This is a genomic window from Clavibacter sp., assembly GCF_014802555.1.
GTDB lineage: Bacteria > Actinomycetota > Actinomycetes > Actinomycetales > Microbacteriaceae > Clavibacter > Clavibacter sepedonicus.
The window spans coordinates 1-57,671 of the sequence record NZ_JAAVCB010000078.1; the positions used below are offsets into that span (position 1 = coordinate 1).

Genomic DNA, 57,671 nt, shown 5'->3' on the forward strand with positions numbered 1-57,671 from the left:
CAGGCTGAAAGTAGCCATATCCCTCTCTATCTACATTGAGAAATCTATCGCAACAATGATAGATGCTACGGTAAATTTCATTTTGTTTGCCGAGCATTATAGCGCGTCTTGCTTCGTTGTGTGGAGTGATGTCAAGAATTTTCATTGTCATTACTTTTTCGTTCAAAAAGATCTATACCGAAAATAGCGATAAGCAAATCAACCTCTGCGTATTTCTTTGCCATTTAGTCTGTATAGGTAATTTTACGATTATACATCGCCTTTATCTTCTCTTTCTCCTCATCGGTCAGGCGGTCAGAGAGGGGTTGCTGCATCAGCCATGAAGCACCATCCGTAAAGGCATCAAACATAGTAACATCGTAATCATCACTATCTGTGTATGTACTGTAATCTATGACTGCTTCTTTTAGTTTATCTGCGTCCATGTTATTTCGTGTTTAGGGTGTAGCCGTTATCAGTCAAGGTTCTCACGATTCTTACACACGCCTCTATCGGGTCAGGTGCTTCGGAATAATATGCGGTCGCGTCTAACTCCAAATCATAATAACTTATACACCAACGATAACATTCTTCTTCGTTGGGATAAGCCTTTAACATCATATCAAAGTCTATCCCATCTTTTTTTATTTCCATAGGCAAAAGTGCGAGCAACGCAGATAGCGACCACGCAGGGGTTGCACACTTAGGTATTTTGCCTAAGCCTCTGACTTGCACGGATAGCGCATTGTCATAAAGCAGCATATCCGCCGTATTCGGGTCAACACCACACGCGAGTAGACGCTTGGATTGGTCGGGGTTAGTGGCTATTTGATGTTTCATTTGTCGTTGAGTTTGTCGGTTAGGGATTGGGAGTAGCGGAAGATACATCCTAAGTTCCCACAAAGTTGAAATAACCAGCAGTTATCAGTATTGCCTTTGTTGAAATGACATCCCTCACAACTGCCACTTAACTTAGCCTCGTACACCTTGCCCGCTAACACTATCGCATTGAGTTTTTCCATATTCTCGCAGTCTTATTGTGGGGTGTTAGAGCGATGCAAGCAGTTCCTCTTTGGTGGAAAATAACTGATGTTCGTAGAACCACGGCGCAGAACCACCATATCCGCGATATTTGATGCTACTCGTTATCTTTGCGCCATAGTAGTCAGTCGGTACAAGTCCTGTCGTAATCTGAATATCCCAGATATTAAAAGAATATGGCTTGTTGTCTTGCATTATCCAGACCTCTTCATTGAGGTTGAATTTTGTCTCTATTGTCATTTTCGCTGATATTAATGTTTGCGCGGATGAAATCCGCGCAAAAACAAAGATCCCCCGAAAGACGCCACCACGCATTCTAACGGAGGATTTAAAAATATCTTCTCAATGAACCTTAGAGGTGGTGGTTAAGATTCATAGTGCAAAGTTACGACATTTTGTTGTAAGTTCCAAATTTAAAAGGAAAAATCTTTGGGAATATGTTGCAGAGCATGATTGACCCCCGAAATTTCGCTTATTTTGATAAAAAGAAAAAATAAAAGAATGAACTTAATATATATATTATCTTTCAAATTAAAAAGAAAAATTATATGAGAATATATATATAAAGAAATATATTATAATAAATTATAATATACAAAGAAAGAAGCACTGCCAAAAAAACAAGCACCATCAGGACTGCAAACATCAGAACAGAATCAGAAACAATACAATGATTCTTGATGACTGTTTGCCATGTCCGATACTACATATATTGTGCCAATGCCTCAAAATCGCTCAGAAATGCCCCAAAAATCGACTCTGTTGTAAAAATGGATAAACTATATCATTAAGCATTAAAGAATCCTCAAATGGGTCTTAAAATCGCTTGAAGAAAAAGAAAGCCCTCTATCTTCTCAGACAAAGGGTTCACAACATCGATTAATCAACGAGAACTTATATCAATATACATGATTTGAGTACAAAGGTAGTGGTTTTATTTGAATTGAAAAAATAAAAAAAAATAAAAAAAATTCGAGATGAGGTAGGGGTCGGGGTTGTGTTCTGTATCGGGGGGGGGGTATCCAATCCCCTATATACGGCTGTATTGCACTATATCGTATATAAATCGAACGTTTTACACACAAAATAACATCGCGATATTAAAAAACTCAAAATTAGGCTTATTTAAGCGTATAAATTTGCTTGAGTATATAAATATATATCTTTATATAATTGCGCCCTCAAATGATACCTCAAAATAAGCGACAACGATAATATTTGTATTGTTTTTGTTGTAATGCAATATGTAAAACAATTTTTTCGGCAATTGCAAGCACTATTACTATATCATCACCACACCACACCACACCACACCACACCACCGCAATATATAGAGATGTTTATTAGTGGAGATGTTTATACACACAAAAAAAGAGCCTGCATTAATTGCAGACTCTAATGTTTTAAGATATATATCTAACTTATTACGCTAATGAAATTGCGGTTGCAATTGCTTTTTTTAATTCCGCTGATTCTGCTTTCACAAGTGCTGAATTAAGCAACGTAATTATATCGGTATTTTTCAACGTTTCTTCGGTTTGTTTTTTCGCCTTCTCCTCTTTAGTTTTTTGTGCCTTCTCCTTGCGCTCCTCCTTTGCTTTTTCGGGGTTGTAATCTATTGTATTGTTATTTTCATCGTAATATTTACCAGACTCTACAGTTATTTGTTTAACACCGTTATAATATCCGGTTACTGCTTCGCGGAGCGCTAATAATTGCGGTAATGCCTCGTATGTATACACACCTTTTGCAACTTTAATTTTTTTGCCTGCTTGAGGTTTACCTTCGGCATCTACAATTTTAACCTCCCATAATTGTATGTATCTTTTTAAACCAGCCGATATTGCAACTTTTGCGCTTGTATCATCATTGCAGTCTGCAAAGATAACATTTGCGAAGTCTGCTACATTGCTATTATTTCGCACTTCCCACAACGCGCGGATAATTGCGCGGGTTGATGTTGCTTCGCTTGCAATTACATTTACTACATTTTCGATTTTTTGATCTTTGCTTACTTCTGCATTTTTAACAATTGTAGTCATGATTTTAATTTTTTTGTTATGTGTTATATTTGATTTTCTGAGCGCAAAGTTAATACATGTTTTTTAATTTTGCAAATATTTTAGTATATTTTTTTCAAAAATTTTTCATTTTTATTATAATATATTAATTTTCAACTATTTATAGCAATAAATATCTCTTGCATAAGTATATCATCATTTATTGTAAATTTTTAATCGTTGCATTACATTGATTTTTAGATAGTTATAAATAAAATGAAATTATTTTTAAATTTTTTGTGTAAAATATTTGGGCATTTTGAAATCATGTATTAACTTTGCAATCGCAATCGGGACGGAAGCCCCGCCGAAATAGGGAAAATATCAAAGTTAACGCAGAGATACCTATAGAGGAGGAGCGGAACCCCGAAAAGCAAAAGCGTACAATGATAATAATGGAAGGTTAGCAATTAACCGAGGCGCTCGGAGATGCTTACAATATCATTAACCCGAAGGCAATACGGAGGGAGCGGGTATTGCGGAGTCCGAGGCAGCGAGTGGATCGACTCGCAAAATTGCATCTATTTCAGGTAATGAGTACACCACTTAAAAAGGATAGTACCTTTACTGGGCGAGTTACGCCCTTTCCTGAACTGAAATAGATTAACTCAGGCGCGGATAAACTGCGTTAACGGATTGAACTATGTAATAATAGAAGCCATATAGCAACTTTGGATTAATTGCGAGATAATAACTCGCTGTCAATTTTTGCCGTGATTGAACCCGATCGGCTCGGGGGAACTGGATTATTACAATATAGTGAGATAGCAGGAGCGAATTTGTAAACGTTTTAGGGCGTGAACTATATTTGCGTTAGCACTGCAACATAATTGAGTTTAGCAGGAGCGAGCCGGTTTGACCGATTCGCGTTAATACTGCAATTGGTTTTTATCCGCTTGCATACCGGTGAAAGTATGCACTTCGGGCGGTTTGTCGGTTAGCCGATAGACCGCTTTCTATTTGGCTCGATTGGATAAAGTGCGTTTAGACGTACCGAGGAGGAGGTGTAACTGTATAGATACACCTTTGTTCGATTCCCTCCCGAGTCACATTTATTCACCAATTAAATAACTGAACTATGAAAGCAAAAAAATTCGTTTTTGATCTCGACTCAAAAGTAGCTATCTATGTGCCCACAACAAATAATGCTGTGGAGGAGTGCGACAATTCTGAGATGGTAAAACGTGTGCTAACTACATTGTCAAAACTCTTCGGGGGGGCAACTGCAACCGATGCAGTTGGCGGATGGGTTAGCACAGAGCATGGATTAATAACAGAGCGAGTAACTATTGTGTACTCATTCTGTAAGTCGGAGGCGTTCGCGTCAAATATAGACGCTATCCTCGAACTATGCGAGACAATAAAAAGCGAGATGAATCAGGAAGCCGTAACTTTGGAGTATAACGGACAAGTGAAATTCATCTAAAAAAACTCGACCGAGCGAGTATAAACAGGCATTAGGCTCGGTGCGTTCCTCCTGCATCCTTTGAGGGTGTGGGGAGGAGGTTGTATTAACCAATTAACAGAATAACTATGAACTACGATTATGAAACTGCCTTAACCGAGGCAATGGAGCGCGTAATGAATAAAATCAATAGAAAACTTGACAATATGTCAAACTGGTTTATCCATGATTATTTATTCTTTCATTCTAACATTCCCTATGAGGAGGTTAGAGCGATGGAGTATCGTGCTTTCGGGTGTATCGGGTGGCATTAACACGTCTAAGCGTGTCTAAATAGGGTTTAGGCTTAGAGCGTCCCGAGGGTGTACCTCGGGGGTACCAATTAACTACAAAAATTCATATTATGAGTAAAGAAATTATCGAACTGATTGATAAGAAGTGTGTAATTGTAGCCGAGGGTGTAGTAGATGCCTTCTATATGCAAGTTATGCAGATGGGATTGCCGATTAATGCCGGAGCCGTTTTAGAGGATGGCGGGCGAGTGTTCTACCTGAATTAATCAGTTTATCGGGGTAATATAGGAACTTTGGAGGGTATCGTACACCCTACCCCGAGCAAATAACCAATTAAACGAAACTACAATGACTAAGAAAGAACTTGATGGGGTGGCTTACGCTATCCACACAACCAAAAAGAAAAAGGGCGCAAACAAGGGCTACAAATATACCTATACAAAGGTGTGGTCTGGAGCCATGACGCGCAAGGAGTATCTAATCAAGTTTGCCGAGATAGACCCGCGTGGATGTGGTCTATTCTTATGCAATATTGAGCATCGGGATTTTACCGAAGACCGATATTGGGATATTCCGGACTATCGGGATGAGGCTATCAGGGGGTATCGGGAGCGCATCAAGGCTATCCGTATGCAGTATGGATTGAGCAAGAGCGACGTGGCTCGCTTTATGAGGGTGGGGCAGGACTGACCTCCTCCCCATTCACCAATATTAACCAATTTAAAAAAGATTCAATATGAAAAAGTACATTGTAAGAATCCATACCGAGGAGATGAAAGGGCGCGTGGACGAGGTAAGCACAATTGACTGCACCGACCACGATAACGCCGAGTATGTGGTGGATGAATACCTCTCCATGCTATTCAAGCAGGAGGATGTAACGGACTACCACGACACCTATGATGACAAGTGGATAGTGGAGTACTTTCCCAAGATGCGCGAGACGATAACAATCGAGGAGGCGTAATCTATCGGGCGGCATGGAGTGGAATCCGTGCCGCTCACTATTTAACCATTTTGAGGAGGTCTGCCGATAAGGTCTGACCTCCTGCCATGCGCATATCGCGTATGATAACCAAAATTAATTTCTATTATGTTACCAAATGACCCTGAGAAGCTGAAGGTGGCTTCTCCCGTCCGGGATAGCAAGAGCATCCCCGACCGCCCCGAACCGAATCTGCCGAGCGACAGGTCGCTCATCACACTGCTCATTGTGGTGCAGGTGCTGATGGGCATGGCTTGCATCATCGGCGGTTTCATCATGGCAGCCAAATCTCGTGACGATGGAGCCGTGGTGTTCATCTGCGGTGTGTTAGCCAGTGTGTTCATGTTCACTCTGGCGGTCGTAACGGCGGCTTGCAAGAAGATTCTTGACAAATAGGAATCTATGGCTAACGGAGGGTGGGGCGAGAGTCCTACCCTCTTCTAAACCAATTAAATGTAACTTGATATGACTGAATTTAACGACTTCTGCAAAGAGCAGATAAAGAACGAGCTGCCCGAATGGGTGGGATGTGAGGTGTATATGTGCGACCTCGGTCAGGAACTGACGCAAAGGATGAACTGCGACGGCACATTCACTTACAGTCGCAAAGATGCTATGGACTACCTCCGCGAATGGTGGAATGACGCTTCCGACTATTGGGAGTATGAGAAGTTCAGCTTCGGCGAGCACTTCCACAATCCTTTTGACAATCCCGAAGCATACACCGTTTGCATGGTGATTGAGGGCGTGAGAAGCCTAATGAGCCAATGCACCGAGGTGGACGAGAATTGGAACGACCGAGTTGAGCTAACGCAAGAGATGTGCGATTCTATCTTAGAGCAGATTGAATCACTTGAAGTTAAGTGGTGACTGACGGAGGCTTACCCACGGGCGAGCCTCCAACCAATAACCAAAAAGAATAATTATGTTAGACGAAACAAAGATTGAAGAGATGCAGAGCCATCTCTCGCACTTGATTGACAAATTGAGTGCAATCTCCTCGAATGCCGAAATTATCAATCTTATTGCAGGCGATGTTTACAGAGAGACGAGGCAAGGTAAAGTGGTCGTAGGCAAATTAAAGGGTAATATAGACGAAGGTATAACCCAATCCTACGACATCATCAATCAGATGCGCAAAATGCTCACAGAATGACAACCGGAGGCTTACCCGTGGGTAAGCCTCCAACAATGTTTAACCAATTTTGGAATAATTATGACTGAATTAGAATTGTTCAGGGAGGCGTTTTATGAACTTCCCAATTGCGAGCAACTGAGCCTCTATTTCATGTATCAACGCGATATTGTGGAAGATGGCGAAGAATGGCACGACTTCGATGAAGATTTTTTTGAAGTCTATTTCTCGAACCCAATGGAAGCGGTACGTGCATGGCATTTCGGCGGTGATAATTCATGGAATGATGATTATATCAAATTCAACGCCTATGGCAATCTCGAAACTGCATGTGAATACGAAGTCTTAGATGAGGCACGCCAAGAACTTGACAACATCTTTGAACACCCTGAAATATGGAAACCGTATATCGGGGAACTTGACGACGATGAATCAGATGACGACGAAGATGAGAATTACTAAAAACCGAGGGTTGCAGTGAGAGTGCGACCCTCTTCCAATACTAAAAATTAAAACAATTATGAAGAGATTCACGCAAAAAGAGTTAAAGAGATTTGTAGCCCTTGGAGTGGCTACTGATGTGACTAACGCGAGCAGTCGCAATGACATTCCCGAACACTACACGCAAATAGGATGGTCGCAGGGTGTCTATGGATGCAACGGAATGTTGTTGCAAGGAGAATCGGGTCAATTGTACGCCGTATGCGGAAGAACGTCTGCAATCTACATATTCTGACCCTCTCAGGCGGTTGGCACTGACCGACCGCCTACTAACCTTAACCAATTAAATTAATCATTATGACATTTGACAAAGAAATCAACAACGACAATGTTATCAGAATCTCTGTGGATTATTCACGTGGAGACTACGGTGGCAAGCGCGGGATCTTCGTACGCTTTGACAATCTTGAACTCATCCACCGAGGCGACTATGTAATCGAACGCGGATACCCCTATGATGGGATGAATGTCTTTTGCGAAGCGTTGAAGAGAGCCAACACAAAGACCCTCAAAAGATGGTGCGATACTGTAAACAGCATCAAAGAAAAACTCTTTGAACTGTGGCAACTCGGCGACCGCGATGCGATTGTGAGCGAACTTTCAGTCCTCTGACTTAGGGCGGTTGCTTCGGTAACCGCCTACTACAACCAATTAAATTTCAAGTTATGAACCTAAGACGATTGAAAGAAAACGACTGCATAGTGAAACGCTATGCAAAGAAAGTCAAGACGTACTACAAGCATACTTGGGGCGAGTTCTTTTACTATGGCATGGCATACTTTGCCGATAAGGAATGTAAAGGGCGATGTGTGATTGACCCACACCACACAATCCGCAAGAGTCAGGCAAAAGTGCTTGAATGTGCTATCGTATGGTGTGAGGTTGTGCCGGGTGTGATAGAGCGGCATGAGACCTACTAACAAATGTGGCGGCGCCGGCTGCCACATACCAAACCAAATAAACCATTCAACTATGAAGAAAATCATTTTAGGCGTTATTCTCGCCTTTCTTTCAGCGATAAGTGCAATTGTATCATTCGCACTCTTTATCGCGCTAAATGAGCCTATAATGGCTATTGTAGCGGTACTCTTCGGATTCTTTGCATTGCTCTTCGCGTCGTATGCGATTGAGGATACAAAGTTAGCGGATAAATTAGGCAACTTATTTGCAGGGGAGGAGGTTAACAATGAGTGACGCATGTGTGCTTATCGGGGATAGTGTTATTTACTTTCCCGAACTTGAACCATACGATGACATTCTTATGCCGTATGAATCTTTGAGAGGTCTTGAATAATCAAGGCCTCTCCCCAATATACCAAACCAATAAATCGGAATCAACTATGAGTGAACTATTTTCAGCGGTGACTCCCGAGATGTATGAGGATGCACTGACTTATTCATCGTATATAATGGATAAGTCGGACATAACCGAAGATGAACTATGGATGCACCTCGGGCATGTTATAGAGCAGGCGCGACGTGAATACAGACGACGTTTTGTTGATTGGTTCGCACCGCGCCACGTTGAACAAGCGAAAAGAGAGTTGGCCGAGTCAATTGTAGCCGACCTCTCGGAGGTGGATTAAGTTTCACCTCTCCCTAATAACCAATTAACTATATTATGAAAGAGTATATGAATATGGACGAATTGAAGTCCGACATCCGCGAGATATTCGCTGAAAAGATTTCAGAAGTCGAGGATGACCCTTATTTCGTGTTCACAGTATGGTCTGACAATGATATTGTTGAAGAACATATTGAATGGCTCGCAAATGACCTTAACAAGTCAATGAAGAAATATCTTCACATGAGTGACACGCATATTGCAGGGAACTTTAAAAATATTCGCTACGACTACAAAGGTGACTTTGCTGATATGGTAAAGCGTCTTGATGAGGGTGCGCAAGATGAGCAGACCAACGCCGATCGAGATTTCTTACTGTCGTGGTTCTGGGATGCATTCGGAACGTTCGGAATCAGTTACAACTTCGCTACTGAATTGGACGAATCAATATATGTAGCCGAGCAAGAGGAAATGGCAATCGCCTAACAAAGTGGTGACAAAATGTCACCACTTGCTAATAACCAAAATTAAATCATTATGAAATATACCATTTACATTATTGACGATACTTATGCTGAGGATGCTCGCTACTATGAGGAACTTGACTATTTTAAAGAGCAAGAAGATTACTCTCGTGAGGTATTTCAAACCGAGGCTGAGGCAGATGCTTACGTCTCGGCTTTATATCGTGGTATGGATGAACGCTCACCTGCTGGATTTGCGGTGCTTCGCTCTTGGTATAAAGAGGATGAGCCATATATAAATGCTCTACTAACGGAGGAGTGAATATCTCACCCTCTACACATTAACTAATAAACAACATCAATATGACAATAGAGCAAATCATTGAGGGATTTAAACACAATCCCGAACAGACAAGGATGCTTATGTTCAAAGATGCCTTTGATGAAGCGTATAGATTAATTAATGGTGCAGATTTTGACCTCAAATCGTGTGAGTTTGATTTAAATGTCATCAATTACAGCCATTTTTGTGAGACCCTCGGATGGCCGGACTTCCAAGACGGAGGAGTTTTTGAACAAGTTATTGAAGAGGCTTGCATGGTCGTATGCCACATGATGGGATTTAAGGCATCATACGTCATAGGTAGAGCAGAATGATAAAAGCGGTCTTTTATTAGACCGCTCACTAAACCAAAACTTAAATATTATGAGAATTAAAGTAAACATCAACAATCCCAAAGAGGAAAGGGATATGGAATCCTTTCAACTGTGGATTGAAAAACATGCCGATGGCGTGAAAGACTTCTTCATGGCGGGCGCACCGCATCGTGAAGGACTTGTATTTCAGTTTATATTTCGGATGTGATTACGAGATACTGATGTGAAACGCAGGGCAAACTCCTCGCCCTGCCCCACTAACTAAAAAACTATCAATTATGCTATACACAATCACAAACGAACAAATATCTAACTTGATAGACCGCTACCTCGGATATGATGGTATGGTTTATAAGATAGAGGGAACACTGAACGACAACTACATTCTCAACGCTGAGGGTAAGAAGACTGTAATCATCAAGGAACTCTATTTGAATGATTGGGCTTCATGCAACGTGATAAGGCGTTACAACAAATGCCCTAAGAAGTATGAGAAAGTCATGGACTTGTTGCTTATGGGGCAAAATGAGAAAGCCGAGAAGTTGTTTTTCAGTTGACTAAGGCGAGGCATCTCTCCGCCTCGCACTAACCAATACCAACAACCATGAAAGAAGATGTAATCAAAAGAGCCTTAAGAGTGGCTATAAAATGCGCCCCTTGTCGGGACAATGAGTTCATATCATTACTCACTGACTTATGTGGCGGGATTGACGAGTATCGCGAATATATGGGGTACAAGTGAGGCTAACGCCTCGCACCAACCAAATCAATATAGTTATGAACCTAAAGGAACAAATCTTAATTTCGATTCAGACCCTTGAACTTGCAGGGATTCACTATCGCTCGGATTGCGAAAAGGTAAAATCTATTTTACTGCATCTCTATGGTAGAAGATTTTTAGCACCATTCTTAGGGCTGAAAGAAGATGCGGGATTGAATGAAGTGATGGCAAAGTTGCATGATTACATCTATTGGGAAGAATGGCGTGACTAAACAGAGGGCGTTTAATACGCCCTCTACTAAACCAAATCAATGAAGTTATGAGATACAGAATACAAATCAAAGAGCAAATCAAGCACTACATCATCCGTGCAAACGCGCTTGACGCTATCGGCGTATGGAACGATGAGGTTGAAGAAGCCTATTGGAAACTCAAAGAGGAGTTATTTGAATCCAACCGCCTTTGGGAATTGGAGAATCCACGTTTCTATTGGGCGCAAGAAATGAAAGATGACCTATTCAAGTTGCATCTCATCCTTGAAACCGTATGGCACAAGCAATTCGCCTAAGAGTGAGGGATGTCCGTCAGCCCTCCGCAATAACCAAAAACAAACTAAAACTTAATTATTATGCCAAATCATGTACAGAACCGTGTCGAAATCATCGGCACAGAAGAAATAGTAAACGAAGTACTTGAATTTATCAAGGGTGAAGAGGATGCGTTTGACTTCAACAACGTAATTTCGCGGCCTGATGAACTTGACATAACAAGTTCATCTGAGGGTAATGATGGGATGAAGTATCTTGTGGGTGTCAACGAAAGAGGAATAGGCTATCAAAACTCCGAACACTACAAGTATATGGAGAAAATGAAAGCCGAAAATCCCGAACGCTTCGAGAAGTGCATCTCACTCGGCAAGAATTATCTCAACAACATCGTGAATCATGGCTATATCACATGGTACGAATGGTCTATTGACAAATGGGGTACAAAGTGGAACGCCTATGAGGTTGAACAACACGAAAATGTCGTTGAGTTTCAGACCGCATGGAGTGCGCCTCACCCCGTAATAGAGGCGCTTGCTGAGAGATTCCCTGACGTGAAATTCATCCATAAATGGGCTGACGAGGCCACCGCATATAACTGTGGGGAACGCGGCTACGAGGATGGAAAGTTGTTTGAATATCTCCCCGATGAGGGTTCAAGAGAAGCCTATGACCTTGCGTTTGAGTTGCGTCCTTACCTGAAAGATGACTACGAACTTGTGGATGGCGAGTACCGCTACAAAGACGAGGACTAATGAACGGTGGTCGTTTAATAGCGACCACTGACTAAACCAAAAACGAATCAATATGGAGTTAAAAACAACATCTGAGATTATGAGCGAACTCGTAGACGTTTGCTCAAAGAAGTGGTCTGACAAGAACAAGTGCTACTTGTGCGAGTGTGATTCAAATTGGATTACCAATATGTTTCTTGACTACTCTAACAACTACATTAAACGTCAGACTTTTATTGACGAGGAAGTTCTGCCTCTTATAGCATGGCGGAACACGCATGAGCATTGGCAATATAGCAAAGGCGTAGAAAACTTGCTCAATCTGTATCAGTCTATTGGAGTGTGCAACCCGTATATGCTATCCCACGAGCGCATCGGAGAAATCTGTATCAAGATTCTCAAAGGCGAGTTCTGACCCACGGAGGTATCTCTCCACCTCCGGCAAACCAAAAACTTAAAGATATGAAAATAACAAGCGAAGAATCAATGATGTTAGGTAATATCATCAGTTGCGCAGGACAAGAGCATTACGATGGTAAGCGTAAAATATCCGAGATGATAGATGCGGAGATTAAGGAAACGTGGAAGTCAATGCGCTCCGTAATGGCAAAAGATGACTATGATGCAGAAAGTGAAGAATGGATGGTGACGAAACTGCAAAAGTGCGCCACTCTTAGAAAATGGAAAGACATCTTTGAAGAAGCGTATCTTTGAAGAAATGGAGGGTTAAATAACCCTCTTCTAAACCAATAAACTACACAACTATGACAGAACAACTGAAACAGATAATCGAAGAGATTGCAAACGACAACGATTGGAGCGTATCATTCGGAGAACAAGACGGTCAGGAGAATATCGAGTTTGAGGGATATACGCCCGCCGGACAAGACTTAATCGTCAATATCTGGGATAAGGAATTTGAATCCCTATCCGATGTTGAAGATGCGCTTTGGCACTATGCTGAGGACTTCGATGAATGCGAGGAAACTTATATATATCTTGATGAATCGGGTCATGGCAAGAATGGCGCACCTTATCACATGGGCGATGTGCTTGAAGATATGGTAAATGCAAAGCAGATGATATATGACCTATCGGATGCAATGAAAGACTAAGAGGGCATTGCCCTCTGCAAACCAACTATACATAATTATGGATAAGACAAAGATAAAAGAGAAATGCGCTCTGATAGAGCAAGCTCTGAATGACGGCAAGACACCGCAAGAGATAGCGGAGATATTCAATGCAAGCGGACATATCGAAGGACGCACGAGTTGCGATTATGAGTATGAAGAATATGTCGTAGACTTTGAGGAAGGCTTCGGCATTACATTCTGGCAACTTGATGGAGGGGATTGGCATTGGGAGAATGAAGATGAGATATGGCTTCACGAATCCGAAGAGTTTGCACATTGGAAATCCCTCTAAGGGTGGACGGCATAGCCGACCACTTGCAAATAACCAACTAAATACTACAACTATGAACATAGAACTAATGATGTTGCAGGTCTTGGACGACCCGACAGGGGTGAGACTCATCGTGGAAACTAAGTACCCCGACTTTCAAGAAATGAATCCCAATGGCAACGCATACTTTATGATTGACCACGGAGATTGCGGTATGTCAAACAACAAAGAATCCGAAGTCGTATATGACCATTGGAAAGTATCTGATTCAATCGGGCAGACAAAGAATTTCAACTCAAGTATAAAACTTATAGAGTTCCTTGATTCAATTGAGGAACTTATCACAAATGCGTGGGTAGAATCGTTCTAATAAGCGTAGGCTCACTTTTGAGTTGAGCCTACCGCAATCAATATTAATATTAACTTTAAAACTATTTAATTATGGCAACACTTTTGTATGTACTCGTAGTACTTGTGTTTGGAGCCAAGGCTCTAAATGAGATATGCGGTGGGGGGAAAAAGTAACTTCGGAAGGCTTACTCTCCGAGCCTTTCACGTTAATTTGTTATGTGTTAGCACAACGGAATCCGTGAGGACGATGGAGTGAGGGAGGTTAGGCAACTAACCTCCTGCTATTAACCAAATAATAAGATTATGGAAGTATATTATCACAAGACAGATGGTGGTGCTGAATATCTCAGCACTAATTATGTGGAATGCCCTAACGGACACCGCGAGGGTACTACTCCGTTTTTTGCCCGCATTGACAGCGGAGTAATTCAATTATTCCCAGCAACGGTTAGAGAACTCGGCTTCGAACGCATAGTAGTAGGTAACGTCATTATAAACTGCGAATGATTATGACACACGAAGAAATTGCAAAGCAAGCAAACGAGATTGCATACCGCATCTTAGAACAGACTAAATGTCTTAAAAACGACACGGATGCCGGATACGTCACAGCTGCACAATGGAAAGCACATTCAATAGCCGAAATGTGCGTTGAGTTGCAGAACTTATTATTGCCGATCCGGTACTATTAATGAGAGGGTATCTCTCCTACCCTCTGCTAACCAATAAATTGAAATGTTATGATAATAATAACAAGACTTTGTAATGCAATCCTCCGTGGAAAGTTTGCATTTGAGCGTTACCTCCAACCTCGAAAATATTTCGGTTGGATACTTCAAACAACCCCATTATTCTGCTCATACGGACAGATTGGATATGTGGTTAATTTCCCGTTCTCAACGATTAGCGAATATTCTCTTGAATACGATTGGGAGATGAATAAACTGCACATCGTTCACGGCGACACTCGCACGCTGATTGAACGCTAACTTGCAGGGCAACGCCCTGCGCTAATCAATACGAATGATTATGACACAGAAAGAACAAAAGCAGACCACGGAGTTTAAGGATAGATGCTTGTTTTCAAAGACACAACCAACGAAAATTATCCCATTGAAATCTATGTCAGCAGACATAATCCTTGCACATTCTGCTGTCCCTCTTGCGGAGATTGGAAAGCATGGCGCATAGACCCTGAAACGGGGTGGCGATATGACAATTGTCTATGCACGTTTGAAGAACTTATGTGGAATTATTAATGGAGGGCATACCCTCCGCTAACCTAAAACTAAAGATTATGGTACTATTAAAAGAAGATTTAAAAGACATCGGACACACAGCTTATTGTGGAGAGAACGACAACACGATTATCGTGTCTTACGGAAAATACCACGGTATTGAACATATCATCATCCGCAACTTGCTTTTACTGTTCGGTGATTATAAAATCGTAGGAGAGTGGGAACAAGAAAATGACGATTACTCATGCGATTGGCTCTTTGAAACCAATCTACCGTGGAGCGAGTATTACGAACTTTAAAACGGAGGCTCCCCACGAGCCTCTCTCTGACTAACTTAATACTTAGAATTATGGAAATCGGAAAACGCAAACAATGGATTAAATGCGACAACTCTAATGACTATGTGTATCTATGGCTCAAAAAGTACGCCACACCGCTCAAAAACGGCAAATGGATATTGTTTGACGCAATACCTTGCTTCGGCAATAGAAACGCTGAAATCGTACCTAATGATGTTGTAATGGCGTATGGACTTTGAGAGGAGTACTCCTCTCGCTAAACTAATATTTACGATTATGAAAGCAAAATACCACATCGTCACTTTCTCCTATGATTCGGGAGAAGATGACAAGCAAGATGCAACTACACTATCAGAAGCAATAAAGTATGCTAAAGAATGGATGGCGAATGAATATTACGATAGGGTCTATGTGTATCGTAATCATGCCATCGTAAGGGAATATCATAGACATGGCAAACGCATTGTCAATGTTGCTAAATGAGAGGCACAGCCTCTCCCTAACTTAATACTTTAGATTATGAAAAGATACATTGTAAACTTAATCCGCAAGAATGAATATGTGCGCACTTTTTTTGTATCTGCATCCAATATCAACGAAGCACGTCTTTATGCAGGATATGAGAAAGAAACGTTCTGTGAGATAAACGGATTCCGAAAGAACAGCGTGCGCGTAGAAGTGCATCGTGGATAATGAGAGGTTGCTTCGGCAACCTCTTGCTAACTAAATTTATGAGATATGGCAAGATTAGATTACGACCTTGATAACTTTAGCGGTCATAATTCGCGTGGCGAAAGATACGACATCTACGCTGACGGAGAATTAGTTTACTCTGATGTATCTGAGCATGAGGTTGACGCACTGACAAACGAAATGGCGCGTAAACCATGGCTCTATGAGAACGTTGAAGTTAAATTGAGAGGCTGACTAAGCCTCTCCTCAACACCAATTTTTTACAACTATGGAATATGTAATTATTGACAAAGACGGATGCCCGTTGAGATGGCAATCCGACTTCTCTGTTGTTGTCTACGGCTCTTATGAGGCGGCGATGGAGGATTATACTGAGGGCGACACACTAATACCTTATGACGAGTATGAGGGGGCTTTGTAAGACCCTCTATCATGCGCAATAGTGCGTATGATAACCAATTAAATTTTCTAAATTATGAGAAAGAAACTTTTGTTTCTGACTACGATGTTACTATTGTTCGCGACATCGTGTCACAAGGAAGAGTTTAGCGTAGAACGTGCGCGTGAACTCGCATCACTCCATGCAAGTCCCTCTGAATATACAGAGGATGAAATCAGAGAAATTGAAAATCAGGTAGATTTGAACTTCAAATTCACTGAAAGTATGATTAATGATGTGCTTTACGCAAGTGATTCATTTGAACGTAAACGCAACTTAATCAAATTTGCTACGTGGGGGAAAAATCATAGTAACGACGTTGAGATTATCAAAGACTTGGTAAGGATTTTAAGATGTAGTCAATACACTGATTCAGCCAAGTTTGAGTATCTTAGCAATAAGAATACTGAGATACTGATGTCTTTGGATATGGTAAAGAAAGAACTGTAAAAACTCTATCGGAGGGCGGCAGTGAGAGTACCGCCCTCTTCAAAACTTTTTTTAAAATTTTTCTGAATTTATTTTGTGGATTCGGAAATAATTATTAATTTTGTAGTGCAAAATCAACCCAATGCAGACGCGGTTTGAGAGGCACATCCTAAATCATATTGGCTATCCAGACGATTCTTGATTGAATCCGATTCTCAATAGCAAGTAAATGCACTACCGCGTCTGCAAAACTTTGGGTGGTGCGTTTACTTTTTTTATTGCCCTAAACGAGCGAAATGTGGACGGGGATAGGAAGTAAACAAACACGATTTGCTTGACTATGATTTATCTGTCACGTTACCCAAAGCGGTCTCAGTTCGGTCATAGCGACAACGCGGTAGAAGTGAAGACAAACCGCTAAGGCAGGGAAGCGGAGAAATCCGTTGGAGTAGCCGAGTCTTGGGCGCATATCCGTCAGAATACTCCAAGTTGACTAATTGATATGAAAGGGTCAATGTGTCGCGAACTCACCGACGGGCTACGGCAGTTGTGGTTCATGGCACTAATTTTCAAGGCGTGTTGCAGCGTCCTTAGGGAAATTAGTGTCTTAAATCTACCTCAAAACATTAGCAGTTGTGTTAGTTTCAAAGAAAGGAGTTATTTCATAACTCCCAAAGAAAGAAGCCTAAAACAAAAAAGTCAAACTTAAATTCAACCGATATGAAAATTTCAGAACTTCAAAATTACATCAACGAAGAATATCTTAGACCCTCGGACGATATAGAATCGTTGCTTATAAGACTTGTCTATGACAACAAAATCAAGTCGTTCATGCCGATTCTATCCGCCTACATTGCCAAAATGGAACGTGATAGAGAGTACACAGACTGTGAGTTGAAAGAATCATCGTCGTTGCTTCACTTGCGCAGAATAGGTGTCTCTATCAACGGTCAAGATAATCGGGAACTTCACATGATAAATAAACATAGCAGTCTATCTTGCGATAAAGAACTTGCCGAATCCGATTATGATTATGATGGAGCAGAAAAAAACTTTATGGACTTATACAATCTAAAATAAGACGGTACACCAACCGTCTGCAAAGATACAACCAACTTAATGTTTAACTTAAAATTTTTCAAGAAAAATGATTGGAAAGAAAGTAATTATCCGTGGAGATAGAAGCGGTGTATTTTTCGGCGAACTCGCTGAAAAGAACGGTCAAGAGGTAAAACTAAACAACTGTCGCAGATTGTGGCGTTGGAGTGGAGCGGCATCTCTATCGCAACTCGCGGTAGAAGGTGTAAAGAATCCAAGAGACTGTATGTTTACGGTCACTGTTCCCGAAATCGTCATTCTTGACGTGATTGAAATAATCCCTTGCACAGATAAGGCAGTTGAGGTTATAACAGGAGTAAGCGAATGGAAAATGCGATAAAGAAATTCCTGAGCATTGATATTTGCTCTGGCTATGGCTCTGGCTATGGCGATGGCTCTGGCTATGGCTCTGGCTCTGGCTCTGGCTCTGGCTATGGCTCTGGCTCTGGCTATGGCGATGGCTCTGGCTATGGCTCTGGCTCTGGCTCTGGCTATGGCTCTGGCTCTGGCTATGGCGATGGCTCTGGCTCTGGCTATGGCTCTGGCTATGGCTATGGCTCTGGCTCTGGCTCTGGCTCTGGCTCTGGCTATGGCGATGGCTCTGGCTCTGGCTCTGGCTCTGGCGTTAAAGAATGGAACGGACAGACAGTCTATGAGGTAGATGGCGTCAACACGCTCATTGATTCAATTCACGGCAATTATGCAAAAGGACGAATCCTCAATCGTGATTTCACAACCGAAGACTGCTTTATAGCCAAAGTTGACGACAGATACTTCGCTCACGGAGAAACATTGCATAAGGCATTTGAGGATGCCCGTAGTAAGGCATTTCAAAATCTATCCGAGGACGAACGTATAGAGAAGTTCAAGGAAACATACCCTGATAAGGATGTAAAGATTCCTGCGAAAGAACTCTATGAGTGGCATAATAAACTGACGGGTTCGTGTGAAATGGGTAGGCGTAATTTCGCTCAACAACATGGTATTGACATAGAAAAAGACAGTTTCACGATAAAGGAATTTGTCAATCTTACCAAGAACGATTATCGCGGTGATGTTATCGCTAAGATACTTGAATGATTAAGGAGGGCAACTCTCCTCGCCCTCTGCTAAGTTTAATTCATAAATCCACTACGTTATGAAAAAGTATGTAATTTACCAACGTGTCAGCACTTCCAAGCAAAGCGCAACAGGGTTGGGACTTGAAAGCCAACTTGATATATGTCAAAACTATATTGATAGCGTCAATGGTTCAACCGATAAGATATTTAAAGATGTTGCAAGTGGAAAATCCCGAATCCGCAAAGGTCTGTGGAATGCAATAGATTATTGCAAGGAAACAGGTGCAACTCTTGTTATCGCGAAACTTGACCGACTCGCCCGCGATGTTGAGTTTATATTCCAAATCAAGAATACAGGCATTGATATTTACTTCTGCGATATGCCATTGTGCAACACTATGGTATTGGGTATGTTCGCATCAGTCGCCCAATATGAAAGGGAACTTATCTCAACACGAACAAAGAATGCTTTGGCAGTTAAAAAAAAGAATGGGGTTGTGTTAGGTCGCCCCAAAGGATGCACTGCGTCACAAAACGCCATAGAATCATCCGTAAATGCCCGAAAAGACAAAGCGAAAGCAAATCAATACAATTTGTCATTCTTGCGATACTTGAATCTTTTTGAGGAAAAACATGGAAAAATCATGGATAGCAAATCTGTATCCGAATTTGTGCAAGACCTTAACGCAATGGGGTATCTGACTGCAAGGGGGATGCCGTTCACAGTGCCGAGAGCGTGGAATATGATATATAAATGCAGGAATTTATATTCGGCTTAAAATATATAGTTAAAAATTTTTATATCAAAAATATTTTTACTAAATTTGTAAAAAACAATTCGAAATATATGGCAAAAAAATACGAATACGATTACGAAAAGCGTAGGCCTAAAACTCCTGGTGGGCGATTCATGAAATATATGTCTGAAACTTTTGTAAAAGCACTTGACGCAAAAGGCGAAAATAAGCACAGTATGTATAGGAAATTGGCAGACATCGTAAGCGCACCCACATTCTATCGGATTATTGATGGTAAGAGTGGCGCAAACGTTGGCATTATTGCCGAGATAGCAGACCGGTTGGGTTTTGAATTGAGATTAGTTCCTAAAACAGATAATCAAATAAATATAGAAAATGAAGATAACGATAGATAGGAAGGTATTTGCGCAAGCATTGTCCGAAGTCTTACCATTTGCGCCAGCCAAAGCCCCTATAGAAATTCTAAAAAATGCCAAGATTACGACTAAAGGCAATCGAATGAAGTTAGAAGCCAATGATACCCATACTTCGATAACTAAGTATATCGACGTGATTGAGTGCGATGAGGAATCTTCCTTTCTTATCAATGTGGCTGACTTAAATGCGTTTGTTTCAAAAATCAAAGGTAATACAATTGAAATAATCGTATCTGAAAACACTTTGTCATTAAAGCACGAAAAGGGTAAGGCAGAATTTCAGACTGCACCGTCCGAAGAATATCCACCAATGAAAGAGATGGGAGATTCAACAAAGGTCGAAATTCCTGTGTATATGCTATTATCCGCGGTATCTAACGGTCGCGGGTTCGTAATGTCTGATAATCTTAGACCTCAAATGTGCGCTATATATGCTTATCTTGAACATGGGGATAAGTTCGGATATTGCGCCACCGATACGTATAAACTGATACACGGATGGTTTGATTTAGACGGCATTGAAGTTCCTGTGATTCATTGGCTGATAATGCCAACGGTGTTCAGAGCAATCATCAATGCTGGTAAGGGAATAGACGTGGTAGAAATTCAAATATCAGATACCAAAGTATCTTATCGTTTTGGCAATACTATTATCAGAACGATTCAGGCAACTGGCAATTTTCCTAATTTTAAACGAGTCATTCCGCAATCGTGGAAAATGGAATGTGTCGTGGAAAAGCAAGACTTGATAGACTCTTTAGGTCGCGTGTCCTTATTCTGCGATGCTTCCGAATGTGTAAAATTCGACATAAACCAAATGGATATGACGCTATCGGTAGACAATCTCGAATATATGAAAAAATCCATAGAAAACCTATCTCATGGGGGGTGTAATGGAAATATAGTGATTGGTGCAAATGTGAATCACGTTACAACTTCCGCAAGCGTTATCCCTGATGGAGAAATACTGATGCGCATGGATGATGCGAGCCGACCAATTCTTTTCGCGACAAAGGATAACGATAAATTACAAGTTATTGTAATGCCAATGCAATTAATCTCTTAATTGTCGAACCATGAAGATTTATATTTCACTACCAATCTCTAACAGAGATATAAACGATGCGCGTGAACACGCTGATCTTGTAAAATCGGCTCTTAGTCGCGCAGGGCATGATATTGTTAACCCATTTGAGATTTATTGTGGTAAGAACCCAAGTTATGCAGACTATCTTTGCGCAGACCTTAGAGCGTTGGCAGATTGTGATGCGATATTTCTGTGTAAGGAATGGCAATTCAGTCGTGGCTGCCGAATAGAACGCACATTCGCTGAAGAGTTCGGTTTACAAGTTATGTACGAAGAAAGCGGAGAAAAATGAAACGGACGATAAAATACCTTTCTGTCCCGCTTCATATTTGGACTCATTCTGATTTATCCTTAGATGAGAGGGCGGTGTTGATTGAGATAGACAGTTATTCCGATTCAAATGGGTGTGTGTGTGGCGTTCAAGCATTGGCAAGTTCATTAGGATTGCCATCAAAGACAATCAAAGCAACCTTGAAGTCATTGCAGTCAAAAGGCGCGTTGGAAGTGCGTATTGATGAAGACGGTGCCAAGCGCTTGTTTGTATATCTCTATAAAGAACGTTACGTTGAGAACCCCGACGCGGTTATTATCGGAGATAAACCGAGCGATGTTATAACACTTCCGTATGACGAAATAGCCGAGAAATGGGCTGAAATTTGCGTCTCTCTGCCTAAGATAACGAGGTGGTCGCCACAACGAAAAAACAAACTCAGAAGTGCCCTGAAACAAGCCGATTTGACCGTTGAGGACTTGTATAAGGTGTTCCGCATTATCGCTTGTACTCCGTTTTTATCAGGAGAATCAGATAAATTTAAGTGTTCATTTGAATGGTTGACTTCAAAAAGTTCTAATCTTGAAAAGGTATATACAGGCTTTTACAGTCGTTCTTATCAAGAAAAGCGGGATTATGAGTTAATTATGGGCGGAGGAAAAATTAGCCAGCAATCTAAACAAGAGGAGGATTATTACAGATAATCTATGGCGATAGTGAGAATTACTATCAATGATAATGGCGAGCATTGGCATAAACGGATATGGCTATTCGGTATTCCCCTATATCATAGACATGACTATACAAAAGGAGAATCGAATAGGACTATCGGATTCAATGCAATGCCATATAATCCGATTGATGTTGATGACGAATATGAAGAATGATATGACAGAAGAAGAGATAAAGAAACTGAGTGCAGAATATGCCGAAGCGGTCTGTCCTATCGAAGACTACGATGAGTTAGATGATCCTTTGAGAGAGACAGACATACAAATTTGTGAGTATGACGCAAAATCAGTGCTTACATGGCTCTCAGAACGGTTCTGCATCGTGGAGAAAAGCAAGGTGAAAGAAGTCTATGCTAATCATATTGACAATATAAAGAGTAGTTGTTTTGAGTATCTTGCCCCACAAGTTGAAAACTATATGCAAGCGTGTTATCGGTCTGCATTGCAGAAACTTTTCGGCAAATCGCTTTTTGAGGAGGAGAATAAATGAAAGAAATCATAAAAGAATACCTGACCGCTCTTAGAGAGGAAGAAGCATTGAAGCTAAAGAAAAAGGAATTGCTAAAACGGCTTCTCCACGCTAAAAATTCCGATGGCAAGGAATTAGCCGATATTGTTCTTGACAGTCGGTCTAAAGCCAGAAAGTTACTAATAGAAAGTATGCCAGACGATGTAAGCGATGATGAACTATGGATGGAATCTCATTCTATCTGCGAGGAGTTGTATTGTATGGAACGCCGCAATCACCCTGATTTAATCGCCCAAGACAATGCGATGTTTTTAGGTGTTGTTAGTCGTCCTGAAGGCAGAATCACAGATGGAAGTCATGAGGGTTGGTAATATATTAAATATATAAGAAATGAAACAAGAGAACTTCCTTAAAGCAGAACGTCTGCTTAGAATAAGAAATAAAATAGACACAGCCCTATATGAAACATATATGGCTGATGACAACCATCACGGCAGCAATATCAAGGAATCATTTAACAGCAAGCATCTCGCCGATGCTCGAGATCATCTGAAAAAAGCGTTTGATTGCATCGGTCGCGAACTTCAGGAACTTTAAACTGAGAATTATGAAAACCTTACTAACAATAGAAGAGTCCGCCAAACTCATTGAGTTGGGAGTTGACCCGAAGATGGCAAGTGAATGGGATATAGTAGATACTACAGACGAGAATGACCCCAATTCATTCTTGGACTATGAAGAGTATCCTATATTCAGCTTGACAAATCTCCTATCAATCCTGCCGAAAGAGATTAAAATTCATCGTGATGGTGATAATCTTTCAATGATATATCATTGCGGTCAATGGCGTGTAGGATATACCAACTGTGCTGAGTATTGCAACCATACCAAAGTTGCCTCCGAACTCATAGACGCGCTCAATAAGTTGGCTATTTGGTGCTTGGAAAACGGACATTTAAAGACTGAGAAGAAACAATGAAAGAAATATATCAACAGATACTGTCTCACGGAAACGGAGACTGCATGAAGGCGACATTATGCTCACTTCTTGAATTAGAATATGATTCAGTCTGCAATTTTGTGGAATACGAGGATTGGTGGCAGAGGATGGAGTCTGTACTTAACGCCAACGGCTATAAGTGGGGAAAGAGATTCTTCAATGAGTTGAAATATGATTTGTGGCACCCCACAGATTGCTTCCACCCATTTCTACAATTAGATGAAGGATACCGGCTCTCTGATATAATGCCCGAAGATACCATAGACGGATTATTGTTCGGCAGTGTTCTGTCGCCACATTATTTCAATCCTCAGAACTTGAATCAGGGGTTGCACATGGTGGTAATTGACGTAAACTGCAACATCGTATTTGACCCGAATCCCGAATATGCCAGGATAGACCATTACCCCCTTTCTCGTCTATTAGGTTTCAATGGAATCTTAGAGGCGTGGGGTGTGAAGAGAATATCAACCAATAAAGACAACTGATATGGCATATTTAGCAGTCGATTTAGACAAATCCGAATGGATTTATGAGAGCAAACCGACCCGCCAACAATACAAAGAAGTATAGCGTGGTGAGGCCGAATTAGATAGTATGATTGAGTTGCCTAAAGGCTCAATCGCCAAACTCATCGGCAGAGATCTGACATGGAGTGATGAACCCGTGAAATTATCTTAAAACAGATATAATAAATGAATAACAATCTAAGAATCTATGGCACTCTCCACATAGAAGCAGAATGTGAGCGGTGTGGCGATGTTTCAGAGGTCAAGCAATATTACGATTGCAATGATTGGTTGACCGGATATGACATAGACATTACCTTATCAGGCAATGAAATCAAAGAGACTTTAGAAATGGGCGGATGGAGGGAAATAAATGGTAAATTCCTCTGCCCCGATTGTGTAGCAGAACTAAAAGGAGAATAACAATGAAAACAAAACTTACCTACTGCCTTATGGCATTTGCCACCATTGCGCTACTTTGTAGTTTCAAATATTCAAACAGAGAGGGCAACGAAATACCCTCCGACGGACAGCAGATGGAGATACTACATTTCCACGGGCATTCGTATGTGTGCTATCGGTTCTATGCGAAAGGAAGTGCGTATAAAGGAGGTTGGGGCTGCGGTGGCGCATCTATCGTACATAATCCCGACTGCAAGTGCGGAAAAGGAGGTGGAAGATGAAGATTACCGCACACGCCTGTTTGGAGTCTATGATGGCTAAGGCTCTGAATGATTTAAAAGAGGCATATCAAAGGCTTATGCAGGCTAAAATAGGGATTCTTACCAATCGTGACAACGAATCATATAGAATCTATAGTGAAGCGCAGATTGAGGTTGACAATGCGAGTGAGCGATACTCAGAACTGCTTACAGCGCGAAAGATAATCAAAGAAATGGAAGCGAAAGGAGTTGAGATATGATAAGTAAAGAACAACAAGACCTTCTATGGGCTATTATCCCAAAGGATATAAAGGATAATATTAAGAAAATATACACCGCTCATACTAAGCGTCAGAATATAACTTCACAAGATACTTTGTTAGATAACCTATTTGGACGTGAAAACTTGGAGTCAGATACTGAACCTGAGGAGATGCTGATGGTGAGCAAGAAACAAGTATTAACTGAACTATGTCGTGCGGCCAATCTTCAAAATGATAAAGAAGAAGATTGGATTAGAGCGGGAGAAGAGATTGAGTTTACTCTAACTCAACTTTTCGGAGATAAGTGCCTGCCCGACAAAGAACTTGGACACGGACTTGAACAAACCGTACAAGAATCTGTCCAAGTCGAGTCTAAGCCTAAGTTTAAGGTTGGTCAGCCAGTAAGAGTGTTGGCTGAAAGAGCCTTTGGAAGAATTGAGAAGATTGAGACCTACGATGAGGAAGATAACACCTATCGTTTGGAATATCTTCCCGACTTTTGGTTTGAGCCGTCCGACCTTGAACCCTACACCGAAGAATCTCGCAATTTATCGCAATCATTGTCAAATTGCGACAAACCAAACGACAAACAACTGAAAGACAATATGGAAGAAAAAGAACTTGATTTATACGAACTTCTACAAGATTGTTCAGATGTAACAACAATCTATTCGGTCGTACATGATGCAGAAGTAGAGTTCAAACTTGCCAATAGGAATATTGAATTTATGGGTTTGAGTTTCTATTCTAATGGCTCAATGTACGATGTGGCAGGAAGATGTATGCTCTATCCCTCCCGCGCCCTCTACGAGAAATATCCGCTTGATGCTTATTCCGCTTGGCAGGAGTGGAAAGAGTCAAGAAAGCCGAAATACATACTACAAGCACAGTTAAGGCTTATTTCCATTGACGGGAAGACAATAGAGGATTATGAAAATGTCGAAGTGGAAACGTCAGAGATTGATTTAACAAAAGCCGAAGAAGCCGTCAGGGAGTCGTTGGAGAAGTTTCACTCAAAGGTTGCACAATCCAAATAAATATCTTATCTTTGCGATATGATAGGTTTAGAACAGTTCAAAGAAAACGCACAGAAGCATGGCATTTGTGAGATGCTTGACGATTGGAATAGGGCAAAATCCAAAAAACAATTAATGGATATTGCTTTAAATGTGCGTGGTATTGAATATCTATCTGAATCTATCGCTCAGGGTTGGGGTATATCTCCCGATGTTATCGCAAAGGATTTTCAGTCATTTAATAATGGCAAATACATCAAACAAAAAAACGGCTACACGTCCTCGATGTATTGCCTACCGCCCGAAGATGAAATTCATATATCCACAACCGTGGCTCTCATTATAGGATTTAATGGGGTCATAGTTGTGGATTCACCTATTTGTGAAATATATATCGTAAATAGTAATTGCTCATTTGCAGGAGAAGGATTGCCATACATATATGCTTATAATAGCAGAATGTCTTATCCCGACAAACTTGTTCACATAAGAAAAGACGTTAATTATGGCGCATAAGACTGATTATCGTTTTTACATACAAGAATATGGTTCAAGTGCTAAAAAAGACTTGGAGTTGTATTTTAATTGTGACTATATTCAATTTTCAGGGATTCAGGTGAGCGGAGATATTCAAAATATATATGAAGAAACATTCTGCGAAAAATCAGGGAGCAGGGTTTACATTCCTAAAAAACCTGACCTTGCCTCTAAATCCTATGAGTGCAAATTAAAGTTGTTATTCCGTGGTGAAAACCCTTTATCATTAGCCAATAGATTTTGGAATGAACTGTGCGGAACTAAAATAGAATATAGCGACACATTCAGAAATATTTATATGACACTGCTGATGACAAAACCTATGTCAATTGAAAATGAAAGGTTGTATAGCGATGATAAGTTTGTAATCGCGGAATATACGTTTAGCAATGTCGGCGGGCAGACTTATTCAAATTCTCAAATAAATAACTAAAATATATACAAGATGTCTTTAACTTCAAAAGATATAACACTACAATCTGCATTGCAAGATTTCGGAATAAGAGAACTTCCTAAAGAATGGAATCCCGAAAGCAACGTTGTGTTTTTAAATGGAATCGCACTCGTCCGCAAGGTAGGCGGGATTCAGGAATATTGTCGTTTTGTGAATAACGGATTCGGATTCCCTGCAATCACAAAGGACTATGGAACATGCGCTGCTATCGTTTCGATAGATGCAATATACCCGGTTGAGTATGTAGAAAAGAAATTTGTTCCGGATTTGCGCTCAAACAAAGCGATAATTACATTCCTTAGTAAAAACGGGCATAATGAAAATGTCATTTCCCAACTACTATCTAAGGATGACAAAACTCCTGAGCAAATCGAAAAAGACAAAGCGATAGTAAAGGATTATATCAATCAAGCGTCTATCGCTATTGCTAAGAAAGAGTATGCGGAGAGAGAACGATGTGCAAATATCCGAAAGTATGCCGAAAACGCCAAAGCCAAAAGAAATGGAAAAGAAAAAGAAAAAGACAACGCCTGAGCAAATTGCGGAACTAAAAACTAAAATAGTTAATTGCAAAGATGTTCGTCAGTCTGAAAAGTTGCTGAACCAACTACTCGGACTGTACAAAAGTAGTTTTGAGATGAACCGCCTCCTTGATATTCCTTTGTCGGATATTAGAGAAGAGATTGATTTCGGTGCAAATAAACTATATCGTACTATCAAAGGCTATGTCTGGGAATGTAAGGGTGGTATGACTATATTTGTTGAGCATCGGATGACTCGCGTCTGCGCTATGCTGAATACTATATTCGAGTTGAACGCAAAGGAAAATAAGACTGAGGAAGAACAGAAACTATATGATAGTTTTCAGACCGCAGTCGCCTATATTATGCAAGCGCCAATATTCTCATCTTTAAATGAGCAATCATTATTTCAGAACGCTACGGCTATTCTCAGCACATTCAACGAATATTGTACTGAGAACTACACCAATGCCGAAGCCCCTGACAGAACAGAAGAAGACTATAAGGAGGATGCAGAGATGGATATTATATCTAAAGGAATCGAAACTCTTGTAGAATCTCCGCTCCCTCCCGAAGATTAGAGACTCATCTTTCTATTTTATCTTACTTTTATCATATTATGGATAAAATAACCTCGCCCGTGATGGGTGGGGTTATTTGTTTATATAAGAATTTATTATATATTTGTATCATATTCAATCAAAAGTTCATGATAACAATAAAATCAGTTATTGATACTTTCTGCGAGAGCAGAAATGTCAACAAAGATTCCATCTTTGATGGAGGTTATAATCCTAACTTGTGGTACACGCGGTATATGATATGGCACTATCTCCATTACAACATGGGATTATCCGCATCTCGACTTGCTGATATATTCAAGCGTAACCGTCCGAGTATTTTTAGAGGAATTAGGATGATAAGACAAAAGATGAAAATTAATCATAAAGTTAGAGCCGAGTATAATGATATAGTCGAAAAAATAGAGTGCGAATAACATTACCCGCACTCTATCTATTATAAGGAAGAAAAGAATTAAACACCAACCCTCAGAGTTGCACTTCTGCCTTGAGTATTGATAACAGAGCCTAATCGTCTGTCAATACTGTCAAGCACTCCGCGTATACCCTTTAATTCGGCTACTACGGGGTTCTCTGAGTTATTGCCGTACTGCATCTGAATGGTTGCAATCAGAATATCAAGTTGCTCAGTGTGTCTGAATACCGCAAAGCGCATAGAATTGAGATATGCTTCGATAGCCGCCGCTTGTGGCTCTGTGATGTTCTGAATACCTTTCTGTAAGTCTGAAAGTAAAAGACTTCCCGAAGTTCCGATACCTGCATATTCAAATAACTTTTTCAAGTCCTCATTGGTAGCGTCAAACTCAGATTTCATACGCTCGCCTATGTCTTTAAACATATCAATATAATCATATTCGCTATCCATATTCTTGTCTATGGCGTCGTTGATTTCCTTGATATATTTATCCATTCGATTGCCGAGAACTGCGGACGCGGCTTGCTTCTTGACAAGATTCTCATAGAACTCATCCCACGACTCATTCAGTGCGTCAAGACCATCGCCTGTTTCTTTGTAAGCATCAAGCCAAGCATCAACAAAGTTATTTGCTTCGTCCCAAACGTCATTAGTTGAGCCGTATTTTTCGTGACGTTTTTCGTATAACTCTTCCTCGGCTTCGGCAAGTTCCTCTAATTTTTCCTCATAGTCCTTGATTTTGTCTTTATCGGATTTCTTTTTGGATTCTTCTAAGTTGAGAATGTCTTCATAGGCTTTTTTTTGTTTTTTAAGATTGTATTCAGCCCTATCAAACTCAGTATTATATTTTGAAAAGTTATATGCCGATTCAAGGGATTTTTCTAATTTTTGATAAGCCTTATCGAGTTCTTCCACCGATTCTATTAAGGATTTAATTTGGCGCTCTTTTTTCTTGTCGCCTATCTCAAAAATTGACGCAATCAAATTTATAGTTCCTGCAATACCCTGCAACGTGCCGTTGACAATATCGGCAGGGTTTTGGGACATAAATCCTGTGATAACTTTTATGCCGCCCTCTGCTATATCGTTTACCGAACTGAAAATATCCTTGAAACTTTCAAAATTATCTTTTGCGGCATCAGAAAGCACACCCATACGATCAAGACCATTCATTATGCTATCAAGATGCGCAACTGATTCTTCCAAATCGCTCTTAATCTGATAAAACGCATTCTTTATCATCGCTGCTTTTGCAGACCCTTTTGATAATGAATCTCCGGTTTGTTCGCCTTGTTGATTAGTATTCGCAAGTTCGGCATTAAGAGATGCAACTTCTCCTTCCATATCCTTGATTTTGCTATACATAGATTGTTGTTCTGCGCTGTTCTGTTTAGCAATCTCCATTAACTTCTTTTTCTTTTCTTCAAGAAGTTCGATTTCCTTTCTAAGCGCGTCAATCTTTGCTTGTTCCTCTGGGGTTACGCCATCCTTTTCAAGTTCAGCAATTTGTTCATTGAGATTATCAATTTGCGATTGAACTTGATCTGCCTTATACAAGGCAGACTTTCCTCGCAGTTGATTTAATTCTGCTTCTTTTTTTGCTATTTCATCGCTAAGTTCACCAGACTTCTTTATCGCATCTTGAAATTCTTTTTCAAGTTTCTTGCGCTCTTTTGAAAACTTAATCAAATCTTTAAAAGCCTTGCCTAATGTTTTGAAAGGATTGCGAGTTGCAATATTGTTGTCTATATCCTTGATTGCCTTATTGATTTCTTTTAGTTCTTTTGGAGACAATTCCTTAAAAGAAGTCTTGATTCTTTCAAGTTCGTTACGCATTGTTGTCAACGTCTTTTCAGACATTACATCCAAATCTTGAAACATCATCTGATATACTGCGCCATTCTTGAAGTCTTTCCACATTTGTTCCGAGAGTTTTTTGTTTTTCTCTTCGGTCAACTGACGTATCGCATCTTGACGTTGCGCTTCTGTAAATTCATACATTTGTCGCACATCGTCCATCTTTTTAAGATATTCAAGTTCAATCCGCGCACGTTCTCCTACGGTTTTCACAAAGTATTTATGATACTCCTTGACCCGTTCCTTGCGTTCTTTATATTCAAGTTCCTCAATCTTTTTAAGACGGTCTTTGTATTCTTTGACATCATTCTCTGAGGCTTTTTCTCCTCCGGCGTCTTGAAATTGTTTCGTAATCTTAGCCCGTAAATCGTTCAAGTCAAGTGGCTCACCACCGAGCATAAATGTCAAGTCAACGCTAAGACCCAACTTTTTAAGTTCTTTGCTAAGTTCGTAGGACGCGAACATATCATCAAGTTTTTGTTTGAGCTTTTTCTCGGCATCCTCACTTGCCTTAACCTCAATCTCTACTTCGGTCACACCTATTTTGCGAGTAAGTTCGCTTTGAAATTTCTTGCGTTCCTCCGTTGTAGAGTTAACCATCTTTTTGAGGATTTTAAGGGCTTCAACTAATTCTTCGGCATCATACTTGCCATTCTTATAGAATTGTTTGATGTCGTATCCTAACTCTTTAAAAGCAGGACCGTAAAGTTCCTCTATTTTAGCATTTGATGTATCAACGTCAAATGACTTGCGGTATTTGTCATAGGCTGTGGAAACATCCTCTATGGCTTTCTTCAAGTCTTGCCACTTTTTGAGCTCTTTATCTGAACCTTTGGATGATTTCTTTTTGGATTTATCATAATCTCCCAACGCCTTTGCTAACGAAGTATAATACTGTTGCATCTGCTTATACTCCGCCTCAGTGGTTTTACCATCTCCGACTTGCTTTTCAGCCTGAGCCTGTGCTTCTGCGGCAGTAAGACCTAATCCTATCAACTCAGTTCGCGTCTGAGCGATTCTCTTAATGTTTTCTTCCGCTTCTTTGGATAGATTTTTTGCGGCTTTTCGTGCATCGTCATAAGAGACGATAGCGTCAAGTTTGAACTTATTTAATAATTTTTGAGAAATGCCATATTTCCCATTCACCAAGTTCAATGTTTTTTTGACATCCTCTTGAATAGGCGTGAGTTTCGTCTGTTCAATCTCGTTGCGGAGTCTAATAAATAGTTTCTTGAGTGCTGTTTCACTTTTTGGCAATTTTTTTATGATTTTGTCAAGCGTATCTATCAGATAGTTCTGAATAGTATCAGATGTAAACTTTAATGTATCATTATCTGTCAAAAAAGCATTGTTTAATTCCTCGGCGGATACCTTAAAGTTTTCGTTTTTATCAACAGCGGCATCTACTGCATCATTGTATTCTTGAATACGTTGTTGACTTAATTCGTCAAAGACGTAGTTTGTGATATGTCCTTGTTCGTCAAGGTTGAATGACCGTCCCTCACCTAAATTGACATCTTTAAGATTATTAACAGTGTTAATGTACCCATTTATCGCATCTCTTAGATTGTTAAACTCAACGACTTGCGGGTTAGTATCAATAGGGTCTTTAAATAGACTTTCCAAATCACCTTTTTTTTCAGTTATTTTATCAACAACTCTTTCAACACCTTCATCGTCAAACCAATCTAAACCAAACATCGCATGAAAAAGTCCAGTTTTGGTACTAAACGCCGCTTTAAAAGCAGACTCTAATCCCCATGTAACTTTTGAGGATATTTTCTTTTGGTCTGAATCGCTCAGATTGAATAATTCAATAAATCTTTGCTTAAATACCGTAGAAGCATCTTTCATTGCGATGTTCCCACTCTTCACTTCTTCGACAACCTCGGTCATCATTCTTGTAACGATTCCTTGAAGTTGCTTTTCGGTCATGTCAGCATATTGCGGAATTTGGTTTAATCCATCAATGATACTTGATGCAAAAGCCTTAGCATCGTTAGACACGGCTGTCGTCAATTCCTTGCTAAATTCATTGTCAATCTCGGCTTTTATATTAGCCTTGGTCTTAGCCTCTGAATACTCTCTTATAGCATCTGTGGCTTCAACATATCCATCTTTCATCTGCCGGATATTATCTATCTCCAACATTTCAGCAGGGAGTATATCCCCATAAACACGATGAAGTTCCTCTAACGCTTTCTTGCGTTCCTCGTAAGGTTTGGTCGTATCTTTGACGGCATCAGCAAGTTCCCGATATTGAGTGATTAGTTCATACATATTACCAATACCCTCACTTCGTACCCTGTTCATCGCCTCGGTGAGTTGGTCTTGTGTGAATATGTATTGATATACTGCCATAGTTACAGCAACTATCAATGCGAGCAATGCGCCCCACACATTTGCCGTTTGAGCCGCATTTAGCGTTTTCTGCGCACTTGCCGCATCCAATAATGCGACTCTCATCATAAAGATACCGTTTTTAACACTTGATATAAGCGCAGGTAGCCCCCTCATGAAGAACATAGCTGCTCCGAAAGCACCCATAGCTGCAACTGTCGCGACGATAGCAGGTTTAAACGCTCTCCAATTACTAATCAGGCTACGAATAGTTGATAATGCGGACTTTAAAATACCCTCGTTTGACTGACCGATTTCATTGAGCATAAGGTCGTATGCGTCCTGAATACGCTGCATTTGACCCCACAAAGAATCGGATTGTTTCTTCTGCATATCGTAGAACATACCACCGGCGGACGTGACTCGTTTGAGGACTTCTTCAACATCCTCAAATGAAATCATCTTCTTTTTAACGCGGTCTTGAACTTCTCCGACGGAAACCATTTTGCCCTCTAATTCGGTGTAGTATTTAGACAATTCACCTAATACATTGAAACCCATATTGGTGAACTGGCGCACCATAGTATTGTGCGTGACAACACCATCCCCCAACTGAAAGCGTCTGTTGCCGTCTATAACAAAGCCATAATAGTCATCCACCGCGTCTTTTTTAACGGCAATATCAAAGTATTCAAAACGTCCGTTAGAACGCTTCACACCCTTGTATGCGTCGGGGGTTTTGAGATAGTCAAGCACATACACATCCTCAATAACATCCTTTTCAGTATTGTAGAGCGTAAGGATATGCTTCTCATTACAACGGAATAAGCCATCCGTATAGATGACCTTATACATCTGCTCTTTGCCACGGATAACTTGCTTGATAATACGCGGAGTGTCATCATCCCCCATTATGCGCTCACCACGCTCAATATCCTCTACACTCTTTACAGAGCCGTCATACATCTTAACAGGCGTACCGAAACCTAAGCAGCCCTCCAAGAAGTTTCGTGCTTTAAGATGCCCCATAACAAGCACCAATCGGTCTATCTCCACACCAAGACCTGCGGAAATATCAGCGAACATCTTCATTGTCGGCACAAGTTTCTTTGTTTCAAAACCGAAAGCCGCAATCTGTTTGGTCGCTTTCTCCAACTGCATGATGTTGAACGGAGATTCCAACGCCATGTTCTGAACCTGCGTGAATATCTTATTCGCTTCATCGCGGTCTTGGATGATAGCACCCAACGCGACACGTTGCAACTCAAACTGAGCGCGGACTTCAACCATCTTTTTTATGAAGCCACTGATTGCACCAACTGAAAATGCAGCGGCAATTCTGCCCTGCAACTGACCGAGAACATTAGAAGTCTTTGCAGATTGACTTTGGAGCTCACCCATCTTCTTTTTAATCTCGTCAATGTGCGTCTTGGTCTGTTTGAGTTGGGTGTTCATATTCGTCCAATCCTGACTCTTAGGATTAGTAGAATCCATCACTTCTTTCAACTGCTTGTATGCGTCTTTCAGTTGTTTTAATGATGTTGCGTTCTTAGCCGCATTTATAGCATCCTGCGGTGAAACCATAGGTTTTGTGAGTTTCATCGCATTATTGACCTCATCCTGCGCTTGTTTGAGCGTATTTAAAGTGCGGGTGAGCTGTTGCAGTGTCTTGTCATAATTCTTATCGTTAGAATCAAGAGATTTGATTGCATTTTCAAGTTGTTTGATTGCACGTTCTCTATTCTCATAAGAATTGTCAATGTTACCTTTATTCAACTGCCTTGAATACCACATCGCGCCTTGCGCGGAGTTGAGATATTTATTCAGCGATTCCGCTTGCATTCTTGCACGCTCATCGGCTTGCTTTTTCGCTTCTGCGGTCTTCTGAGCCTCGGCTTGTACGAAGGCGGAGAGGTCGGCTTGATAGGCAGATTGAGTTAATTGCGTACGATACTGATTAACTTCGGCAATATCCATCTTCTCAATCTCCTTGCGACGCGCCATTATATTTTGCCACTCAGACTGCAATGCCTGAAATGATGTAGAATTGACATTGCCACCCGATGCTTGATATTTATTCATCGCGTCATTAACATCTTGCAGACGCTTGGTGAGTTTAGCGTATTCAGATGCAAGAGATTTAGCGGTGTTGCCCTTTTCAAGTTCAGCATTGAATGACGCTTGTGCAGAACGTGCTATTTCTAAATCTTTCGTGAGGTTATCATACCTCTCTTGTAGTTTTGCAATACTCTTCTGATACGTTTCTCCTGATGCGTTTTCTTCTGCATCTCTTTTTCTTTGAATAAGCCTATTATACTCTAAAAGTTGATTATCCAAGGCTTCAAAAGATGCACGGGTAGCATCCATCTGCTGACGAATCCCGCTTAAATCAGTAGATGGCGCTGTCTTGAACTTCTCGTAAAGTTCATTGTATTTTTCTTTGAGCCTATCAAATTCAAGCGTTGCATCACGCCAGTTAAATGTAGGATTTGTTTGTTTGAATTGGTCTATGGCTCTCTGCGCTTCATCAATCTTTGTCTTTGAACGCTCCCACGCTTGATTCTCATGGTCTATCTGCGCTCTGACATTGGATATGGCTTTCTCTATGTCCGCAGTCTTTCGCGCCATCTTATCCTTTTCCTCATTAACTTTGCTGACAGACTTGTAGTAGTCATCCCACGCTTTGATTGCTTGGAGTTGAGTTTGCGCGAGGGGACTCTCAGTCGCAATTTCTCTCAATCCATTCTTTAAGCCTTTTATTATGTCTTGAACATCTTGAAACGTCTTGTTGGTAGATGTAGCCCACTCTTTAATCCCAGCCGTGTCAATAGGAATGGAAGCAATATCTTGTATTGATTGCGATACTTTGGAAGAATCGGACTGCACTTTGTTGGTGAAGTCTGACATCTGCTGCGTGGCGGAATCAGTATTGAACTTGACATCAGTTGTTGCCCCCCCAAGATTCTTTATCGCTTCTTTTGCTTGCCCTATCTTATCAATGAATGCTTGCAATCCATTGGTTGCGACTTCGCCCCAATGTTTATTAACCGCATTAGCCGATTTCTCGGATGTTTTTGCGAGATTGCGAATCATTTGGTCTGCAACCGTAATCTTTGCTAATAAAGGATCAGGTATCTTCAATATCGCGCCTACTGCGCTATCTGTTATGCTCATTTCAGTTCGATATAATCAGTGAATACTATGTTTGTGTGAGGATTCTTCGATACAATATCTTGCCGGATAGCCTTACATCCCCATTTGAAAAATAAAAATTTGTGCGGGATTTTATGTACAATCTGGACTAATGTGTCAGTTGACTGAATATTCAAGTTTACACTATCATTGTGTATTATTCCCTCTATATCCGTCCACGGGTCACACCAATCAAATGCAAGCGTATTTACAGGGTTGCCCTCAATATAGACAATTGAATCTTTTACAATTGTTTTAATCTCCACTTTCGTTTCAGTTGAAGTATTAGACACAGACTGCGCCCGTTTCAGGCTTATCTTCAAATCGTTTGCGGTAGATACGACATCATTGTAATTCTTTTTCAACTCATCGTAAGATAACGTGAGTTTCTGAACCGAAGCCGCATTCTTGCCACTCTCGCTCTTATAGTAATCCACGTCCGCCAATAAAGCGGTCTGATTCGACTTATAGCGTTCTTTATCCGCACGTTCTTTATGCAGTGAATAGAATAACCCTATCACCGATAAAAATAATACTATAATGGCATAAAATAATACCTTATTCATAAAATAACACCTTATTTATATCGTAATCACATCAAATGCTTTCTCAAATGCGTCAATATCATTTGTGGCTACTACTTGCGCATTAGCCAACATCTGATTGCGCTTGTATTCTTTATATTGTTCCTCTGATAAATAATAGACTTTTGTAGCATCCCTTATCATTAATTGAATCATTATGTAACTATAATTCCAATAGTAATCTTCAACCGTAAGAAAAGGGTATGATTTCAAAAAGTCCATCATCTCTCCTATTTGAGTTGTTGCCGCGTCGATGACTGTACGACCATCTTCTTCCTTGTCTTCAGGGATTGTTCCCGCAACGTCGTGAACGTACTCGCGGCATAAAAGAAAAAATTTAGGTCAATCCTATTCATTATCTGCACCAAAACTTCCATCCATGTATTGCGGTCACTACACCATTCAATACTTTCATACAACGCATAGTATTCTTCTGAATACTCCCGCTTTGCATAATCCTTGAATATTTTATTCTTATCGTTTAGAATCGCGTAACACAGACACCGTATCACCGCAGGAATACTTTGAGCGAATTGTCTGTATAAATCAAGCGTATTTCCCTCTTGCGCTTTTTGAATCTTGCAGGATTCTTCCGCTATCAGATTCTGAACACCAAGTTTCAGAGATGTAATCTGATACGTCACACCATCTATCTCAATAGGCACGGGCGTATTATTTAGTACTTGCGCTAACAGTTCTTGTGCTTGTAATTCTGTAAATTCTTTATCCTTAACTTCCATATATCTTAAATTAAAATAGGGGCGATGAGTATCAATCCCACCACCCCCATTTATCAATCATTGTTCAACGTATTCACATCAAGCCGAAACTTTTGTAAGAATTGCATTTGTGAGTGTCGCAATCGGACCTTCTTTTGCATTAGCACCAGCCCCGATTTTGGAAGAGGACGCGGTGCCGGACAAAGTGCCATACGCGATATTAGTCGAAAGCGATTCAAATACAAGTTTCGGAGCGATAAGTACTTTGGGGAGATACAGGAACTTAGAGTTCTCAGTGAATGCCACCTGAATAGAGATATATCGAGCCGCATAAGACTTAGGTGCAACGAAATTCGTGCCGTCCTTTTCCCAACCCATCACCTTTTCGAGATATTCATCGTCAATAGAGGCGTTGTTCAACTCTACAGTATATTTGCCTGCGGTAGTCACAGAGTAAATAGGTTCGTCGGAAGTCTCGCAGTCAATATCGGAAGTTTCAGGGTCTTCCTGAGTGATTGTAAGCGAGTCTGCAATTACAGAACCAAGTTCAATTACATCTGCCGATGTAGGTGCTTCGAGTTCTCCATCCTCATTCTCAATCCACGGAGCGATGAGAATTTCTTTCGGCTTTGTAAAAATAGTTTTCTTTGCCATAATTAATTAAAAATTAAACGTTTATTTTATTATTAGTTGTATAGCCTTAATTATAAAGTGCATATTATATGTCGTATCGTAACCATCATCTTGATATAAGAAGTTTCGGGCTACGGTGTAGTTTTCAGAGTCAAACGCATTGTTTTCAAGTGCTTCATTCAGAGCCTTTTCTAAGCGTGATAATGCAGGAACATTTTTCAAACCATTTGTAGGCTGTGCATACAGATAAAGATTAATCAACCCTTTCCCGTATGAATCAAAATCGGAAACACTACCGCAATCAATTACAACCATACTTTCATCCTCTGCCTTCAAAGTAGAAGGGAGTGTACCCGCATAACATCTCTTACAAATATGCTTGCGAATAACACTGTCAAAGTGGGTCTCAATAGATGATATGTTGATATTATTGTTCATGTCCTATCAGGTATATTTAAGCCATGCCACCGAAGTGTCGCACCTTGTTTTTTATATTTTGACTGCAAATCTTCCATATCTTGTGCAATCAGTGATAATATCTTATATGGTTTCGTATATCCTTCTCCTTTTTCAAGTGAACTTGTATAAAAAGCAGCGTTAAATACAATAAGACAAAATCCTTTTTGGGGTATCTCTCCCCACGCCCCCGATTTTATTTCATTCCTTAGTAACTTCGCCCAATCAGTACCTGTCCCGTCAGGAATATCCCCCCAACCTTTATGTCGCCCTTGTCTTTCAGCCGAATCAAGAGTTTCAATATAGATGGATTGTCGTTCTTTGCTTTTAGTAGGGTCAGCAATGAGAGAATAGACAATACCGCCATTATAGAATATCAATGCACCGTAAGAGTCGTGTTGCGCACCCGTTCTATCCTCAGTGTCTTTGTGAGTCTGAGCATATTGAATCATGCGCATCGCTTCTTTTTTTAAATACTCTCGCGTTCTATTGATATACAAATCTTGCAGTTTGCTCATCTTAATTCTCTGTTACAACTTTTATATCACAACTTGCCTGCCCTAATTGAGAAGGACGTACATTCTCGACCTCTCCGACAATCTCATATCCATAGAAAATTCCTCTGAATCTCATTCCTCTGCGGACTGTAATATCTTTATAGTAATCCACAGTGCCTGTTGCGTCAGGATTAAGTTCTAACGGCCAATAAATACTATAATCCATCCCCAACGCCATCCCATTGTGAAGTTTGCTTGAATGCTGAATATCACATACGGTTTTAAATACGATAACTTCTTGTGGAATACGCTTGTCAAGCGGTGCATCGTTATCTATTTCGTATGTAAAAAACTCTCCGAGGTATGGATATTTTTCTATATGTCGGGTTTCTCTTAAAGGCATACAATCAGAAATCGTTTATATCGTACATATCTATACCCCCCTCTAAATCTTCGGGGAACGGGTCTTCACCCCACTTTTTATACAACCCTATCATATAAGTATAGAGTTGTTTCTTGTCGGCAATATATTGGCCTCCGTCCGTTTCAGTAGCATCACCATGCGACCATGTTTTAGAAGAACCTTGCGATGGAGTTGTATAAATAAGTCGCAGACAATCCGCAGTCAATAAATCCTTATCACGCTGAGTCAATTCTGTAATATCAGAAACATCAGCAAGTCCGCGAGCCATGACAATATATTCAATTTGTTTTCGGTCAAATGTGAATCCTGTCAAGCCGTATGCTACAAAATCTATTATATCGAATTGAATCATTGTAATTAGGAATTTATGGTAGGGAGTTTCTAACCCCCTACCTTTCGTTCTTTAGTAAAATTCGCCATTTGCACGTCTGCGACGACGATACATTACTTCGTCATCTTCGGGCATTCTAACGTGGTCGTGTTCGCGATACATAGGAGGTATTGACCCGTGACCGTAATGTCTGCGTTCAGCATATCCTCCTTCTTCGAGTTCCTCCATAGCGCAACGCCATCCATCTTTCTTGCCGCATTCGTATGCTTCAAGAAGTTCGGGGTCGTGCGCGAATTTACTCTTTCTGAAATAAACTTCACCGCCGATGCGGTCATAGTTATCAATAACGTGTAGTTTACGCATTTTCTTTATTTTTAGAAGATTTTACATTCTTGTCCTCTCCACGTTGAGCCAACAACATTTCATTCTGTTTAGCAAGAGCCTGCAATTGTTCGATAACCTGCTGATTGATTTTCGTCTGTTCAGCGTAGGCGTTCTTCATCGTTGCAAGTTCAGCAGCCAATCGCTTCTTTTCGGCCTCCTCGGGATTGAGAATATCAATCCAATTCTCATATTTCCCTATCATATCTTGATGATACTGAGTCTGCTTTACATGCGTTTCACTGATACTTTTGAGTGTTTTAAACTCATTAAGCATAATCTGCGAATCTTCTGTAACGAAAAGCGTTTTTGCTTCATTCTCATAGAAGTTTCTATCCATCGGGAGTCCTTGCACGGGACATCTGCCCGTAGGAGTCTGAATTACCAAGTCAACGACCTGTATAGGTTGTTGCATTGGCATTGGATAACCAAACTGATTGGTCTGCGTTTTTGTTGGTGTGTAATACCGCGTTTTGGGTTCTTCGCACACCGTACCAACCTCAAATATACCATTTGCCTTATCCAAGACAAATATCTGCTGATTAACTCTAACGTTTGAGAACATGATTGATGATTTTAGATTGATTTACGCCCCTGCTGCGGATGCGGCAGGAAGTGTGATTACAAGAGAGTCTGCGATTTGTACACCGTTTGCGCGATTGCAGTTTAAAAAGGCAGGAATTACATCCGAGCCTTGAACAGTCAACGTGGGAAGTGCCGTCGGTGCAACGGTCACATCGGAGAAGCTGACTTCGGTCTGCTCGTGGAATAGATAGGTCTTCGCGAGACATCCGCAACCGCGTGTGGTGATTGAAACAGTAGCGGTAATCGGTACAAAAAGTGCCGTGCCACGCAGACGGGGTGTTCCGACGGTGTAGGTTGTAGTCGCCTGTGGAAGCATATCTGCGTTGATGCAGAATGAATTGCAAAGTCTCTCTTTGATAATTGCAGTCACACGAAGCTCATTCGGTACTGCGGCTGCGGTCAAACCCGCGGGAGCGATATTTAAAGCCATTTTAATACTCTGAAATTAAAAGGATTGATAATAATATCAGATAGGCGAGAATATACTACTCACCTATCCGATACGTTAGTTTTTAGCCATTGCAGCAGCCGCCACAACCGTTGTTACAGCCGGAATTGCAACCGCAGTTTCCACCGTTGTAACCATAAGGGAATCCCGCATAGCCATAGCCAAACGGATATACAGACTGATACGGATTACCTACAATGTAAGAGGGCTTTGGTACGGGCTGGAGTTGAGCGACAATCTGCGCAGTCTGAGCGTTCTGAGAATCAGACAATCGGCAAGCCTGCAATTGATCGCGGAGTGCCTGATTCTCGCGAGTCATCTCACGGAACTCCTGCTGTGAGAACTTCTCTGCAAGGAAAGTTTTAAGCGCAGTGATGTCATTCTTCAACTCGCAAGTTTGTTCACGGGTCGCATAGGTAGCATCACAGAAGCCTTTGGTGAGTGCGGCGGTAATATCTCGCTGACCATTGCTGAGCGTACCCGTCTGCTCACACATCTGCAACTGCAAGTCGGCACGGAAGTCGGCAATCTGACGCTGAGTCTGGCAGCAGCAGTCGCAAAGCTTGCTTAGGATTGCTTGGTCGCCGTTCTGCATAGCCTGAATGATGTCGCGCTGACCCAGACCCAGAGTATTGCCGAGATTGCAAATCTGAGATGAAAGATTCTGGATAGCACCCGACAGAGCATTGTAGTCGCATCCAAGCTTGGTCGAAAGCTGACCGATTGCATTTGCATTGCCGTTGATAGCCTGCATAAGCAGTTCACGACCTGCATCGTTGTTCACGAGATTGCCAAGGTCAGCAAAGCCCTGAGCGTTACCACGACCGCCGAAATTGCCGAAGCCGCCTCCGAAGCCGCCCCATCCAAAAATCATGAGGATTACAATCCAGAACCAACCAAACTGACCGTCACCATAACCACCTCGGTTGTTCATCATGCTCATAATAAGAGCAGGGTCGAGATTCTGTCTGTTACAGAGATTCCCGATGAGAGACATGAGTCCGCTGTTACCACAGCCTGACTCTCCTCCGTTGTCAAATACGTATGTTCTTTCGGACATAAATAAATGAATTTGATAAGTTAATAAATAGAAATAATTAAAGTTACGTTACAAAAGTACAAGGTGAGCGTTTTGATTACGAATAATCCTTAATACAAAGTTGTAATATAGTATTATATTAAATAATCTTTACAAATAATATCTGAATAACTTGATTGCTTTTTTGACCGCATCCTCATAAATAGTCTTTGCAATATCCCCTATGAGATAAGAGTTTTCTTCACTGTCATAAGGGATATTATAATATTGGGATATATGGTCTACCATGTGGTCTACTTCGTGGATAGTAGTTGAGATAAACTCCCCAACTGATGAAGCACGTGTAATGACTATCAAAGTGCGATGCTCTTGTTTATTCGAGTATGTCAGACCCTCATTACTCACGCCACTGCGAAGTAATCTTTCTGCCTTATACATATATCGATCTGCGCAACCTAAATCCCACAATTCATCAAGGATTTCGTCAGCATTTTGGGGGCGAGCATCATAGAAAATATCTACATGCCAATCTGCGAGCGGAATATAGCAGTACTGTCGTATCATTCTTCAATGCCTTTGTAAAGTTCAGGATTCTTCGCCTTTTGCTTACAATCCTCCACAAATTCATTATACGCCTGATACTCTGACAATGCTGATTCAGCACTGGCTGTAGACGGAGAAAACGCGGCATTTATCGCCTTACGTTGAATTGCAAACTCCTCCGACTCTGAATACCTGCTACGCACAAGTTCGTCAACCTTTTTGTCGTAAGACTCCTTTGTATAAGGAGGAATCTCATCTACTTCTTCGTAATTGGCTACACTATCGGAGATAATTGCAGTGCCTCGCTTGAAATAGGTGTCTGTACCTATACGATGAATTATTTTCCCCTCGGTGGAAAAAATTTGATTGTTTTCGATTTTTACCATATTGTTTTTATTTAAATAGTTGCAAATTGTATGTTTTTGTCTGTTGCTAATTCAAGCAGTTCATGCCACTTTGTGTTGTTTTCATCGGTGAGTTTAGAGTAGACATCGGGGTGAACCGTGATTGTATGCGTAATATCCATCACCGATTCTGCTTTATTCTCTATCCATGAGCGTACCGACTCGTAAGAAATCAAGGGGCATGCAGAGAAATTAAGATTAGGATATTTCCCTTTAATAGCACTGATTAAATTTACAAGAGTCTTCGGGTACGTTCCCTGAACTATTATATCTTTGTTGAGTGAGTCTAAATAGAGAATCGTATGGCATTTTAACAGGCCGTAAAACATAGTCACACCGATTGTGATATTCCGGGCGTTAATAACTTCGATATTATGGCACGTATGGAAGGTCGACGCACCGTCAATAACACCGGTTCCCAATCGCGGGAGGTTTGTGCGAATATTATCCATTCCTGAATAATACAGAGGTGTCGATGGTGATATGACCTTACCGGCTGTATATATTGCTACCGCCTGCTTATACGTTATGTCGGCCAATCCGTTCAACTCAAAGAATCCCGTTTCGGCATTATACGCCCCATAGTTTCCACACGCTTCATTCCAGAGGTCTATAAAAGATTCTGGTGGACTGACCCATTGAGCATCAGACGCTTCTATGGCCGTTTTCTCAGACTCAGATACTTCCTTAAACTCATCCATACTCTCACTTGCCAACAAAATTTTTTTCTTATAGAATTTATGAAAATTAGTAGCATAGGATTGGGTTATCCATTTACCCCCCCCCCGTAAATCTCTGTATATCTATCAGTTATGTTTATTTCCATATTTATTGTGATTTATATTATATTGTTGCAAATGATATGTTTCGTGATATTGCTATGTCGAGAATCTCCAGCCATTGAGTCTGCTCATCTTCCGAGAGATCGGTAAACTCTTGGGCGGTAGTATCTCCGGTAAGTTTGGCGTATATCGAGGACGGCACCGTGATGGTGATGGCCGTAGTGTTGGCCGCGTTGTCAATCATATACCGCCAGCATTCCACCCTCAGTTTTGGGGCATTCATCGTGAAGGAGTTGAACACACCCCCTACCCAAAAGATTTCAAGTGCAGGGAAATTACAACTATAGAAATGTGTTGACATCGCATCGGCAGTTATCCGAATCTTACCTAATATCATTCTGAGTTTGTGAGAGTACTGACCCAACTCCCGCGTACTTGACACATTCTGCTGGTATACCTCAGGGTCTGCGAGGTTATTTATGATATAGTAGTTGGCTATATACAGAGATTCTAACCCCATTATGCAACTTCCATAACGATATAGGCTTTGTGTTGTATAGCCACGCTTCGGCAATAACGTCCTTGCACGGCATAGATATTCAGTAGTTGAGTCAGTGATATTGTGCGCGTTTACGACATCTATAGCCTCTTCGTAGGTCAACCACAATTTATTGAGGTAAAACGGATGCAGTGCGTCCGGAGCATTCTCAGGATCGTATTTGCCAAACACAAGATACTCCTTGTACAGGCGATCCCCTTTAGGATATGCGTTATAATCACACAATCTGTTAAAGATGTCTATAAAGAGTTGCCTTTTGGCAATGTTGGTCAGCGACAGTTTCCCCTCGCTAATCACCACATCATCAGAATTTTCAATAACCGCTTGCTTGTTATTAAGCAATGATGTTAGTTTCTCATTTGTCGGGAGATTATCTAACTTTGATTTATCCTGAGAAGTATAATCATTTGTAGATAGACCCTTACCTTGTTCTTTCTCAACCTTGTTACTTAATTTTGTTTCAAGGTCTACGCCATGCTCATCAAATACCGCTCGTGTACTTGTTATAGGGTATAAGGGAGTTCCATCATTATTAGTAAGTGTAGAAATCTTTGCCATATTAGATAGTTGCGAATTGGATGTTTTTAGAACTTGCGAGTTTCAATATGTTATACCACTCATCATTTTGCTCATCTGTCAATTTTGCGTAGATGTCAGGATGAAATGTAATAGTGATAAGAGATGTATTCATGGCATTGTCTATCATATACTGCAAACAGTCCATTCTGAGCAGGGGAGAATCCACAAAGGATAAATCTGATTTTAGACCCTGAATCCAAACCTCCTGCAACTTTCTACAACCTTTGAAAACATCCGTCATCTGTCCGTTGACATATCTCAAATCTAACGGATAACCCTTGATACATACAAGAGCATAACACCCGTTAAACGCGTGGTTTAGGCTTGTTACTTGTATGTTGGGATAGTAATCATACAAAACAACTGCTTGTATTTTTCTACATGCGCTGAAAGCATAATTTATTGAGGACGCATGTCTAATATTCAAGGGTAATGCAGCATCAAGCCACCATTTATCGCGGTATGCGGATTCTACATTGTTGGGAGCGCCACCAAATTTGTGAGCAAGCATAGTATTCACTTGCTCGCGTGAAAAAGGCAAGCCGCAGTATACAAATTCGCCTGTCTGCTTATCGTAATCTCCCCACGAATCATAAGCACCAGACCCCCCCAAAAATGTACGAGTAGACATCTTCCAAAAATCAACAAGTTGGGTTATTTGAGGATCACCTAAATTTTCAAGGACTTGTTGTTTCTCACTGTCAGAAAGTATCTGTTTGTTTTTGCGTAGGGCATTGGCAACTATGTTCGGCTCAATCTCCTCCAATTCCTTGTCTGTTTCTTCGGATAAGACTATATTTTCGGGCAATTCATCTATTTTTGCTAAAGATTCGATGAACTCTTCCTCAGTGCCTTCATAACCGCCTTCCACAGCCTGCTCGTAAGCGGATTTGCCATCTGCACCATCATCGCCCTTCTCTCCGCGCTCACCTTGCTCTCCACGGTCGCCTTTGTCTCCTTTATCACCTTTGATATAAGGCAATATCAAAGATACATCTATATCGTGAGGGCAAGTAGCCATACCACGCACCAATTCAATATCAAGCGGTTTTGGTATCACTAATTTTTCATAATCATCAGGGTAGATTCCATTTGGTATGTCTGCAATAAACTCACACTTTAAGACACCACTCGGCAATCCGTGGTCGTTACAGATAATATGTATTTTGCCATCATCGGCAAAGCAGTTTTTATATACGCCATTCTGATACGATGCTTCAAAAAATACATCCTTTGAAGTTGTATAAAGTTTAGCCACCCAATTATAATCAGGGAGTCCAATTTCTTTGCCATTGCAATCTGTAAGCGATAAGACAAAGTCAAAATCGCTTTTGTAATTAACCTTTGCCATATCTTATTTATTATTAGCAAAAAATTCGTGAATAGACATATCTTCCTTTGCAGGAGTATGTGCGTTCGGGGGCTGACGATAAGGACACTTAATCAAGTCGCAACGCTTCTTTTCAAGTTCTATTTCAAGAGCAGCAACACGCTTAATATAATCAACCTCCATCATAGATTTGTCTTTTTCAAGAGCAAGTAACTCGCGTTGAACTTGCCGTAAATGCGATGTTTGGTCGGCAAAACGCACCTCCTTTTCTTTCACCTGCTCTTGCAAAAAAATCAGTTCCTCTTGCAAGATGCGAAATTCAGAAGCGTCCGCTTCCGCATCCGCAATCCTTGCATTATTCTTTCGATTACCAATAATATTGGCAAGCCATTTCAGCAAGTCAATTCCGCCAAGCGCACCTCCAATTGCAATCAGTATCTCCCACCACGTCATAGTATCTCAGACCATTCTATCGGGTTACCATCGAACAATCTGTCTGACACCCATCTGTTAAAGATAAAGCCGTCGTTGTGGTCTACATCGTCAATCATATCCTTGACACCCTTGCACAAATGCAGTTCATCCTCCAACGATGATTTCCAATTGTCAGACATAAGCATATTGTAGACCCACACGAAGTCGTAGAGCGTGTTGTGTTCGAGTTTGATGTTATGCTTGGCAAGTATCTGCTCAACTTCTTCCTTGCTTTTCGGTTCGATACTCTCTTCCTTGCCGGTCGCGGGATTCTTGCGTTTGAGGTATTTCACTGCATCCTCAAAAGCCTTCTTGTTGAAATGCCATCCGAAATTCTTAAAATATACTTTTGCTTCGGGAGGAAACTCATCCCAAATATCCAATGATTGTTTATTCATAATATATATTTTTTTCAACAAAATAAAATATTTACATTACTATGTTTTATATCTTTTCTACAATACTTTACATTATGGTATTATAAAATTTACACAATTGGGTCTAATGGGCCTTTATCCGTGTCTGGCAGGGATGGAATAGTTTCGCTTCTTACTTGCATTATCTCATATATCCACATAGGCACGGAAATTTCGCCATCAATACCACGCTCCATATTTGCCAATTTGAACGTTGCCTGCAAAACATTATTATTCTTCAAGGTTATGCTTGTTGTAGGTTGATTAGTAGTGCCTTCCATTCTGAATAAACCATGAAGTCTTATATCTTGATTTGCGGCATTGATAATAATAATCGTTTCGCCCAAATATGACAAATCACTTTCAGGCAAGTATATTGGATTCGTGGGTGCATAACGAAAGTCTACCAATGCACCTGTCGCATCCATATTTATATATTCAGTACCTGATTCGCTTTTGTAAGAGTAATCAGATATATTATTTTTTGTTATTACCGTATGATAGCGTCTGCGAAGTCCTCTGAAAGTACCACGGGCAATTATATCTCCGATATATGTAGTATTGCCATCAGCATCCCAGAAGAGATTGCCGTTAGCACGATACCCCGAACCATCCATACGGTCTACTCCTTTGGCAATTCGTTGGGGGATATTTCCGTTATTTGTTTTTGCAACCCATTGGCCTTGACCCTCATCCCAATCATAATACTCGGCAAGGTCATACATATCTCCACCATACCACGCGGCTATGCCACCACCAACGGCAGTTGGGATAGTAATGCCATTTAGTCCACTCCAAGTATATTGCGTAGTAGAATCAGTATTGTCTTTGCCAAGAGATATAGTAGAAGCGAGGATAAGTCCACCATTAATAGTAGCGTTATCCTTAAGTGCTTCCGCAAGATAATCGAATTTCCCAATAGCATTCGCTGTGTCCTCCGGAGCCGCAGTCCAATCCGATAAAGGAACATTGCCCTTGACAAGTTGTACTTTCTCAAAGTCTAATGTTACGCCATCGGTGGTGACTCCATTAAGCAATTTCTTGCTTTCTTCATCACCTGCATAAAGATAAAGCCACGGCTTAGACCCTGAATCGGCTGTAATCTTAATAATGCCTCGTGGATTGAGAGGGTCAATATTTGTCAAAGAACCCACTTCTTTTGTTACGGCATTATTATATATCTTAACCATAAATCTTCCCGACAATACGGGTTGCCCGTAAATGTATATACCTCCAATATTTAGGGAATACACCTCATCTTGCCAAAAAGATACAGTGGTATTTACACGCACTGCGGAATATATTTGTTTCGCACCATCTATTCGTACCCGGTTAGAACCGGGTATTATATTCCTTGTGCCAATCTCAATATCGGAAGCGTCTATCAAGACGGGTATGCGTTCGGTATCCAAAACAGTTCCATTGTCCTGACTTTTAAGAGTAAGTATGACAGATTCAGTCTTATCGGTTATGGTTATATACTTAGTGGCTTGCCAGCCATAGCCTAAAATTAGAATCTCTTCATCATCCTCGCCGATACGTTGGTAATAAAGATTGTGTTGCGGGGTACGAACAGGAGCATTATTGCCTATTTGCCGATACTTAAGCACTCCAATTCTATCTACAGATAGTTCACCTGGAAAAGATTTAGTGATATTATCAACATCAGAAAATATACTAAATGTTTCAGCAGGTGTACCGTTTGCTCCGGGTTTTACTTTATATACCGACATCGTAGCGGTAAGCGTGGGATAATCTGCTTTTGACGCTTCTATATTCACACTTGCAGTATCAGAGGTAAGACTGTTTATTACAATTTTATCTCCTATTATTTCAGCGGAGCATCCATCACTCATAATCGTATAAGACCATCCCGTTCCTAATGAACTGCCCTCAAAAACCTTTATATTAGATGTCGGCAGTGTAGATGAAATTGGATTTCCGTTTGAATCGCAAGCAACCGCTACGACCTCATTGGTAAGGTCAATCGTTGCATTTTTTTGCTTTTGTTTAACGTAATCTTCAATAAGTGTTTCATTTCCATTCTCATCTGCAATCGTAGACGCAGAACTAATCGTGCCTTTTACCAATAATCCATCTTCGGGGGTGTATTGCAAATATCGACTTTTATCTTTATTCCCGACATACATATCTCCATAGCAATGAAAGAATGGTCTGGGAGGATTCTTTGTCTTATCCACGCCATATTCAATTACAGATTTTCCATCAAGTGAATACCATTCCGATTTTTTTGCTCCCGAACCAACATTATTATACAATGTCACGCAAGGTGCAAAAGCGTCCGTGGTAGACAATATTATGGCACTCCGTCTCTCGGGTATATTGCGATTACCTAACTGAACAACGGTATCTCCTGCCATCGGTGCATCACTATCTATATCGCAGTCAGACTTAGATAACTCAATAAAACCCTCATCATTATTGACAGCAGTAACTAAACGCCAATAATAGCGGTTGGATGCGTTCTCACTTGTGCCGTTTGCAATATTGACTTCTTGACATCGCGCTTGGTCGCCCACTACAAAACGGCAGTCAGCACCTTTATCTTCGTCCTTTGCTTTGAAGTAACATCTGTATGAATCCGTTAACTCCTCAACAAAGGATATATCAATACCACCACCAGGAGTAATGTCGAATTTTCCGCCAATTGAGTTTTCCTTTGCAACTTCAAGTTCTGCAAAAATGGCTTTCATTCTTGCTTTTATTTTGTCAACTTCGATATAGGTTTGTCCTGTTTCAGGATCACGGAAGAATATTCCACCACTTGCTCCACTTACAAATTCGCCTACCTCAAACCCCATATCTGAGGATAGTTTGTAAGGAGTGCGGTCATTCTTTTGTTTATTTATGTATCTCGCATCTGAAAGAGCATAATTCCCACCAGCACCATTATTCTGTCCGAAGTATGTCCCCATTGTCGTAGGATTCGCAATTAACGATGATGCCCTTTCGGCAACTTGCTCTACAAAACTTTGACCTACGGCTAATGTATCGGTAAGACCTAACGTTATATTAGGCAATGCTTCGTTATCTTTACAATCAATGGTTATTTGATTGACATATTGCTCATATACTTCGCCATTATAACGAACTTTTATTTTTGAGTATTCGTCTATCTGCGCCAAAATATCAGGGCGTTCCGCAAAAAATATTCGCGAGGCTGAAATGTCGAACGTAAACTTGTCCTCATTGTTGTCAGCCATAAAACGAATACCGTCCTCTTCAAGTCTTTTTTCTGCAAAACGCAAGTAAGACTCAGGCAATGTTATATTGATAATGTTGAATGTGTCTCCAATCTGAGGTTTAAAATTATTGGATTGATTCGGCATTATTACCCCAAACGTTTCCGCATCCTTTTGCACACATATCCATATTGATTGTTTTTCTGTATTCTGCTGATACGCTTGAATATTATTGATATTAATTTTATCGGTGTAATCGCCATCTACAATATTACCGTCACTGCCTACTTGCACAGGATTTTCCCATACCTCGAAGCCATCCACTTTCGATTCTTTTACTTGAATCTTAAACTTACATCCGTTGCAATTACCAGATGTCATCTGAATTGTCATCGGATCGGTATGCGAAGCGGATTTAAACAGGTCAAAACCATATTGCCCTGAAAATATATTCAACTTGATATAGAAGTATGAATGCTCATATTTAGAAGAATCGTTCTTATCTTCTTCGGAAGCATCGGATATAAATAAATCATTATCGTTTGTGTCGTAAGCAATATCGGCTATCACCCCAAATAACGCTCCATCCGTATTTGTAACGCCCTCAATAGCGGGTTTTATATTTTCATCTTTATATATATGCTCTGACGGTGCGCCCTCGATATATGGGTTGGGGAACAGATATGGTTCCATTGTATCAGGGTCAATGTACTCTGTAAGTCCGCTCTCTAATGCAGAACTATGCCAAGGTTGAGCCTTTGAACCACGTACAACCATAATGTTACTATATTTCACAAGGTTGCCTAATGTTTTCCCTGCCTTACCTGCATATAAAATGAGATAAATTCGGGCATTCTCTGTCTTGGGAGTATCAATGACGGTCAATGTTGCGTACTTCTTATCTTTACTTAGCACAAATGTATCAGATAAATATGTTTTATCGGTGTCATTACGCAATGTAATAGAAAATTCTGTTGCGGCACCCATCTCAACGTCTATATCATCTACCGACACTGTTATTTTATCCCCTATTGATAAATTTGGTGTTTTATTAAAAGCCAATCCTACATGGGAATAATTATCCACCCCCTCAACATATACTTCATCGGACTTCTCTACTAAGTTTAAGTTAATCGCCTTGTAGAATCGTTCCTGTCCTAATGTTTCTATATATTTGGGCGGCATCAAATGGTCTTGTAAAGGTATACGTTCAGTAGAAGCCCACCCAAAACAATCACCAATCATATTGTCGGATGGCAGTACGTTTAAATGAATCCCTATACTGTCAAGCGAATCATATTCTTTTTTTCCATTCGTGCCTATAGTCCAATAGAATGAGTTTGCTCTCAAATATTCCATTTCTATATTCCGAATCATAAAGAATGAATCTTCACGATTGTACATTCTTACGGGAACTCTGAATATAATCTCATAATTACCATATACCGAGAAACGAATATTATATGTTCCATCAGCATTCCGATTTGCATAATTGGTTACATCTGTAGTCTTGTCTGCCGAGACTATCCTTATTAATTTGTCAATGTATAAATTTGACCCCACAAGATTCTGTATAGTTGCCCTGCCGTCATTTGTACGCCACACACAACCCATCGCCTTTGAAACCTTGAAGTCTCCTAATTTTTCAATTTTGATTTTGACCTTGAAGTACCAATAAGTTTCATTATTTGGAGATTCACCATATTTTAAAGTATGAATAGTTCCGGACTTCGATTCGGTAAGATTATTTATCGAATGGAATCCTGTATAGAAAATATCATTATCTATCAATACAGACCCAACGCTTGATGGTCTTTTATGCAAATGAAAATACTCCCCCTCTCTTAGAGTAGATAAGAAACTCGTTTGATGAGTTATTGTTATCATTTCAGGTCTTAGAGCCTTGTTGTCAGCAGGAGTATCAATTACGATATGCCCGTATTCCGATTCATTGGGGTAATAATACGGAATATTCTCATCACTGCCAAGCATTGTTATTTTATTGATAACTTGTGCATTGGCATTAGTCTTAGTGACGCTAAGAAGTTCATTGTCGTAACCATATTCAAATTCATGGGAGACAACATTTGCCACCGCTCCAAATATAATCTTTCGTCCTCTACGTTCAAAAGGTATTTCCGTTTTGTTGTATGCTTCTGTAATTGCCTCCCAAATTTTCTTATCCTCAAAAGAAAATTCGTATGTTTTATCCTTATCGTAATCTCCATAAGGGTCTACCATTGCACAGAACCCATCTCCAATCGGTTGGTCTAACGTCGTGATGTATGTTTTTGTTTTGAGTATTGAATCACCTACTCCCGCATGAATAAATACGCAATTCAATCGGTCTACAAATTCAGATACAGTACCATAAAAAGTAAATACGGTATTATTCGAGCATGGTTTGTTTCGTGTCTGACATTCTATTCCTGACCTCAAATCAGGAACGGCATCAACAAAATAAGTGTTGCCAAGAATCTCTGCATATTCTGATACAAATGTCAAATCATGCTTATATCGGAAATCTGTATTGCTTTTAGAACTTGTGGGTGTGTGCCGGATATAAAATCTTTCACCATTCAACACAACGTATTCTTTTGAAGTCCATTCGTTGTCAAGGCAGGACTCCCACATTAGGGTTGCCGTCAATGTGGGTATACCCATGCGTGACCCTACATAATTATATTCGGTGATTTCAATATCGTGGAATGAGGGGTTATTATCCCCCATTCCCATATCTGTACGTATTTTAAGAACTTCGCGTATCATTCCTGATTGGTGTTGTTTGAGTTGCTATTTGAAGATGTAGCCTTCTGCTTTTTTATTTCAAGTTCTATTGATTTTTCGGCTTGCTTCTGTTCCAAAGCCATTTGTTCTTCCTGCTCTTTCTTGATTCTTTGTATTTCATCGGGAGCAGAGATTGTATTCTTTTCGACATAAGTCTGACGTGAGATACCACCCTTGCCGCTTTGATACAAAGCAGTAAGCATCTGATTATGCGCTTCCTCACTCTTAGGTTTCCAAACGCGAAACTCAGAGAATATACGCAACTCCCCGAAATCAGTTAATGCAGTCGGGTTCTCGCCACTTCGCACCATCTCAATTGCTATACCCTCTTTGAATAGTCGAGACATCTTGTTTGCCACATTTTGCCATTCTGTAACCCCATCCTGAGCCGTAGCCATATCAAGTTCCTGAGTCAGTTCTACCGCAAGGCCAGAAGTATCTCCGCTTATCTTAATATCTTTTGGAAGAATGAATGTAGTACCACATGCTTTCATAATGGTCTGTTCCATATAGTCAAGCATATCAACGGCTTTCGCAGGTTCAGGCATTGACAATACCTTTGCATCGGCGTGTTCATCCATTGACGTATCATTCAGCACTACATTAGTGGCTATCTTTTTTGCGTTCTGATTAAATTTCCCCTTTACATAGATTATGCCATTTCCGAACTTCTTATAGATTACCAATACGGTATTGTAAAGAGCCTCGTAACTTTCAATTGCTTTCTGACCGTTATTCCATGCAACTTCAACACGCTTTGTTATTAAAGGACATTCAGAAAAACCATGACTAATCGGTTCGTGTCTTATCCACCCACTTTCGGTTAACGTTCCTCCGTCTGCTGTTGACGTGGTAAATCGCGTCATATATTCATCATCGTAACAGTCTATATACGTAGTAGTATTGCCGTCATTGTCTGTTACAGAATAATATAGACATTCAAGAATATGCTTTCCCTCGTCATTCTTGTGAGTGATTATCACATACCCGTCTTTGTAATTTATATTCTTCGTTTTTAATTTATCGTCCGAGTCGATAAAGAATAAAAGTCCTGCATCGTGAAATGATTTCGCATCGCGAACAAATGAGGTCTTTGCTCCCTCCATATTTTTCTCAACCCACGCTTGCTTATATCGGATAAAATCATCCTGTTGCTTTTGCGTAGGTTTGGGATTTAACAATGTGTGATTTATGGGGTTAACACATAAGTGCCTTACCTGTTTATTTAGAATTAGTTTCTGGAAAGGAATTGGAATGCGATATTGTTCTATCTCTAAGAATCCGCCTTTCTTTAATTTAACAGTAAAAGATGGGATATTCTCATCAAAAAGGACTTTATGCGAATTGACATCCAATTCTTCCATAAACTGAGATTGAGGAACTATTGTCAAACGCACATCCGGTAATGTTGCGGTTATAGTTCCTGTCAACCCGATAGTGGCTTTTTTGTTATTAGAGAAAAGATTACCTTGCTTGTCAGAAATCTCTCTATAAAAAGGTTTTTTCTTTAAGAGATTATCCGGGTTTGCAAGTAATGATTCTATTTGTTGACGTATCTTTTTATTCATTTCACAAGAGTATATATAAAAGCAGAGAATATTCCTAACAATAAGATAACTCCGCCAATGGTTATCCACTTTGCTTGATTAAATGAGCATTCAGTTCTTGAAGGGTGCTTTAGCAAATCTGCTTTTGGTAGACCTTTTGCAAACTGAATGTAACTGACATATATTCGTTCGCCAGTTTCAAGAAATTCCACTTCAACGCATTTGCTGTTTATATACTTTACTATCTGCATAGTAAGTCCTTGCTTATTTTTGCGAACTTCGCCAAGTCGCGTTAATTTCTTGTTTTTCATTTTATGTTTACTCCGTATATTGTAAAACTTCCATCTGCATTTATCGCATTAAGGCGACGCATCCATCCGTTGCCATACTTCCACCAACCCGAACAACCCTTGTAGAATTTCTCACGAGCGTTATACAGCGTCTTAAAGAGCGTTGCGGTATTCGATTTATTAATTGCATCTATTGTTTTTGGGCCCACTATGCCATCTTGTGTAACTCCAAGTATTTTCTGTATGTTTTTAATCTTACCTGTGCCACTCGCCCAAAGCCAGTCCACGCAAATATTTGCAATACCTTGTGACTGAATTTGGTCGGCTTTCATCTTATCCCAATACATTGATTTAAGAATATCCTGCCATTGATTGAATGGGATATTACGCAGACGTGTCGCTGTTGGTACGGGATACCCCTTACTGCGACAATAACTCTTGTATGCTGAAAGAGTAACGTCTATCATCGTTTCACCACCAGGGTCGTCGGGGTCATTGCTCCAACCTTTCTTTTTTGCAAGTTCAAACTGCTGTTCAAGCGGCAATCGCAAATCCGCGCCATCCTTACCATATACTCCCGCTGCAAAGTGGAAAATAAAAGGTATTATTTTCTTAAAGTCTGCCATATCTTAGTCTTTTTCTATTAAGTTCCATTTTTCCATCGCTTCTTCCTTGCCTATTTGATAACATTCATGCCGAGTCCACGGGCATACATAATCATATACTCTTGGTGTTATTATTTTCTCGTCAACTTCCTCTTTTTGCATATCCCATTTATCAACAAGTTTGACACGAACCTCCAATTCCATCTTTTCAAGGTCTCGGAGTGTCTTAATATCTGACTTATCGCACCGCTCACGGAGTTCTTTCACACGTTTTAACTGTTCAACCGCTCCCGCAAAGTTTTCCTCCGAAGTAATCAATTCTTCTTTCGAGCCATTCTCTTTTTGTTTCTTCAAAGCCCTTGCTACAATATCCTCCTTGTTTTGGTCGGACTTGGTAAGGTCTTTTTTAAACCAATGAATCAAATACTGGATGCTACTCATTGAGTCATAGTCAACAACATCTGATTCTTGCTTCGGAGCAGAGCAATTGATTACCGTATATGCTATCGTAGGGTTGTCAAAATAGACACGCATTAAAGCATACGCCACATTACGTATCGTAACGTCGTGTCCGCGCTGCGCCGCATCATTTACTATGTGTTTAATTATATCTTCCATTACGCCCAAGTTGAATCATCATATATATCTACCATATCGTATGGGTATTCGGATTCCTCCTTCACCACCGCACGCTCATGTGCGAGTTCCTGCCCATATTCGGATTGCAAATCGGGATAGAACCGCATTGCGCATGGATCAAGTACGTCCATTGAACGGTTCTTTCCGAGTTGGGTATTCATTTCTTTTTTTGTCAGAAGCCTCTGTTTTCCGCTTGCCGATGTTGTGTATTGCACCACCCCACATTCCTCCGTAAACTCTTCAAGTATCGTTATCTGAGTGTTCAGATTCTGATGCACATACACAGCGTTTGCAATACTCGGTTCTATTGATATTCTGCCGCTGTTTAACGCTTCTACAAGTCGCATATAACACTCGTCTTTTAGAAGCATAAAACTGCGTTTGTATAGTCCGCGCGGAGCATGACAAGAGTCAAAAGCTATGCCATCGGGTATTCTTTCGTGAAGATAAGGAGAACGTCGAGAGTCAAAAATGATATGATTTTCAGGAATATCATGTTTTCGTGCCATGCGCTTTATCCACTCCACATTCTTATCAGTTGTGGCAGACGGCAATATCTTGTAGTCTATGATATGATAGCCATCCCAAACAAGAATGAAAGTATTATCTGTGCCAACATCCGCGACATCCGCAGTAAGCCATTTCACTCCGCTTGTCTGAGGTCCGTTGGTTGCGATTGCACGAGCGGACGCAGGACTGATAGGAGCGTCCATGTCCTCGTCCAAATCCACGTTCCAACATCCCATCAAGTTTGCCTGACGTTGTTTCTCACCCATAGCGGCGACACTACCGAGGTACCCGGCGTTGTCTTGCATAAGTGAGGTATTTTCTGATAATTTACCCGAAAGGAATGTAGTGCTTTTTATTAGATCTTTGTATGTATAATCATGCCCTTGTCCTCTTAGAATTTCGTCTATTGAACCTTTACACTGACGGTAAACATCTTCGGGGGTATCTCCGAATACTACATCTGATATATCCTTGCCCTTGACATAGAAATAGCGGACTACGCCATCTCTCTCTGGTATCGGATAACCTCGCTCATCAACCCACCAGTCTACCCAAATGCGGAGCCAATGATTTCTCTTCGGGTTGCAGGTCAGGCGCATCTTCCCTGACCACTTTGCCTGTGAACGGTTACGAGACATAAGAAGTCTGATTGTAGACCATTCAAAGCCTGTCGCCTCATCGACATAGATACATGAATACTGCCATCCCTTTACACGTTCCAGCAC

Annotated in this window: 65 protein-coding genes (1 of these 65 running past the window's edge); 39 read left to right on the top strand and 26 right to left on the bottom strand. The window is 40.6% G+C overall.

The window, feature by feature from the left end; translation table 11 throughout:
• Window positions 1-224: 224 nt before the first annotated feature.
• Complete coding sequence (locus tag HDR73_RS08675) at window positions 225-425, bottom strand: hypothetical protein (protein ID WP_287136306.1); 201 nt, start codon at window positions 423-425, stop codon at window positions 225-227.
• A gap of 2,019 nt (window positions 426-2,444) precedes the next feature.
• Complete coding sequence (locus HDR73_RS08680; protein WP_287136307.1) at window positions 2,445-3,062, bottom strand: hypothetical protein; 618 nt, start codon at window positions 3,060-3,062, stop codon at window positions 2,445-2,447.
• Between the two features lie 2,064 nt (window positions 3,063-5,126).
• Between HDR73_RS08680 and HDR73_RS08685 the strand changes: the two genes are divergently transcribed.
• The 39 genes from HDR73_RS08685 (at window position 5,127) to HDR73_RS08870 (ending at window position 28,377) form a co-directional block, all read left to right on the top strand.
• The gene (locus tag HDR73_RS08685; RefSeq protein ID WP_287136308.1) at window positions 5,127-5,468 is read left to right on the top strand and encodes a hypothetical protein; all 342 of its coding nucleotides are present in this window, start codon (window positions 5,127-5,129) and stop codon (window positions 5,466-5,468) included.
• A 46-nt stretch (window positions 5,469-5,514) separates the two neighbouring features.
• On the top strand, window positions 5,515-5,745 hold the full coding sequence (locus tag HDR73_RS08690; protein ID WP_287136309.1) for a hypothetical protein: 231 nt from the start codon (window positions 5,515-5,517) through the stop codon (window positions 5,743-5,745).
• A gap of 156 nt (window positions 5,746-5,901) precedes the next feature.
• Entirely contained in the window at window positions 5,902-6,159 is a 258-nt protein-coding gene (locus tag HDR73_RS08695) for a hypothetical protein (protein WP_287136310.1), read from the top strand.
• A 69-nt stretch (window positions 6,160-6,228) separates the two neighbouring features.
• Window positions 6,229-6,633, top strand: coding sequence for a hypothetical protein (locus HDR73_RS08700; RefSeq protein ID WP_287136311.1), 405 nt, complete (start codon window positions 6,229-6,231; stop codon window positions 6,631-6,633).
• Window positions 6,634-6,688: 55 nt separating this feature from the next.
• Window positions 6,689-6,919 (top strand): hypothetical protein, encoded by a 231-nt coding sequence (locus HDR73_RS08705; protein WP_287136312.1) that lies wholly within the window; start codon window positions 6,689-6,691, stop codon window positions 6,917-6,919.
• Window positions 6,920-6,979: 60 nt separating this feature from the next.
• Entirely contained in the window at window positions 6,980-7,360 is a 381-nt protein-coding gene (locus tag HDR73_RS08710; protein ID WP_287136313.1) for a hypothetical protein, read from the top strand.
• A gap of 336 nt (window positions 7,361-7,696) precedes the next feature.
• Complete coding sequence (locus HDR73_RS08715; protein WP_287136314.1) at window positions 7,697-8,011, top strand: hypothetical protein; 315 nt, start codon at window positions 7,697-7,699, stop codon at window positions 8,009-8,011.
• A 360-nt stretch (window positions 8,012-8,371) separates the two neighbouring features.
• Window positions 8,372-8,593, top strand: coding sequence for a hypothetical protein (locus tag HDR73_RS08720; protein ID WP_287136315.1), 222 nt, complete (start codon window positions 8,372-8,374; stop codon window positions 8,591-8,593).
• A gap of 445 nt (window positions 8,594-9,038) precedes the next feature.
• Window positions 9,039-9,449 carry a hypothetical protein gene (locus HDR73_RS08725; RefSeq protein ID WP_287136316.1) on the top strand — a complete coding sequence of 137 codons (411 nt, stop codon included), beginning with the start codon at window positions 9,039-9,041 and terminating at the stop codon, window positions 9,447-9,449.
• A gap of 51 nt (window positions 9,450-9,500) precedes the next feature.
• Window positions 9,501-9,749 carry a hypothetical protein gene (locus HDR73_RS08730; protein ID WP_287136317.1) on the top strand — a complete coding sequence of 83 codons (249 nt, stop codon included), beginning with the start codon at window positions 9,501-9,503 and terminating at the stop codon, window positions 9,747-9,749.
• 41 nt (window positions 9,750-9,790) lie between these two features.
• Complete coding sequence (locus tag HDR73_RS08735; RefSeq protein ID WP_287136318.1) at window positions 9,791-10,084, top strand: hypothetical protein; 294 nt, start codon at window positions 9,791-9,793, stop codon at window positions 10,082-10,084.
• Window positions 10,085-10,133: 49 nt separating this feature from the next.
• Window positions 10,134-10,292 carry a hypothetical protein gene (locus tag HDR73_RS08740; protein ID WP_287136319.1) on the top strand — a complete coding sequence of 53 codons (159 nt, stop codon included), beginning with the start codon at window positions 10,134-10,136 and terminating at the stop codon, window positions 10,290-10,292.
• A 70-nt stretch (window positions 10,293-10,362) separates the two neighbouring features.
• Window positions 10,363-10,641 carry a hypothetical protein gene (locus HDR73_RS08745; protein WP_287136320.1) on the top strand — a complete coding sequence of 93 codons (279 nt, stop codon included), beginning with the start codon at window positions 10,363-10,365 and terminating at the stop codon, window positions 10,639-10,641.
• A gap of 220 nt (window positions 10,642-10,861) precedes the next feature.
• Window positions 10,862-11,077 carry a hypothetical protein gene (locus HDR73_RS08750; protein ID WP_287136321.1) on the top strand — a complete coding sequence of 72 codons (216 nt, stop codon included), beginning with the start codon at window positions 10,862-10,864 and terminating at the stop codon, window positions 11,075-11,077.
• Between the two features lie 47 nt (window positions 11,078-11,124).
• Window positions 11,125-11,373 carry a hypothetical protein gene (locus HDR73_RS08755; RefSeq protein ID WP_287136322.1) on the top strand — a complete coding sequence of 83 codons (249 nt, stop codon included), beginning with the start codon at window positions 11,125-11,127 and terminating at the stop codon, window positions 11,371-11,373.
• Between the two features lie 60 nt (window positions 11,374-11,433).
• Window positions 11,434-12,105 (top strand): DUF1281 family ferredoxin-like fold protein, encoded by a 672-nt coding sequence (locus tag HDR73_RS08760; protein ID WP_287136323.1) that lies wholly within the window; start codon window positions 11,434-11,436, stop codon window positions 12,103-12,105.
• A gap of 441 nt (window positions 12,106-12,546) precedes the next feature.
• On the top strand, window positions 12,547-12,798 hold the full coding sequence (locus HDR73_RS08765; protein ID WP_287136324.1) for a hypothetical protein: 252 nt from the start codon (window positions 12,547-12,549) through the stop codon (window positions 12,796-12,798).
• A gap of 50 nt (window positions 12,799-12,848) precedes the next feature.
• The gene (locus HDR73_RS08770; protein ID WP_287136325.1) at window positions 12,849-13,199 is read left to right on the top strand and encodes a hypothetical protein; all 351 of its coding nucleotides are present in this window, start codon (window positions 12,849-12,851) and stop codon (window positions 13,197-13,199) included.
• A gap of 37 nt (window positions 13,200-13,236) precedes the next feature.
• Window positions 13,237-13,512 carry a hypothetical protein gene (locus tag HDR73_RS08775; RefSeq protein WP_287136326.1) on the top strand — a complete coding sequence of 92 codons (276 nt, stop codon included), beginning with the start codon at window positions 13,237-13,239 and terminating at the stop codon, window positions 13,510-13,512.
• A 1,588-nt stretch (window positions 13,513-15,100) separates the two neighbouring features.
• Window positions 15,101-15,382, top strand: a complete 282-nt coding sequence (locus HDR73_RS08780; RefSeq protein WP_287136327.1) for a hypothetical protein — start codon at window positions 15,101-15,103, stop codon at window positions 15,380-15,382.
• 276 nt (window positions 15,383-15,658) lie between these two features.
• Entirely contained in the window at window positions 15,659-15,865 is a 207-nt protein-coding gene (locus HDR73_RS08785; RefSeq protein ID WP_287136328.1) for a hypothetical protein, read from the top strand.
• 2,225 nt (window positions 15,866-18,090) lie between these two features.
• Window positions 18,091-18,381 (top strand): DUF6948 domain-containing protein, encoded by a 291-nt coding sequence (locus HDR73_RS16675; protein ID WP_502709178.1) that lies wholly within the window; start codon window positions 18,091-18,093, stop codon window positions 18,379-18,381.
• Window positions 18,366-19,121, top strand: coding sequence for a hypothetical protein (locus HDR73_RS08790; protein ID WP_287136329.1), 756 nt, complete (start codon window positions 18,366-18,368; stop codon window positions 19,119-19,121). Before HDR73_RS16675 ends, HDR73_RS08790 begins: the two co-directional genes overlap by 16 nt.
• A 58-nt stretch (window positions 19,122-19,179) precedes the next feature.
• On the top strand, window positions 19,180-19,881 hold the full coding sequence (locus tag HDR73_RS08795; protein ID WP_287136330.1) for a recombinase family protein: 702 nt from the start codon (window positions 19,180-19,182) through the stop codon (window positions 19,879-19,881).
• A complete protein-coding gene (locus HDR73_RS08800; RefSeq protein WP_287136331.1) occupies window positions 19,857-20,255 on the top strand; it encodes a hypothetical protein in 399 nt (132 codons plus the stop codon). The genes HDR73_RS08795 and HDR73_RS08800 overlap by 25 nt, the downstream gene beginning before the upstream one ends.
• Window positions 20,236-21,342: a DNA polymerase III subunit beta gene (dnaN, locus tag HDR73_RS08805; RefSeq protein ID WP_287136332.1), complete on the top strand. Its 1,107-nt coding sequence runs from the start codon at window positions 20,236-20,238 to the stop codon at window positions 21,340-21,342. The genes HDR73_RS08800 and dnaN overlap by 20 nt, the downstream gene beginning before the upstream one ends.
• 10 nt (window positions 21,343-21,352) lie before the next feature.
• Window positions 21,353-21,655, top strand: a complete 303-nt coding sequence (locus tag HDR73_RS08810; RefSeq protein WP_287136333.1) for a DUF4406 domain-containing protein — start codon at window positions 21,353-21,355, stop codon at window positions 21,653-21,655.
• A gap of 74 nt (window positions 21,656-21,729) precedes the next feature.
• Entirely contained in the window at window positions 21,730-22,338 is a 609-nt protein-coding gene (locus HDR73_RS08815) for a hypothetical protein (RefSeq protein WP_287136334.1), read from the top strand.
• Window positions 22,339-22,495: 157 nt separating this feature from the next.
• The gene (locus HDR73_RS08820; RefSeq protein WP_287136335.1) at window positions 22,496-22,855 is read left to right on the top strand and encodes a hypothetical protein; all 360 of its coding nucleotides are present in this window, start codon (window positions 22,496-22,498) and stop codon (window positions 22,853-22,855) included.
• A complete protein-coding gene (locus HDR73_RS08825) occupies window positions 22,852-23,205 on the top strand; it encodes a hypothetical protein (protein ID WP_287136336.1) in 354 nt (117 codons plus the stop codon). Before HDR73_RS08820 ends, HDR73_RS08825 begins: the two co-directional genes overlap by 4 nt.
• A 100-nt stretch (window positions 23,206-23,305) precedes the next feature.
• Complete coding sequence (locus tag HDR73_RS08830; RefSeq protein ID WP_287136337.1) at window positions 23,306-23,431, top strand: hypothetical protein; 126 nt, start codon at window positions 23,306-23,308, stop codon at window positions 23,429-23,431.
• Window positions 23,432-23,441: 10 nt separating this feature from the next.
• Window positions 23,442-23,813, top strand: a complete 372-nt coding sequence (locus HDR73_RS08835) for a hypothetical protein (protein WP_287136338.1) — start codon at window positions 23,442-23,444, stop codon at window positions 23,811-23,813.
• On the top strand, window positions 23,810-24,322 hold the full coding sequence (locus tag HDR73_RS08840; protein WP_287136339.1) for a hypothetical protein: 513 nt from the start codon (window positions 23,810-23,812) through the stop codon (window positions 24,320-24,322). Before HDR73_RS08835 ends, HDR73_RS08840 begins: the two co-directional genes overlap by 4 nt.
• 700 nt (window positions 24,323-25,022) lie before the next feature.
• Entirely contained in the window at window positions 25,023-25,265 is a 243-nt protein-coding gene (locus tag HDR73_RS08845; RefSeq protein WP_287136340.1) for a hypothetical protein, read from the top strand.
• Window positions 25,262-26,305 carry a hypothetical protein gene (locus HDR73_RS08850; RefSeq protein ID WP_287136341.1) on the top strand — a complete coding sequence of 348 codons (1,044 nt, stop codon included), beginning with the start codon at window positions 25,262-25,264 and terminating at the stop codon, window positions 26,303-26,305. Before HDR73_RS08845 ends, HDR73_RS08850 begins: the two co-directional genes overlap by 4 nt.
• Window positions 26,306-26,323: 18 nt before the next feature.
• Entirely contained in the window at window positions 26,324-26,800 is a 477-nt protein-coding gene (locus HDR73_RS08855) for a hypothetical protein (protein ID WP_287136342.1), read from the top strand.
• The gene (locus HDR73_RS08860; protein ID WP_287136343.1) at window positions 26,790-27,254 is read left to right on the top strand and encodes a hypothetical protein; all 465 of its coding nucleotides are present in this window, start codon (window positions 26,790-26,792) and stop codon (window positions 27,252-27,254) included. The genes HDR73_RS08855 and HDR73_RS08860 overlap by 11 nt, the downstream gene beginning before the upstream one ends.
• A 12-nt stretch (window positions 27,255-27,266) precedes the next feature.
• Entirely contained in the window at window positions 27,267-27,809 is a 543-nt protein-coding gene (locus tag HDR73_RS08865; protein ID WP_287136344.1) for a hypothetical protein, read from the top strand.
• Complete coding sequence (locus HDR73_RS08870; RefSeq protein WP_287136345.1) at window positions 27,778-28,377, top strand: hypothetical protein; 600 nt, start codon at window positions 27,778-27,780, stop codon at window positions 28,375-28,377. The genes HDR73_RS08865 and HDR73_RS08870 overlap by 32 nt, the downstream gene beginning before the upstream one ends.
• A 454-nt stretch (window positions 28,378-28,831) precedes the next feature.
• On the opposite strand, the gene HDR73_RS08875 is transcribed toward HDR73_RS08870, so the two are convergent.
• From HDR73_RS08875 to HDR73_RS08990, 24 genes are all read right to left on the bottom strand, one after another.
• Window positions 28,832-36,163: a Hint domain-containing homing endonuclease gene (locus HDR73_RS08875; RefSeq protein ID WP_287136346.1), complete on the bottom strand. Its 7,332-nt coding sequence runs from the start codon at window positions 36,161-36,163 to the stop codon at window positions 28,832-28,834.
• On the bottom strand, window positions 36,160-36,747 hold the full coding sequence (locus HDR73_RS08880; protein ID WP_287136347.1) for a DUF6549 family protein: 588 nt from the start codon (window positions 36,745-36,747) through the stop codon (window positions 36,160-36,162). Before HDR73_RS08880 ends, HDR73_RS08875 begins: the two co-directional genes overlap by 4 nt.
• 248 nt (window positions 36,748-36,995) lie before the next feature.
• Complete coding sequence (locus HDR73_RS08885; protein ID WP_287136348.1) at window positions 36,996-37,505, bottom strand: hypothetical protein; 510 nt, start codon at window positions 37,503-37,505, stop codon at window positions 36,996-36,998.
• A 78-nt stretch (window positions 37,506-37,583) separates the two neighbouring features.
• On the bottom strand, window positions 37,584-38,138 hold the full coding sequence (locus HDR73_RS08890) for a hypothetical protein (protein ID WP_287136349.1): 555 nt from the start codon (window positions 38,136-38,138) through the stop codon (window positions 37,584-37,586).
• Window positions 38,139-38,159: 21 nt separating this feature from the next.
• On the bottom strand, window positions 38,160-38,555 hold the full coding sequence (locus HDR73_RS08895) for a hypothetical protein (protein WP_287136350.1): 396 nt from the start codon (window positions 38,553-38,555) through the stop codon (window positions 38,160-38,162).
• Entirely contained in the window at window positions 38,552-39,091 is a 540-nt protein-coding gene (locus HDR73_RS08900) for a hypothetical protein (protein WP_287136351.1), read from the bottom strand. The genes HDR73_RS08895 and HDR73_RS08900 overlap by 4 nt, the downstream gene beginning before the upstream one ends.
• A 1-nt stretch (window position 39,092) precedes the next feature.
• The gene (locus HDR73_RS08905) at window positions 39,093-39,473 is read right to left on the bottom strand and encodes a hypothetical protein (RefSeq protein ID WP_287136352.1); all 381 of its coding nucleotides are present in this window, start codon (window positions 39,471-39,473) and stop codon (window positions 39,093-39,095) included.
• A gap of 4 nt (window positions 39,474-39,477) precedes the next feature.
• Window positions 39,478-39,807: a hypothetical protein gene (locus HDR73_RS08910; RefSeq protein WP_287136353.1), complete on the bottom strand. Its 330-nt coding sequence runs from the start codon at window positions 39,805-39,807 to the stop codon at window positions 39,478-39,480.
• A gap of 373 nt (window positions 39,808-40,180) precedes the next feature.
• Window positions 40,181-40,771, bottom strand: coding sequence for a hypothetical protein (locus HDR73_RS08915; protein ID WP_287136354.1), 591 nt, complete (start codon window positions 40,769-40,771; stop codon window positions 40,181-40,183).
• Between the two features lie 21 nt (window positions 40,772-40,792).
• A complete protein-coding gene (locus HDR73_RS08920; RefSeq protein ID WP_287136355.1) occupies window positions 40,793-41,221 on the bottom strand; it encodes a hypothetical protein in 429 nt (142 codons plus the stop codon).
• Window positions 41,222-41,303: 82 nt separating this feature from the next.
• Window positions 41,304-42,182: a hypothetical protein gene (locus HDR73_RS08925; RefSeq protein ID WP_287136356.1), complete on the bottom strand. Its 879-nt coding sequence runs from the start codon at window positions 42,180-42,182 to the stop codon at window positions 41,304-41,306.
• A gap of 246 nt (window positions 42,183-42,428) precedes the next feature.
• Window positions 42,429-42,842: a hypothetical protein gene (locus tag HDR73_RS08930; protein ID WP_287136357.1), complete on the bottom strand. Its 414-nt coding sequence runs from the start codon at window positions 42,840-42,842 to the stop codon at window positions 42,429-42,431.
• Window positions 42,839-43,207: a hypothetical protein gene (locus HDR73_RS08935; protein WP_287136358.1), complete on the bottom strand. Its 369-nt coding sequence runs from the start codon at window positions 43,205-43,207 to the stop codon at window positions 42,839-42,841. The genes HDR73_RS08930 and HDR73_RS08935 overlap by 4 nt, the downstream gene beginning before the upstream one ends.
• A gap of 11 nt (window positions 43,208-43,218) precedes the next feature.
• Window positions 43,219-43,926: a hypothetical protein gene (locus HDR73_RS08940; protein WP_287136359.1), complete on the bottom strand. Its 708-nt coding sequence runs from the start codon at window positions 43,924-43,926 to the stop codon at window positions 43,219-43,221.
• A gap of 142 nt (window positions 43,927-44,068) precedes the next feature.
• A complete protein-coding gene (locus tag HDR73_RS08945) occupies window positions 44,069-45,124 on the bottom strand; it encodes a hypothetical protein (RefSeq protein ID WP_287136360.1) in 1,056 nt (351 codons plus the stop codon).
• A 1-nt stretch (window position 45,125) separates the two neighbouring features.
• Window positions 45,126-46,496 (bottom strand): collagen-like protein, encoded by a 1,371-nt coding sequence (locus HDR73_RS08950; protein WP_287136361.1) that lies wholly within the window; start codon window positions 46,494-46,496, stop codon window positions 45,126-45,128.
• A 3-nt stretch (window positions 46,497-46,499) separates the two neighbouring features.
• Window positions 46,500-46,928 (bottom strand): hypothetical protein, encoded by a 429-nt coding sequence (locus tag HDR73_RS08955; protein ID WP_287136362.1) that lies wholly within the window; start codon window positions 46,926-46,928, stop codon window positions 46,500-46,502.
• Window positions 46,925-47,347: a DUF7841 family protein gene (locus HDR73_RS08960; RefSeq protein WP_287136363.1), complete on the bottom strand. Its 423-nt coding sequence runs from the start codon at window positions 47,345-47,347 to the stop codon at window positions 46,925-46,927. Before HDR73_RS08960 ends, HDR73_RS08955 begins: the two co-directional genes overlap by 4 nt.
• 89 nt (window positions 47,348-47,436) lie before the next feature.
• Window positions 47,437-53,337: a hypothetical protein gene (locus HDR73_RS08965; RefSeq protein WP_287136364.1), complete on the bottom strand. Its 5,901-nt coding sequence runs from the start codon at window positions 53,335-53,337 to the stop codon at window positions 47,437-47,439.
• Entirely contained in the window at window positions 53,334-54,923 is a 1,590-nt protein-coding gene (locus HDR73_RS08970; RefSeq protein WP_287136365.1) for a phage portal protein, read from the bottom strand. Before HDR73_RS08970 ends, HDR73_RS08965 begins: the two co-directional genes overlap by 4 nt.
• Window positions 54,920-55,213 carry a complex I subunit 1 family protein gene (locus HDR73_RS08975; protein WP_287136366.1) on the bottom strand — a complete coding sequence of 98 codons (294 nt, stop codon included), beginning with the start codon at window positions 55,211-55,213 and terminating at the stop codon, window positions 54,920-54,922. The genes HDR73_RS08970 and HDR73_RS08975 overlap by 4 nt, the downstream gene beginning before the upstream one ends.
• Window positions 55,210-55,818 carry a glycosyl hydrolase 108 family protein gene (locus HDR73_RS08980; RefSeq protein ID WP_287136367.1) on the bottom strand — a complete coding sequence of 203 codons (609 nt, stop codon included), beginning with the start codon at window positions 55,816-55,818 and terminating at the stop codon, window positions 55,210-55,212. Before HDR73_RS08980 ends, HDR73_RS08975 begins: the two co-directional genes overlap by 4 nt.
• 3 nt (window positions 55,819-55,821) lie before the next feature.
• Window positions 55,822-56,415, bottom strand: coding sequence for a hypothetical protein (locus HDR73_RS08985; protein ID WP_287136368.1), 594 nt, complete (start codon window positions 56,413-56,415; stop codon window positions 55,822-55,824).
• Window positions 56,415-57,671, bottom strand: the 3' portion of a protein-coding gene (locus HDR73_RS08990) for a terminase large subunit domain-containing protein (protein WP_287136369.1). The gene runs 342 nt beyond the window's last position; only the last 1,257 of its 1,599 coding nucleotides appear in the window; its start codon lies off the right edge, out of view — the gene reads right to left on this strand; the stop codon is at window positions 56,415-56,417. Before HDR73_RS08990 ends, HDR73_RS08985 begins: the two co-directional genes overlap by 1 nt.

Bases quoted from the DNA above. Each gene is read 5' to 3' on its own strand.
- HDR73_RS08675 (WP_287136306.1), bottom strand. From the start codon at position 425: ATGGACGCAGATAAACTAAAAGAAGCAGTCATAGATTACAGTACATAC.
- HDR73_RS08680 (WP_287136307.1), bottom strand. From the start codon at position 3,062: ATGACTACAATTGTTAAAAATGCAGAAGTAAGCAAAGATCAAAAAATC.
- HDR73_RS08685 (WP_287136308.1), top strand. From the start codon at position 5,127: ATGACTAAGAAAGAACTTGATGGGGTGGCTTACGCTATCCACACAACC.
- HDR73_RS08690 (WP_287136309.1), top strand. From the start codon at position 5,515: ATGAAAAAGTACATTGTAAGAATCCATACCGAGGAGATGAAAGGGCGC.
- HDR73_RS08700 (WP_287136311.1), top strand. From the start codon at position 6,229: ATGACTGAATTTAACGACTTCTGCAAAGAGCAGATAAAGAACGAGCTG.
- HDR73_RS08705 (WP_287136312.1), top strand. From the start codon at position 6,689: ATGTTAGACGAAACAAAGATTGAAGAGATGCAGAGCCATCTCTCGCAC.
- HDR73_RS08710 (WP_287136313.1), top strand. From the start codon at position 6,980: ATGACTGAATTAGAATTGTTCAGGGAGGCGTTTTATGAACTTCCCAAT.
- HDR73_RS08715 (WP_287136314.1), top strand. From the start codon at position 7,697: ATGACATTTGACAAAGAAATCAACAACGACAATGTTATCAGAATCTCT.
- HDR73_RS08720 (WP_287136315.1), top strand. From the start codon at position 8,372: ATGAAGAAAATCATTTTAGGCGTTATTCTCGCCTTTCTTTCAGCGATA.
- HDR73_RS08725 (WP_287136316.1), top strand. From the start codon at position 9,039: ATGGACGAATTGAAGTCCGACATCCGCGAGATATTCGCTGAAAAGATT.
- HDR73_RS08730 (WP_287136317.1), top strand. From the start codon at position 9,501: ATGAAATATACCATTTACATTATTGACGATACTTATGCTGAGGATGCT.
- HDR73_RS08735 (WP_287136318.1), top strand. From the start codon at position 9,791: ATGACAATAGAGCAAATCATTGAGGGATTTAAACACAATCCCGAACAG.
- HDR73_RS08740 (WP_287136319.1), top strand. From the start codon at position 10,134: ATGAGAATTAAAGTAAACATCAACAATCCCAAAGAGGAAAGGGATATG.
- HDR73_RS08745 (WP_287136320.1), top strand. From the start codon at position 10,363: ATGCTATACACAATCACAAACGAACAAATATCTAACTTGATAGACCGC.
- HDR73_RS08750 (WP_287136321.1), top strand. From the start codon at position 10,862: ATGAACCTAAAGGAACAAATCTTAATTTCGATTCAGACCCTTGAACTT.
- HDR73_RS08755 (WP_287136322.1), top strand. From the start codon at position 11,125: ATGAGATACAGAATACAAATCAAAGAGCAAATCAAGCACTACATCATC.
- HDR73_RS08760 (WP_287136323.1), top strand. From the start codon at position 11,434: ATGCCAAATCATGTACAGAACCGTGTCGAAATCATCGGCACAGAAGAA.
- HDR73_RS08765 (WP_287136324.1), top strand. From the start codon at position 12,547: ATGAAAATAACAAGCGAAGAATCAATGATGTTAGGTAATATCATCAGT.
- HDR73_RS08770 (WP_287136325.1), top strand. From the start codon at position 12,849: ATGACAGAACAACTGAAACAGATAATCGAAGAGATTGCAAACGACAAC.
- HDR73_RS08775 (WP_287136326.1), top strand. From the start codon at position 13,237: ATGGATAAGACAAAGATAAAAGAGAAATGCGCTCTGATAGAGCAAGCT.
- HDR73_RS08780 (WP_287136327.1), top strand. From the start codon at position 15,101: ATGGAGGGCATACCCTCCGCTAACCTAAAACTAAAGATTATGGTACTA.
- HDR73_RS08785 (WP_287136328.1), top strand. From the start codon at position 15,659: ATGAAAGCAAAATACCACATCGTCACTTTCTCCTATGATTCGGGAGAA.
- HDR73_RS16675 (WP_502709178.1), top strand. From the start codon at position 18,091: ATGATTGGAAAGAAAGTAATTATCCGTGGAGATAGAAGCGGTGTATTT.
- HDR73_RS08790 (WP_287136329.1), top strand. From the start codon at position 18,366: ATGGAAAATGCGATAAAGAAATTCCTGAGCATTGATATTTGCTCTGGC.
- HDR73_RS08795 (WP_287136330.1), top strand. From the start codon at position 19,180: ATGAAAAAGTATGTAATTTACCAACGTGTCAGCACTTCCAAGCAAAGC.
- HDR73_RS08800 (WP_287136331.1), top strand. From the start codon at position 19,857: ATGCAGGAATTTATATTCGGCTTAAAATATATAGTTAAAAATTTTTAT.
- dnaN (WP_287136332.1), top strand. From the start codon at position 20,236: ATGAAGATAACGATAGATAGGAAGGTATTTGCGCAAGCATTGTCCGAA.
- HDR73_RS08810 (WP_287136333.1), top strand. From the start codon at position 21,353: ATGAAGATTTATATTTCACTACCAATCTCTAACAGAGATATAAACGAT.
- HDR73_RS08820 (WP_287136335.1), top strand. From the start codon at position 22,496: ATGTTGATGACGAATATGAAGAATGATATGACAGAAGAAGAGATAAAG.
- HDR73_RS08825 (WP_287136336.1), top strand. From the start codon at position 22,852: ATGAAAGAAATCATAAAAGAATACCTGACCGCTCTTAGAGAGGAAGAA.
- HDR73_RS08830 (WP_287136337.1), top strand. From the start codon at position 23,306: ATGGCTGATGACAACCATCACGGCAGCAATATCAAGGAATCATTTAAC.
- HDR73_RS08835 (WP_287136338.1), top strand. From the start codon at position 23,442: ATGAAAACCTTACTAACAATAGAAGAGTCCGCCAAACTCATTGAGTTG.
- HDR73_RS08840 (WP_287136339.1), top strand. From the start codon at position 23,810: ATGAAAGAAATATATCAACAGATACTGTCTCACGGAAACGGAGACTGC.
- HDR73_RS08845 (WP_287136340.1), top strand. From the start codon at position 25,023: ATGAAGATTACCGCACACGCCTGTTTGGAGTCTATGATGGCTAAGGCT.
- HDR73_RS08850 (WP_287136341.1), top strand. From the start codon at position 25,262: ATGATAAGTAAAGAACAACAAGACCTTCTATGGGCTATTATCCCAAAG.
- HDR73_RS08855 (WP_287136342.1), top strand. From the start codon at position 26,324: ATGATAGGTTTAGAACAGTTCAAAGAAAACGCACAGAAGCATGGCATT.
- HDR73_RS08860 (WP_287136343.1), top strand. From the start codon at position 26,790: ATGGCGCATAAGACTGATTATCGTTTTTACATACAAGAATATGGTTCA.
- HDR73_RS08865 (WP_287136344.1), top strand. From the start codon at position 27,267: ATGTCTTTAACTTCAAAAGATATAACACTACAATCTGCATTGCAAGAT.
- HDR73_RS08870 (WP_287136345.1), top strand. From the start codon at position 27,778: ATGGAAAAGAAAAAGAAAAAGACAACGCCTGAGCAAATTGCGGAACTA.
- HDR73_RS08875 (WP_287136346.1), bottom strand. From the start codon at position 36,163: ATGAGCATAACAGATAGCGCAGTAGGCGCGATATTGAAGATACCTGAT.
- HDR73_RS08880 (WP_287136347.1), bottom strand. From the start codon at position 36,747: ATGAATAAGGTATTATTTTATGCCATTATAGTATTATTTTTATCGGTG.
- HDR73_RS08885 (WP_287136348.1), bottom strand. From the start codon at position 37,505: ATGGAAGTTAAGGATAAAGAATTTACAGAATTACAAGCACAAGAACTG.
- HDR73_RS08890 (WP_287136349.1), bottom strand. From the start codon at position 38,138: ATGGCAAAGAAAACTATTTTTACAAAGCCGAAAGAAATTCTCATCGCT.
- HDR73_RS08895 (WP_287136350.1), bottom strand. From the start codon at position 38,555: ATGAACAATAATATCAACATATCATCTATTGAGACCCACTTTGACAGT.
- HDR73_RS08900 (WP_287136351.1), bottom strand. From the start codon at position 39,091: ATGAGCAAACTGCAAGATTTGTATATCAATAGAACGCGAGAGTATTTA.
- HDR73_RS08905 (WP_287136352.1), bottom strand. From the start codon at position 39,473: ATGCCTTTAAGAGAAACCCGACATATAGAAAAATATCCATACCTCGGA.
- HDR73_RS08915 (WP_287136354.1), bottom strand. From the start codon at position 40,771: ATGTTCTCAAACGTTAGAGTTAATCAGCAGATATTTGTCTTGGATAAG.
- HDR73_RS08920 (WP_287136355.1), bottom strand. From the start codon at position 41,221: ATGGCTTTAAATATCGCTCCCGCGGGTTTGACCGCAGCCGCAGTACCG.
- HDR73_RS08925 (WP_287136356.1), bottom strand. From the start codon at position 42,182: ATGAGCATGATGAACAACCGAGGTGGTTATGGTGACGGTCAGTTTGGT.
- HDR73_RS08930 (WP_287136357.1), bottom strand. From the start codon at position 42,842: ATGATACGACAGTACTGCTATATTCCGCTCGCAGATTGGCATGTAGAT.
- HDR73_RS08935 (WP_287136358.1), bottom strand. From the start codon at position 43,207: ATGGTAAAAATCGAAAACAATCAAATTTTTTCCACCGAGGGGAAAATA.
- HDR73_RS08940 (WP_287136359.1), bottom strand. From the start codon at position 43,926: ATGGATGAGTTTAAGGAAGTATCTGAGTCTGAGAAAACGGCCATAGAA.
- HDR73_RS08945 (WP_287136360.1), bottom strand. From the start codon at position 45,124: ATGGCAAAGATTTCTACACTTACTAATAATGATGGAACTCCCTTATAC.
- HDR73_RS08950 (WP_287136361.1), bottom strand. From the start codon at position 46,496: ATGGCAAAGGTTAATTACAAAAGCGATTTTGACTTTGTCTTATCGCTT.
- HDR73_RS08955 (WP_287136362.1), bottom strand. From the start codon at position 46,928: ATGACGTGGTGGGAGATACTGATTGCAATTGGAGGTGCGCTTGGCGGA.
- HDR73_RS08960 (WP_287136363.1), bottom strand. From the start codon at position 47,347: ATGAATAAACAATCATTGGATATTTGGGATGAGTTTCCTCCCGAAGCA.
- HDR73_RS08965 (WP_287136364.1), bottom strand. From the start codon at position 53,337: ATGATACGCGAAGTTCTTAAAATACGTACAGATATGGGAATGGGGGAT.
- HDR73_RS08970 (WP_287136365.1), bottom strand. From the start codon at position 54,923: ATGAATAAAAAGATACGTCAACAAATAGAATCATTACTTGCAAACCCG.
- HDR73_RS08975 (WP_287136366.1), bottom strand. From the start codon at position 55,213: ATGAAAAACAAGAAATTAACGCGACTTGGCGAAGTTCGCAAAAATAAG.
- HDR73_RS08980 (WP_287136367.1), bottom strand. From the start codon at position 55,818: ATGGCAGACTTTAAGAAAATAATACCTTTTATTTTCCACTTTGCAGCG.
- HDR73_RS08985 (WP_287136368.1), bottom strand. From the start codon at position 56,415: ATGGAAGATATAATTAAACACATAGTAAATGATGCGGCGCAGCGCGGA.